This is a genomic window from Nonlabens sp. (genome assembly GCF_965657255.1).
Lineage (GTDB): Bacteria > Bacteroidota > Bacteroidia > Flavobacteriales > Flavobacteriaceae > Nonlabens.
Genome location: NZ_CBFHNM010000007.1, coordinates 39,375 through 97,045, shown reverse-complemented (window position 1 = coordinate 97,045; position 57,671 = coordinate 39,375). Strand labels below are relative to the sequence as shown.

The window sequence follows — 57,671 nt, the reverse complement described above, 5'->3', positions numbered from 1 at the left end:
CCAAAGATGTTGCTACGCACTTCTTTTTTGATAATGTTTCTAAAGGAACCTATGTTTTTGAGTATGAAGTAAGAGCAAATAATGCTGGTAACTTTTCAAACGGTATTACTACTTTAGAAAGCATGTATGCACCAGAGTTTTCAAGTCATAGTGCTGGTGATCGAGTACTGATTAAGGAGTAAGTTCTTTTTCTATTCTTTTCATCTATTTGTTAAGTTGCTTAATGAGTTTCATTTGATAATAGAACAACCTTATAACCTCTTCTTAAATAAAGGCGATTGTGAAACCTATGTGTTAAATTAGCTCTGTGAATGCAGACGAAACATATTCATTGAAAACCAAAAGCAACTTCAAAACTTTTTTAGTAAAGGCTTTGAGTCTTTTTTCTAGTGTACGATTGTATAATGTAACTATAGTCGCTATTGCTCAATTGCTAGCTGCTATTTTTATCATCGCACCAGAGCTTACTGTAAAAACTATTTTACTGGATTATAGATTGTGGTTAATTATTATAGCTTCTAGCGCTGCTATTGCAGGCGGCTATATAATCAATAATTTTTACGATCGAGAAAAGGATTTGATCAATCGACCTCAAAAAACATTGTTGGAAAATAAGGTGAGTAGGTCTACTTTATGGTCGGTTTATTTCACGGTTAATGGGATCGCTTTTGTTCTAGGAAGTATTGTATCATGGCGCGCAGGATTGTTTTTTGCGTTTTATATTTTTGCGATGTGGTTGTATTCTCATAAACTTAAAAGAATTCTATTTGCAGGTAATTTGATGGCAGCGTTACTCGCGGTAACTCCGTTTTTTGTGCTGTTTATGTATTACAAAAACTTTTATCCGGTCATTTTAGTTCACGGTGGTTTTCTATTTTTGATTTTAGGAATGAGAGAATTAGTTAAAGACCTAGAAAATTTACGTGGTGATCTCGCTCAAAATTATAGAACTATTCCGGTAGTTTTAGGAGAAAAAGTGAGTAAGCAGTTTTATACTTTTTTAACCCTATTGACCATAATACCTATTGCTGTTTTGATTCAGTTTTTTGACATTGGTTTTATGAAATACTATTTTGCATTGATTGCTGGTGCACTTTTAGTTTGTTTACCATTGATATGGTCTTCCAGAAGAAAGAGAGAATATTTACTGATTCATTTTATTTTAAAAATGATTATTGCTGTGGGCGTGTTCTCCATTTTGTTAATAGACTTACCAGTTATTTTAGAACGTCTGAAAACCTTAATTTAAAATTATGAAGTATTATTTTTTAGTTATTTCGTTTTTAGTTTCATTGAATTGTTTTGGTCAGTTAAATATATCTGTGGGAGAAGAAGCTCCTGAAATTATGATTACCGAATGGGTTCAAAATGAACCAGAAAACCCAAATTTATCTAATCAATTTATCGTTATAGACTTTTGGGCAACATGGTGTGCTCCATGCATTGCTTCTGTACCGCATATGAATGATTTGGTTGATAAATACCAAGATCAAGCTACTTTTATTTCTTTAAGTAACGAAGAAACCAGCAAAGTAAAAAGAACAGTGGAGCGTATAGAGTTTAAAAGTGCTGTTGCAAGCGATACTTCTTTAGAGACTAGTAAGGCGTATGGTAAACCAGATTCTGATTATACAGAGTTACCTATGATTGTTTTGATTGATAATAAGAATATCATTCAGTGGATAGGTACACCGCGATTTCTCACAGAAGAAATTATGGATCAATTTATAAATGGAACCTTAAAAGGTGAAAACTCTATAGAAGAGATTCAAGAAAAAGAAGAAATGGAAGAAATGCAAGCAGATGCAATTTCTGACAGTTTTAATTCTTTTATGGAATGGTATAAATTTGTTGAAAAAACAGAACAGAAGTACATCGATATTTCTGAATCTAAGTTTAAGGATCCTATGAGTATAGAAGCGCCAGATATGTTTGCTTCTAATTCTATAAGTTTACATAAGGTTCTTTCTAAAGCTTGGAAAATGAGTGAAAGAGATATAAAGCTGCCTAAAAAGTTAGGAAGCAAAAAATATCAAGTAATGTATCGCAATACAGATCCAGTTATTACTTACCGTGAAGATTTTGCAAATGAAATTCTTAAGAAATTAAATCTAAAAGTAAACTCTGTTCCATTTGAAAAAGAGGGCATTGCGATAGAATTAGATAATGTAGAAACGCTAGATAAAACAATAGAAGATAAGTATAGTTCGTTTTCTGAATCCAGTGGCACATTCTTATTTAAGAGAACGACTATTAAAGATTTTCTAGATAAAATAGCAGAATACAGCGATCTTCATCTTTTTTATTCTTTTTCTGACAAGGAATTCTATGATTTTACAATAGATGCTTCTAACGATAAAAAGCTGATTAAAAGTCTAGAATCTTACGGCTTTAAAACAATGAAAACGACTCAAATAGTAGAAAATAAAATAATCACCTTTAATGAATAATTCAAAAATAAAAGTGGCTCTTGCTCAAATCTCACCGGTCTGGTTGGATAAAACAGCGACATTAGAAAAGATCCTGTCGGCATTGAAAGATGCTGTTCAGGAAAATGCAGAGCTCGTTGTCTTTGGAGAAGGATTATTGCCAGGTTATCCGTTTTGGTTAGCTCTTACGGATGGCGCTGCTTGGAATAAAAAAGAGGTAAAAGAATTGCACAGACACTATGCATTGAATGCTATTTGTATAGAAAAAGGAGAGCTAGATGCGGTGTGCGCTTTCGCGAAAGCGGAAAAAATATCCATCTATTTAGGAGTTATAGAACGACCAGAAGATAGAGGTGGACACAGCTTATATGCCAGCATGGTGTATATCGACCAGAATGGAGTCATTCAAAGTGTACATCGTAAATTACAACCTACATACGATGAGCGATTGACCTGGTCACCAGGAGATGGAAATGGTTTAGAAACGCATAAATTAAAGGATTTTACTGTGAGTGGTTTGAATTGTTGGGAGAACTGGATGCCATTACCACGCGCTGCTATGTATGCACAAGGAACTAATTTACACGTGGCTTGCTGGCCAGGTAGTGATCACAATACAAAAGACATCACTAGATTTATAGCAAGAGAAGGGCGCTGCTATGTGCTGTCTGTTTCTAGCACAATGTTTAAAACTGACTTTCCTGCAAATACGCCATATATTGATGAAATTTTGAAGAATGCACCTGACGTATTAACTAACGGCGGTAGTTGTATCGCAGGACCAGATGGAGAATGGATAATTGAACCACAAATAGGGAAAGAAGAAATTATCTACGCAACACTAGATTTTAATAGAGTCTTAGAGGAACATCAAAATTTTGATGTGGTAGGTCATTATTCTCGTCCAGATGTAACGCAATTGCACGTTAATAGAGAAAGACAAAGTACAGTCAAGTTTGTTAAAGAATAAAGTTTTAAAATGAATCTTAGTTTGAAAGATACTATGAAATTCACTGCACACGGCAAGTTTTTGATTACAGGAGAATATGCTGTGCTAAATAATGTTCCTGCGCTAGCCATACCGTTAAAATTGAATCAATATCTGGAGATAACACCTCGAGACGATCAAGAAATCACGTGGAAAAGCTATAATAGTGATGGTCACTTGTGGTATCAAGTGATGACTAATGTTAACGACTTATACTCTGATTGTATTAATTGTGATAATCCAGTTACGTTTAAATTAAGTGAAATTCTAAATACGGCTCTTCATCTCACTTCAAATACTTCATTACGTGGTTTTGATGCAGTAATGACTTTGGATTTTGACCGTCATTCTGGTATGGGAACTAGTTCTACTTTAATTTCTTGTGTTGCGCAGTGGTTGGGATGCGATCCGTATCAATTACAGTTCAAATGTTTTGGCGGTAGTGGTTATGATGTAGCATGTGCAACAGCTCAAAAACCAGTTATTTATAATTACAATAATGCAGAACCTACAATAGAGGAAGTTCATTTTTCTCCAGCAATAAAAGATCAAATCTTCTTTGTATACCTTAACCGTAAGCAAGATAGTCGTGATTCTATCGCACAGTTTAATAAAGAGCTGCTTACAGAGGATATCAGAATGGAATTGAGTAATATGCCACAAACATTTATTAATGCTTCTATTGATCTTGTTTCTTATAATCAAGTTATTGAAAGGCATGAGGTGCTTATATCTACTTTAATAGGTGTAGAGCCTATAAAAAAACAGCTCTTTGATGATTATAGAGGTGCGATCAAATCTTTAGGCGGTTGGGGCGGCGATTTTGTAATGGCAACAGGAGATCAAACAGATCGGGAGTACTTTTTAAAGAAAGGTTATGATACGATTTATGGATGGGATGATGTGGTTCTATAATTTGTAATATTTAAATCAAAACTAGTATCTACTAAACACAAAAACGCCGCTCAAAAGAGCGGCGTTTTAGATATCTGTACGAACTAATATTCTTAGTAGAAAACAGCTCTATTATCTTCAATCTCAACTGATTTTTTCAAAGCTTCAACTAACTTAGTTGTAGATTGATTTGCAGCTTGTGTAGAAATGCTATTTGCGTTAGAAGCATAATTTTGTAAGTCTGGAGCAGTTTCAATACTGGTCACCTTAATTACAAATACGCCGCTCTCACCAGCGATAGGTTTTGAAGTGACTCCTTGCGCAAGGCCAAAAGCGGTTCCTACTACAACAGGCTCTTCACCTGCACCTGGAATGGTTGGGTTCTTGCGATTGATGGTTGCAGCATTTTTAGTAGTTTGCCCTTGATTTTTTGCAATTTCAGCTAGATTTGTGGATTTGATTTTTTCCATGATCAATTTTGCTTTCTTCTCTTTTCTTAGGATAGGAGTAACTTTTGCACTCGCCTCTTCACTAGACATGTTTCCAGCCTCACTCTTTTTATTAAGTTTTACAATCACATATCCTTGTGAAGTTTCAAAACGCTCAATATCTCCTACAGAACGATCTTCTTCAAACGCCCACTTTACAATACTTCTATTTTGTCCAATAGTAGGTAAAGTTTCGTCTAGTGGCTTTAAGTTGTTCACAGGAGTAACCGTTACACCATTTTCTTTTGCTAGTGCTACAAAATCGCCAGTTTTAACGGCTTTTTGAAATTTCACTGTTTTGGTATATAGATCTTTTCCAGTTTGTTTTGAAGCAACGATTCTTTTTGCAACAGTTGCTAGTTTAATAGCATCTGTAGGTGCAGCGGTGTCATCTATTCTAATAATGTGGTATCCAAAATTAGATTCTGTAATTCCTACAGTTCCTTTATCATTTGCATACAAGAACTTAGTAAATCCAGCAGCATAGTTTCTAGCGTTACCAGAATATATAACCCAACCGATGTCCTGACCATTTGCTACTTCTTTGTTTTCTTTAAAGTATTCAAATTTAGAATCAAAAGTTCCTTTATTCTGACCTATGATGTTAAAGATACTATCTGCAGTTTTCTTTGCAGCTTCTTTATTTCTTGTAATTGATGGGTCAGCTCTTTCAGCGCCAGCATATGCGATTAAAATATGTCTGTTTTGAACACTATCATTGATCACTTTTCTATCTTCTACCAGTGATAGTTTCATGTATTCACCATCTACATATGGTCCAAAAGTATTTCCTTTATCTACATTAGTTACTCCTTTTGCAGCGGCTGGTAGATTAGAAACCATAACATAACGATTGTCATAAGGTAAATCACTGTTTTGTGCCACATAAGCACCAAGGTCTTTAGCGTCTGTTATAGCAGGAATAGTATAATCTTTATTAGTATTAAGATTACGTTGCGTTTGTGAAGTAAGAAGTTTGTTCAAATCTGCTTTAAGAGCATCTTTGTCTGTTTGTGACGCTTTGTCTTCAAAGAGAGTAAACTCAATATTACGTTGTGCTTCTACCTTAAATTGTTCTTTGTGCTTACTCACATAAGCATCAATTTCTGATTTGGTTATTTCTATGTCACCATCTGGAATAGTAGTATAAGGTACAGTCACATATGAAAAAGAGCGATTGTCATTTTCCATTCTGTATTCCATTTCACCATCAGCATTTGTTGCTGTTAGTCCAGATTTTAAAAGGTTAAAAAACAACTCCTGTTTTGCTATAGATGCTGTACCTTGTACATAATCGTTCCACACGTCTGGATTGATACTTTTTACAAATGTGGCAAATTGTGCTTCAGAAAAAGATCCATCTTCATTTTGAAACTGTGGATTGCTCTTGTAGTTTGCTTTAACTTGATCAGCAACTTTTGAATCGGTAACTTGTATTCCAGCTGCTTCAATTTGTTGTGCTAGTACTGCGTTTCTAACCTCTTGATCCCATACTGATTTTACAGCCTGAACTTGAGAGAAATTAGCACCTCTGTTTTGAGAAGCATTTTCTACTTTTCTTGCAAAACTTTCACGATTAATTTCTGTATCGCCTACATATCCTACAGCATCAGCTTGTTTCTGTCCATCTGATGTAAGGACACCTTGAATAATAAATGCAAATAATGCTAGTGCAATTACTAAAATCAGAATAACTCCTTGATTTCTAATTTTACCTAATATCGCCATTGTTGTTGATTTAATTTTTTAATGAGGGCGAAAATAGTGTTTTCCGCCTAATAAATAAAGCGTGAGACACCTTTAAAACCATGTTTTTAGCATAAAAAGGAATAGGGTAGTGAAGATGATGCGTTTTCCGCTTTCGCGAAAGCGGAATCACTACAAGCTTTATACATGACCTATCGTTATTTGAGTATAATGAAGAGATGAAAAACTACTCTGGCTCTCCTAAAGTAAGGTGTACTAGATCTATCTTATTATCAGATTTTTCTAAGATTTTATAGATGTTGCCATTGATGACCACAATGTCTCCTTCTTCTGGTATGCCAGCGGTTTCATTAACAATAAGTCCACCTAAGGTTTCATATTGATCACTTTCTGGAAGGTCTAGTTTGTAATTTTCATTGATTTGATCTACCTCTAGGCGTGCACTTAACCTAAACTCTGTCTGGCTTATTTGTTGGTCAATTAAAGAGTCAGAATCATGCTCATCTTCTATCTCTCCAAAAAGTTCTTCGATAATATCTTCTACAGTAATTAAGCCGCTGGTCCCACCATATTCATCCAGCACAATGGCGATACTTTTATGCCTTTTAATTAATAGGCTTAAAACATCTTTGGCCAGCATCGTTTCTGGCACATTGATTACGTTACGTTTAACTTTTTCAATGCTTTCTGGAGATTTGAATAGGTCAAAACTATGAACATAGCCAGTAATGTCGTCAATAGTATCTTCATGAATGAGAATTTTTGAAAGTCCAGTAGAAACAAACTTTTTATTGAGCTCTTTAACATCTGTATCTTGATGCACAGCGATCATTTCTGTTCTAGGTACCATTACTTCTCTAGCTTTCAGACCACCAAAGTCTAGTGCGTTTTGAAAAATCTGAATTTCCGTATCTAGATCTTCTTGAATCTGGACACTTTCCATTTGTTCGGTAATGTAATTTCCTAACTCTAGTTTTGAAAAGGTAAGCTGCAGTGCATCACCATCTGATTTAAAAAAAGTTTTTAGTATAAAATCAGATATTTGAATACAAAACCAGGATACCGGCCAGAATAGTAAATAGAAAACATAAGCTGGCAAAGTAAAGAACTTCAACAATTCATTAGAATAGATTTGAAAAAATACTTTAGGTAAAAACTCAGCCGTTAACAATATAATGAGCGTTGTTAGAACTGTTTGAGTAAGTAAGTTGTTTAACGCATCTGCATATTGTGGATATGCGTTTACTAGGTAACCGCTCATTAATGATTCCATGGCAAAACCATAAACGACTAATGAGATACTATTACCTATAAGCATGGTAATAATAAACTTAGATGGTTTTACGGTTAAATTGCGCAAGACACGACCTATAAAGTTGTTTTGACGCTTTTCAAGCTCAATATGGATCTTGTTAGAAGATACATAAGCGATTTCCATTCCTGAGAAGAAAGCGCTCGAGACTAGCATCAAGATAATAATAAGTATCTGTAGGAGCATTTTTATTTATTGCGTTCTTCAAATCTACGACGAAAACGTCGCTTAAAGAAGAACATAAAAATTGCAACTATTGCCATACCAAAAAGCAGGTAGGCTTGATTAGGGTTGTTGCCTAATTCATAAAATCCTGTAATGATGAAAATCACGGCAAAAATTATATAGGCGTATTCGAAGTATTTAAAAAATTTACTCATTGTTTTGATTTTGGTATAAAGGTATCATTAGGCTCTCTTGCTTGATAAATAGAGAAGTCTTCATTTGCGTCTAAAATGGATGCAGATGTACGACCTAATTCTTGGTTTGTTTTTGAATCTTTTATTAAAATTTCAAAAGGTGGCTCGTTAGTAAAAATCCACTTTGCTGTCTGATCCCAGTACAATTGAGACCCTTTAAATGTAATGCTATCACTGGTAACAATATTTACATTTCCTTTTAAATCGACTAAGTTAGTTAGGTCGTAAAGAGTACCAGAGTCTGCGGTAATGCTTGTGATCTGTGTAGAGTCATTTTTATATTCATAGACTTGCACTTTAATACCGTCAGGAAACTGTGTGTAAGGAAACTGATCGTTAGAAAAGTCTAACATGGTTTTACCTTGTAAAGTCAGTTGAAGCTTTCCACTATCGGTATGTTTCAATAGCATTTTATCTACTTCGCCCACAGGTTCGTTAGATGCTATTTCCATTTTTTGAATGGCTTTAAGGTTATCATCACATGACGCAAAAAAACAGATCACGGCAAAAGCCGTGATCGTGATTTTTAATATGTGAAAATGATTTCTCATTAGAAATTTGGTATTCTTACAGATTCTCCTACCCAGCAATTAAAAGTTATCGTCTGGCCAGAATTATAATCTTGATTAGAGAAAATGTCTCTCTTGCTAGGTGCGGCACCATTGTAACTAGCTACATATTTAGCAGCTGTTCTTTTTAAGGAAGGATCTACTCTTCCAGCCTTTTCTGCATATCGAGCAGCTACCCAATAAACAGCTCTTTTTTCTAAAGGATTTGCTCCACAACTTCCAGTACTATTGGCAACCATATCAGCTATCTTTAAGTATGGTTGTCCAAAAGATGGTTTCAACTCTGTGGCATCTAGATAAGCTCTTCTTGCACTACCGAATTGTCCTTGAGACTTATAAATATTACCTTTCTTGTAGTAGATAGAGGCTTTGTCATCGTTATCAATACCTAATTCAATTGCTTGATCCCAGTATTGAAACTTCTCTTTTGTTGTAGTAGCAATGTTACCTAATCCCAAAGCTGTTTTAGCACTTGGATTGATTGCGTGTAATGCCTTTACAGATTTGATATAAAGCGGTGCGTCTGTACAGTCTTTCTTTTGTAACCTTACTAGTACATTACTTAACCATTCTTTATTAGTCTTGTTCGTTTCAAATTCTGCATCATACAAAGGGATTAACTTATCACAATCTGCAAGTTCTCCTAAAGTACCGTTCACACTTCCCATGACAATACCATAGTTTTTTAGGTTTGCTTCTTGGTATCCTATATTTTTCTCTTCCTTTTCAGTAAGATCTGTAGTTTCTTGCTTAGTTAATAAATCAGCTACTACTTTAGATCTTTCATCTTGAAGAGATTCAATATGACCAGTTAATTTATCATAGATATTGAAAAGTCTTTGTAGATCAAGTTTGTTACTTTTATATTGCTTCTCTGCAAGTGAGAAGTAAGTCATCATACCATTAGGATCAGTAAAATTTTCTTGATCTGTGTTAAATAGGTTATCTAACATATTAAATTGCTCATCTGTAGAACCTACTTTATACTTGCGCATAGTTCTAGCAATCTCAATTTTCTTTCTTGTAACATCTACCTTTTCTGGGTAGTTAGAAACTTGAGTGTTCAGCATCTTTAATAGACCAGTTACATTATCTTTTTCAACACCTACTTTTTTCTTTAATCTATTTTCATAGATCTGCTCACCGTATTGATATATGGCTAGACTTGCGTCAGGACATTTCTCAATAAGAGGATTTAATTGCTTGTAAGCCGCATCATAGTTTTTTGCTTTTGCGTCTTCTGCAAATAAGCTTAACATATTCCCACATTCTGGTGATACTTGCGCTTTCGCGAAAGCAAAACTAAACAAGGTCAAAGCTATTAATATTGTGTTTTTAAGTCTCATAATAATGGTTTGTATTGTTCTTAATTGTATTTTCTTTTAATAAACCAGATATCGTTCAGTGATAAACCAATAGAAAAATTAACAAATCTCTCTTTTATAAGTCCAGCGTCTTGAGTACCTCGCTGGCCAAATTCTACACCGATATTAGCGTTTGAAAAGCCGTTACCACGTCCAATCGGTAATCCTAACCCAAAAGATATGCCAAACTCATTTATGTCTGATGAATTGACGCCGTTGCCACTTAATTCTAGTCCCAATTCTTCATAACGGATACCACCTCGGTATACAACTCTATCCCAATAACTAGTAATACTGTTATAATTTGGGATGTAGAATCCGCCAGCTCTGAAAGAATCTGCATCTTTAAACACAGTACCTTGTGGGGCAAAAGATCTGGAGGTAATGGCGCTTGTTCCTCTTGTAGAATATTCTACGCCTATATTCCATTCAAGTGGTTTACCGATAGTTACTCCTAAGGTTAGCTCTGAAGGTAGTTTCAGGTCTTCCTCGCTTAATTCTGATTCTCTTTGGTTAACTGTTGTTTCGGTTAAGTTTGCACCTAATATGAAATTTGAAAACGTACGTTCATTTTTTGCATTTATATTACTTTCTGGACTATAGACAGCACTTGCTTGTAATTCTAGTTGGTCACTAATCATTTTTTGATAATGAAGGCCGAAATTAAAGGAGGCGCCGCTAAAGTCTGTTTCATTATTCTCGTTAGTTCCAAATTGTACGTCACCAACCGCAACACTTGAAGAGTTTGTTTCTTCTCCAAAGTTGTACCTGAATTCACCACCTATACTCAATTCTGGGGTGATTTTATAACCTAAACCAAAGTAAGCTCTACTAATACTACCTTCTCCAGTGTATCGAGAATACAATGTCTCTGTTACATTTCCAATTTCATAACCTACTGAATTGAAAGGTACAAGACCAAAACCAAAGGCGGATTTTTTGCCGACTGGAATTCCAATACTTACATATTCAATGGTAGTAGCGTCATAAGAATCATTTTCGGTATCTGTAGTTGCCCAAGTTTTAGAGTGGACTGCTCCTAAGGAATATGTAGTTACCCTAAGGTTTCCATATGCAGCTGGATTCCTTAAGTTGATATGAACACTATCTACGTAGGTAAGCATACTACCCATACTGCGATTTTCAATAGTACCTTTAAATGTTTGTTGTCCTAATCCAAAGAAGGAGTAAGGTGATGAAGTGCGCGATTGAGCAAAACTATTTATACTGGTAAAAAGTACTATAGCGATTATTAGACTTCTGATCATAGATTTTTATTAAATAAGAATAAATAATAGATGCCGTGAAGCATCAAAAAAGGCGTGGCAAAGAAACGGTTTTTAAGTTGTTTTATCAATAGCTCACTATCACCTCCTGTTATAAATACTTCTAAATCCTTATTGGATTTAGTATACTGTTTGATCGCAGCTTTTACTTCTAAAGCCAAACCATTCATAACACCACTGTGAATCGATGTTTTAGTGGTGTTTCCAACTAATTCTTCAGTGTACTCAGGATGTAATAACGGTAAGTTTGCTGTAAAATTATGAAGAGATTCATAACGTAATCTCAAACCTGGTGATATGGCGCCACCATAGTAATTTCTGTCTTCATCGATGAAGTCATATGTCACGCAAGTACCAGTGTCAATAACTAATATGGGTTTGTTTTTTTTAGATAAAGATAGTGCTCCTGCTACAAGCGCTATACGGTCGTTACCTAATGTTAAGCTTTGATAAAGATTGTTAAACGGTAACTTAATGGTGTTGTTAACTTCAAAAACAGTTTCAAACTTCAATTTAAGGTATTGTAGTAATTCTTTTGGAAAAATACCTACGTTACAGATTGCTGTCTCGTGTATGTCTTTAAAGTTATCAAGTAGGTTACTTAAATCAGTAGTGAATTCTTTAACATTAGAGCGAATAACTTTATAAATATTCTTGTGATCCATAACCGCTATCTTTATGGTAGTGTTTCCTATGTCTATTGCTATAATCATACAATCTATTTCACTATGGTTTTGTAAATAAAAACTATTTTAAAAGCAAAAAGCCCGATCCTAAGATCGGGCTTTTGTGGTACCTCCAGGAATCGAACCAGGGACACAAGGATTTTCAGTCCTTTGCTCTACCAACTGAGCTAAGGTACCTTTTGCTCGCAAGCGGTTGCAAATTTACATAATTATTGATATGTTGAAAGCTTTTTTTAATTTTTTTTTTAAAGTTTTTTATTTCCTGAAGCCTTTCTGTTCTAAAATACTTTCTAAACCTATACCTCTTGAACCTTTAAGTAATATAGTCTGCTCTTTATCAGTGTTCAAGGTAAATGATTCATTAAAGCATTCTTTATTTTTATATTGTTTTGAGCGTTGAACTTTCGTTTTGCAAAAATTTTCTCCAATCAATATCACTTCGTTGATCATTAGTTTTTCTGCAAAAGTTGCTATTTTTTGATGTTCTTCTTCTGCATATTTTCCTAACTCAAACATATCTCCTAAGATTGCTAATTTATATGGGGCTTCTTGAATCTCTAGGTTTTCAAGAGCTACTTTCATGCTGCTGGGATTTGCATTATAAGCGTCAAGTATAATCTTGGTTTTTCCATTCTTTATTATTTGTGATCTATTATTGCTAGGTATGTAATTACTCAATCCTTTAACTATGTCTGCTTTATCGATATCCATTAATACGCCTACGGTGTAAGCAAAAAGTGCATTATGGTAATTGTATGTTCCAGTAAGGTTTGTTTTTATCAACTCACCGTCTGTGATAAATGTTAAGTATGGAGTTTCTGAATATACGGATGTATTTTCTGGAGTAAGGACTTGTTTAATTCCTAATGAGCGTACGATTTGTTCAGGATCCCATCTGCCAATAATCACGGTCCTTTTGTTTTGTTTAAGATATGTATACAATTCACTTTTACTAGTTTTAACGCCTTCAATACTTCCAAAACCTTCTAAATGAGCTTTTCCATAATTGGTTATTAGTCCAAAATTAGGCTGCGCGATGTCGCAAAGAGCTTCAATTTCTTTTGGGTGGTTTGCGCCCATTTCAATGATTCCAACATGTAAACTGTTGTCAAATGATAACAATGTAAGAGGGACGCCTATGTGATTGTTTAAATTGCCTTTAGTGCCTTTTACTCGCAGTTTAGTAGATAATACAGAAAGAATCAACTCTTTTGTAGTTGTCTTTCCGTTACTTCCTGTCAGGGCAATTATAGGTATATTTATGTAGTTTCTATGAAAAGTAGCGAGTTGTTGAAGGCATAACAATACATCTTCTACTACAGTTGCTTTAGAATTGTTTTTCCATTTTATATTGCTTGTAACAACGTGCATGGCTCCATTTTCTAGTGCCTTTTCAACGTAAAGATTGCCATCAAAATTTTCACCAGTAAGAGCAAAGAATAAATTTCCTTTAACGATTTTTCTCGTATCTGTGTTAACGCCAGTGGAATCTAGAAATATATTGTGCAGTTTTGGGATCATTCTATTTAAATAAAGGATATAAAAAAAACCCTTAAATTAAGGGCTTTTTGATTATTATGAAAGTAGTCGTTTTATTAATTACGAGATCTCTTAGTTTTCTTTGCTTTTGATCCTACTCTTGACATTGCGCAACGGAAACCTAAATCATCTTTTGCCATGTCTTGTGGATATGATCTTCTAGCTGCAGGATCTAGCCAATAAGCTCTATCTCTCCATGACCCTCCTTTTATAACTCTTACCTCATTGTTGATTAAAGAAGTTCTGCTAGATTCTTTGTCATATTGACGATCTAAGTTTCCTAAAGAGTCAATACTTACACTGTGATTAGGAGAGTTATACATGCTATTATTTTTGTCACTAAGACGTTCTGGCTTATCAAAATATTTTGTTGATTGAGAATCACCATCACGGAAATCACGGTTATCACTCCTGTCAAAGTTAGTTCTTAAATAAGTCTCGTTGTCATCTATGGACTCTTGTTGTATTTCACCTGGTAAAGCTCGTGCAATTAGTTTACCATTGCTTAAAGTGTCGTAAGGAATAGAGTCTGCACTTACTACAGCAATCATTCCATCAGCACCAATTTTGTTTCTTGTGTACACGTTACCTCTGTAGTAATTAAAGTCATTGAATTCATCATCTACCATTGGTCTGTACACATCAGCAACCCATTCAGAAACATTACCTGCCATTTCATAAACTCCAAAATCGTTAGGCTCATAAAATTTTACAGGAGCAGTAATATCAGCGCCATCATCACTCCATCCAGCTATACCACCGTAATCTCCATCACCTTGCTTAAAGTTAGCCATATGATCTCCTCTACTTTTACGTTTCCCGCTTCTTGTATATTGTCCATCCCATGGGTATTTTTTTCTACCACGATAAGCATTATACTCGCGTAAACTTCCTAAACCTAATGCTGCATATTCCCATTCTGCTTCTGTTGGTAATCTGTAACCTGGTAAGATAATACCATCTTTTCGGGTAACATAAAGTCCTTTTGCTTCTCCAGTTCCATCGCCGGCTTTAGCTGCTTTAGCTGCTTTTTTCTTTTCTAACGACTGAGATCTTTTACCACCTTTAGTTTTTTCTTCATCACCACCATAGGTTAAAGTAGGTGCGTTTAAATACGTTTCTGTATTAAATGTGGATCCTGCCTCTTGATTTGTTATGGCGTCTTTTGAAGTGTAGCCTTGTTGGTTAAGAATAAGTTCGTTTACACGTTCTGTTCTCCAGTTTGCGTATTCTACAGATTGAATCCATGTAACACCTACTACTGGGTAATTTTGATAAGCTGGATGACGTAGGTAATTTTTAGTCATTTCTTCATTGTAGCCCAATCGGTTTCTCCATACTAAAGTATCAGGAACAGCTCCGTTATAGATGTTACGATACTCTTCATCTTCTGGTGGGAATACTGCCTTTATAAATTCTAACATTTCAAGGTACATTCCATTAGTAACTTCAGTTTCATCCATATAAAAGGATTGAACATGCTGTTGATTAGGAGTGTTGTTCCAATCGTGCATAGGATCATCCTTGACACGACCCATAGTGAAGGTTCCTCCTTCTATAAATACAAGTCCTGGACCAGTAGCTTGTTCTTTATATTTAGTATTCAATTCAAAACCGTTTTTACCGGTAACGTCCCATCCAGTTCCCCTAGATGTAGATGTGTAATCGTTTCCACCACCACAACTCACTATCGCTATTCCAGCGAAGAGTGCAAAGACTGCTTTTACTACAAAGTACTTCTTCATTTTAAGAATTTGTTTTGAAAAATGAGTCGCAATATAATTATTTCAATTTAATACGAAAGCATAAATTTACATTATTCGCGTTACATTTGGCGTTCAAGTTTATTAAACGGTTTGAAATAACGTTTATTACTCATTTTCATAATATTTTGTGAAATTTTATCGCATACTAATTTTTGATAATCACCGTTAATCAATTGATGAAGCATTTTTTTTATATAATTACCTTCTTTCTTAGTATTACCACGCTTGCACAGAGCGGTAGTGAGTTAGTTGAATGGCAATCGTTTAAATCTTTTGATATAGGGAATCAGCAACTTAAAATTCCTTTTTTTAATCAAAATCATGAGTTTTCAGATGGGAAATTATTTTGGATAAAAAGTTTTGAGATAAAACAAAAAGCAGATGAGTTTTCATTAAGTATTTCAAATTTAAGAACTCAAAATGTTAGTTCAGCAGATTTAGGGCAGTTAGATAAATCAAAAATCCCTAGTGAGTTTCAATATTCTTTAAGAAATGCGCTTTCGCGAAAGCGTAATTATGCTCAAATAAGTATCTCACCTATTTATAAACAGGGAAATCAATATAAAAAGGTGATCTCTTTTGATTACAAGTACGAGTTAGCTGGTCCAAACTTTAGAGCTAAGAATGCTGTTTTTGGTAATTCTATTTTAGCTTCTGGAAACTGGTACCGGTTTAAAGTGGATAAAACTGGGGTGAATAGAATTAGTCGCTCATTTCTTTCAGGTCTAGGTATTGATGTGAATTCTATAGACCCTACGAGGATTAAGATTTATGGTCATGGAGGAAAGTCTCTTCCTGCGGTGAATAGTGATGACCAATTTTATGATTCTCCTGAAATTGCTATCACTGTAACTGGAGAAAGTGACGGAAGATTTGATGGTAATGATGAAATACTTTTTTATGGTGTCGCAACTGATTCTGATTATGTTGTAGAAAATGATAGTTTTATTAATCCTTATACAGATGATGCATACTATTACATAACGGTGGATGGTGCCATAGGAAAGCGTATTTTACCACTTATACAACCTAGTGGTGTTCCAGCAGTTACTTATGATTACTTTTATGCTAAAAAGCATTATGAAGTGGATGAAAGAAATATTGCATCCATAGGTCGTTTATGGTATGGCGAGCGATTTGATTTTGAGTCAGAACAGTCTTTTGAATTTGAATTTAATAATGTCTTAAATACTTTGCCTGCAACAGTCAGAATAGCCACAGGTGCAGTCGCAGATAACCCTACCTCAATGTCTATTTCTATAAATGGAAATGCGTTAGGTAATTCTTCTTATGGCGGTCTAGCAGGTCAAAATATTGATGCTGCAAGAAGGGCAGTACTGTTAAACACAAATACTAATATTTCTACTAATGACGTTACTGTTACGCTTACGTATGATAACTCTGGTAATCCTGGTGCGTCAGGATATTTAGATTACATCAGTCTGGAAGTGCCTCAATCTTTAACAGGTGTTGGACAGCAATTTCGATTAAGCGTGCCTGCGGCGGCTGGTCAGACTGGGGTTGTTCAATATCAGTTTAGTAATGCTACTGATATAAATGAAGTTTGGGATATTACTGATCCTTATAATGTGCGTAAGGTTTCTAATTTAGGTCAAGATGCAAATTTTTCTTTTGTAGATAATGGTGGACAAATAAAAGAATATCTCGCTATTGATACTTCTGATTATTTTAACGTTGTTTCTATAAGCAATAATCGCGTTGAAAATCAAAATCTTAAGGGAACCATATTTGACGATCGGTCTGGTGTTTTTAGAGATATTGACTATTTAATTGTCACACCAGCTTTCCTTGAGTCAGAGGCGCAGCGATTAGCAAATTATCACATTACAGAGAATAATTTGAATACCAAAGTGGTAACCTTACAAGAAATTTATAATGAATTTTCTGAGGGAAGACAGGATATAAGTGCGATTAGGAATTTTGTTAGATATATTTATGATAACGCATCTTCACCTGCAAATAGGATACAATATTTAAACTTATTCGGTGACACTAGTTATGACTATAAGGATAGGATTAGAGTTAGGGATAATATTGTGCCTACATATTTATCGCGTAACAGTGAATCTTTGACAACATCTTATTGTACAGATGATTTCTTTGTGTTTATGGACAATGGAGAAGGAACTGTTTCCCGAACTGATTTGATGGATCTAGCAGTAGGTCGAATGATTGTCAGTGATCTGCAAGAAGCTCGAGAAATGGTTGACAAGGTGATAAGTTATACTGCGGAGCCGGCGTTTAATAAATGGAGAAATAACATTACATTAATAGGAGACGATGTAGATATTTTAAGCGACAAGATTTTACAAGAAAATGTAAATGATCTAGGAGATGAGATTTTTGCTAATCGTCCAGATTATAACATAAATAAAATTTTATTAGATAGTTACCAGCAATTTAGTACCGCTGGAGGCCCTAAATATCCTGACGCAGTTAATGATATAAGAGACGCTTTTGAACAAGGTTCTTTAGTGATTAATTACTTTGGTCATGGTAATGAAGATGGTCTTGCTAGGGAATTTGTAATCACACAGTCTCTAGTTCAAAACTTGCGCAATCCTAATACTTTACCTTTATTTATTACGGTGACTTGTGAGTTTACTCGATATGATAATCCATTAAGGGTTAGCGGTGGAGAGTTGACGTATTTGAATCCGCAAGGAGGCGCTATTTCTACAGTAGCAACTAATAGGTTGATCTTTGTAAATGTTGGGTCCAGTTTTAATAATATTATTGATCAATATTTATTTGGTTACGATAATATAGAGCCTATTTCTATGGCTGAAGCATTGCGTCTCTCTAAAATTGATCCGCAATTTCAAGGAAGGGAAACAAGAAGGGTGATTGCTTTTATTGGAGATCCTGCTTTAAAATTAGCTTTTCCAGTTCCTAAAGTAGAGCTTACAACAGTAAATGGTAATCCCATTGCTACAAATACAGACGTCCTAAGAGCTCTTGATCGCGTGCGTTTAGGAGGAGAAGTCCAGACTTTTTCTGGGGTTCGTATACCTGATTATAACGGGAACTTGTTTGTTACTGTTTATGATAAAAATGTCAATCGACAAACATTAGCAAATGATGGTACTAGAGATACATCTGTTACAGGAGATCCAATTGTTATATTACCTTTTAATCAATTAGGAGAGGCATTGTTTAGAGGTCAGGCAACAATAGTTAATGGCGAGTTTGAGTTTGAATTTGTCATGCCACGAGACACGCAAATACCCATAGGTAATGGTCGCGTTTCTTTTTATGCAAAAAGAGATAATATTCCTGAAGATCAAAATGGTTTTTCTCAAGATATAAGAATGGGCGGTATTAATCGTAATGCGCCATCAGATGATGTAGGTCCAGAAGTAGAATTATTCATGAATGATACTAATTTTGTTTCTGGAGGTATTACAGATAGTGATCCATTTTTACTTGCCTTTCTAAATGATGAGAATGGTATCAACACTTCTAGCGGGATAGGTCATGATATTACAGGGATTCTTGACGGTGATGAGACTAATCCTTTTATACTTAATGACTATTATGAAGCAAATGAAGATGATTTTACAAGTGGAAAAGTGTTTTTTCCTTTAAGAGATATCGAACCTGGATTGCATACTCTTAAAATAACCGCTTGGGATACTTATAACAATAGTGCGATGAATGAAATTCAATTTGTCGTTTCAGAATCAGACGGTGTAGAACTTACTAGAGTATTAAACTATCCTAATCCTTTCACTAGTTATACAGAGTTTTGGTTCAATCATAACAGACCTTTTGAGCCATTAGATGTTCAAGTACAGGTTATGACCGTTAGTGGTAAAGTGGTCTGGAGTAAGAATCATAATCTTACCACCACTGGTTTCACTTCTCGAGAAATCACTTGGGATGGAAGAGACGATTTTGGTCAGAGATTAGGAAAAGGAGTTTATATTTATAAGATTACGGTAAAATCGACGTTAACTAATAAATCGTCTAGCAAGATTGAAAAGCTAGTTATTTTATAATAATATTGATTAACATATATTTGCGATTCCATAAAATTTATCAATGAAGAAGATTTTCTTACTTTTTGCCATAGTGATATTTGCTATACCTAGTATAAACAATGCACAGGATAACGATACTCGAGTAATAACAACAGCATTACCATTTTTAAGAATTGCGGGAGACGCAAGAGCTGCTGGGATGGGAGATATGGGCGTTGCAACAAGTCCTGATGCATGGTCACAGCAATGGAACCCAGCTAAATATGCATTCAGTTCAAGACAACATAAATTTGGTGTGGCCTACACGCCTTATTTAGGTAACCTAGTAGATGATATTGCTATAGCCCAATTAGTTTACTCAAATAGAATTAATGAGCAAAGTGCTTTTGCAGGAAGTTTGAGATACTTTTCTTTAGGTTCTATTACTTTACGCCAGGACGCAGCAGATCCAGGTAGGGAAGAGAACCCAAATGAATTTGTGTTAGACGGAACTTATTCACTTAAATTAAGTGAACAATTTGCTATGGCAGTTACAGGACGTTTCTTAAGATCTGATCTACGTATTCAAGGTGTTGATAATGACGCTAGCGCAGCAAATAGTTTTGCGGTAGATGTTTCTGGTTATTATCAATCTGAAGAAAACGCTTATGATAATTTCAATGGCCGTTGGAGAGCTGGTTTCAATATAAGTAATATTGGACCTAAAATAACTTATGACGCAGGTGGGCAGGAAAACTTTATTCCTACTAATTTAGCACTAGGTGGTGGCTTTGATTTTATTCTAAATGATGGCTTCAGCAAAATAGGAGTAACTGCCGAGGTTAATAAGTTGCTAGTTCCTACACCACCTTTGAGAGATGATACTACTGGTGAGATATTAGAAGGTGAAGATAACGATGTTACCTTTATCTCTGGAATATTTCAATCCTTTGGAGATGCTCCGGGAGGATTTAGTGAAGAGTTGAGAGAGTTTACATGGGCTCTAGGCGCAGAGTATACTTATAACGACGCGTTTGCATTTCGTTTAGGCTATTTTAACGAAGCAGATGATAAAGGAGCAAGACAGTTTCTGTCATTAGGAACTGGATTTGAGTTTTCTCAGATCGCTATTGATCTTTCTTATTTATTCTCTACTAGTAGAGTTAATAGTCCTCTTGAAGGAACATTAAGATTTGGTTTGACTTTCAACTTCGGTGACGAATACACAGAATATTAGATCATTAAAAAGCTAGAATTACACACAACCCTAGAGGTTTACGATACTATTGAAGAGCTTGCTGCGCAAGACTTTTCTTTAATGCAGCTTGCCATAGAGGCACGTCATAGAGCCTATGCGCCTTATTCAAATTTTACCGTAGGTTGTGCATTATTGCTTGCAAACGGTGAAATCATTACAGGTAATAATCAAGAAAATGCGGCTTATCCTTCTGGGCTTTGTGCAGAACGTGTTGCTATTTTTGCAGCTGGTTCTCAATATCCAGGTGTTGCGGTTTTGAAACTAGCTATTACCGCAAGTCCCAAAGATAATTCGTTTCATAAACCTGTCCCGCCATGTGGTGCTTGTAGGCAGTCTATTGCAGAGTATGAGAATAATCAGGAAAATGATATTGAACTCTTTTTTATGGGTGCAGCAGGTAAGGTTTTAAAATCTGATTCATTGAGCGATTTACTGCCGTTGGTGTTCGATAAAAACTATCTATAACGATTGCGTACATTTTTAACCCATTAATAGGTTTTTCTTTATCCTTTTTTCATCTATTTTTGTTCTTCGTTTTACTCTTAAGCTGGAATTTGATCTTTATCTTTGATCTTTTATTTCGCTTTCGCGAAAGCGAACTACTTAACAAGCAATTACATGAAAAAAGTCACTAAAGACGTCTTACTCAACTGGTACGAGGAAATGCTTTTCTGGAGAAAGTTTGAGGACAAACTGGCCCAAGTTTATATACAGCAAAAAGTACGTGGATTCTTGCACTTGTACAACGGTCAGGAAGCAATTCTTGCAGGTGCATTGCATGCAATGGATCTTACTAAAGATAAAATGATTACCGCATACCGTAATCATGTGCAGCCTATAGGAATGGGAGTAGATCCTAAAAGAGTAATGGCAGAGCTTTATGGAAAAGCAACCGGTACATCTCAAGGATTAGGTGGATCCATGCACATCTTTTCTAAAGAGCACCGTTTTTATGGTGGTCATGGTATTGTTGGAGGGCAGATTCCTCTAGGTGCTGGTATTGCCTTTGGTGATAAATATCACAACATTGATGCAGTCACTCTTACATTTTTTGGAGATGGTGCAGCACGTCAAGGTTCTTTGCATGAAGCTTTTAACCTAGCGATGTTATGGAATCTTCCAGTAGTGTTTTGTGTAGAAAACAATGGTTACGCAATGGGAACTAGTGTGGCTCGCACAGCAAATCATACCGATATATGGAAATTAGGTTTGGGTTATGAAATGCCTTGCGGACCTGTAGATGCTATGGATCCAGAAAAAGTTGCAGAAGCTATGCACGAGGCTATTGAAAGAGCTCGTTCTGGTGGTGGACCAACTTTTCTTGAGTTAAAAACATATAGATATCGAGGACACTCAATGAGTGATGCTCAAAAGTATAGAACAAAGGATGAAGTTGCCGAATACCAGAAAATCGATCCTATTACTCAAATAAAAGATCGATTAATAAATGATTACAGTGTTTCTGAAGACCATTTTAAACAAGTTGCAAAAAGTGTAAAATCACGTGTTGCAGAATGTGAGAAATTTGCAGAAGATTCTCCATTCCCAGAAAAAAATGTCATGTACGATTCGGTATATGAACAAGAAGATTATCCATTTTTACCAGCAAAATCATAAATTATGGCAGAGGTAATTAACATGCCGCGGTTAAGCGACACCATGGAAGAAGGTGTAGTTGCTGCGTGGTTGAAACAAATAGGAGATAAAGTTGAAGAAGGAGATATTCTTGCTGAAATCGAAACGGATAAGGCAACGATGGAATTTGAGTCTTTTCAAAACGGAACTCTCTTGCATATAGGTGTGCAAGAAGGAGAAACTGCTCCTGTAGATCAGCTCTTATGTATAATTGGTGAAGAAGGAGAAGATATTACTGCACTATTAGATGGTTCAGGATCTTCTGAAAGTAATGAAGAATCAGGAAAAAAAGATTCAAATGATTCACAAGCTTCTAGTGATTCAAACAAGGATGTAAAAGAAGAAGTTTCTAGTTCTTCAGATCTTCCAGATGGTGTTGTGATTGTGAACATGCCACGCCTGAGTGATACCATGGAAGAAGGGACAGTTGCTTCCTGGTTGAAGAAAGAAGGTGATGAGGTAGAAGAAGGAGACATCCTTGCAGAAATAGAAACGGACAAAGCAACCATGGAATTTGAATCATTCAATTCTGGTACGTTGCTTAAAATAGGAATTCAAGAAGGAGAAACGGCAAAAGTAGATTCGTTATTAGCCATTATAGGTCCTGCTGGAACTGATATCTCTGGAATCGATATGGGCGCTACAGCTCCAAAGAAAGAAGAGAAAAAAGAACAGCCTCAAAAAGAGGAGAAGAAAGAAGAGTCAAAGAAAGATGCTCCAAAAGCGGAAACTACAAGTCTGGCAAATGGAAGTACTTCAAGTTCAAGTTCGAACGGAGGAAGGATTTTTGCATCTCCATTAGCAAAAAAGATGGCTGAAGAAAAAGGCATTGATTTAGGTCAAGTTTCTGGATCTGGTGAAAATGGCCGTATTGTAAAAAGCGATATTGAAAACTTTACACCTAGTGTATCTGGAGCGTCAACAGCTCCAAGTTCTTTTGTTGCAGTGGGAACAGAGACTTTTGAAGAAGTTCCTAATTCTCAAATGAGAAAAACTATTGCAAAACGTCTGGGTGAATCAAAGTTTACAGCACCGCATTATTATTTAGGTTTGGACCTAGATATGGATAATGCCATTGCTAGTAGAAAAGCGATCAACGAATTGCCCGATACTAAGATCAGTTTTAATGATATGGTAATTAAAGCGGCGGCAATGGCGCTGAGAAAGCACCCTAAAGTTAATACACAGTGGACGGATAAGAATACTATTATTGCAAAACATATTCATGTAGGTGTTGCTGTTGCAGTAGATGATGGACTTTTAGTTCCAGTATTACCATTTGCAGACCAAATGAGTATGCAACAAATAGGTGCTAAGGTAAAAGAACTTGCAGGAAAGGCACGTAATAAAAAATTACAGCCTGATGAGATGCAAGGAAGTACCTTTACCATTTCTAATTTAGGAATGTTCGGTATCACAGAATTTACTTCTATCATTAACCAGCCTAATAGTGCTATTATGTCTGTTGGTGCTATTGTTCAAAAGCCAGTAGTTAAAGACGGACAGATCGTTGTTGGTAACGTGATGAAAATCACATTAGCTTGTGATCATAGAACAGTAGATGGAGCGACAGGGGCAGCGTTTTTACAAACTTTTAAAGCTTACATAGAGAACCCAATCGTAATGTACGTGTAGTGTCATCAATACTATATTTAAAAAACCACATCAATAGATGTGGTTTTTTTATTTTAAAATTAAAAGCTTCTTTTCTCAAAGAGTAAATGCTCCTAATCAAAATCATTATCTTTACTATTTTTAAATAACCAACATGAAAAAAATAATTTTAACTTTATTTATTGCATCCATTCTAGTTGCTTGTGGCTCTCAAAACAAGCAAATGAAAACCATGGATAAAGCCATCTCAAATGTAAATAAGAATACAGAAATAAGAATGCCTAAGGCTAGTGCTGTTCAAATTGCGCTAGATGTGCAATATCTTGCAAGCGATGACCTGGAGGGACGTGATACAGGATCTGAAGGCATAGAAAAAGCTGCAGTTTATATTTCAGAAAGATTTGAGGAAATGGGAATAAAACCTTACAAAGGTTCATATATGGATCATTTTACCGTTCAAGATAAAGAGGCGTTTAATGTTGTCGGTGTGATTCCTGGATCAGATAAAGATCTTATTGATGAAGTAATAGTTATCGGTGCGCATTATGACCACATAGGTTTTCAACAAGCAATCGCTGGAGATAGCATTGCAAATGGTGCAAATGATAATGCCACTGGTACAGCGTCTGTTTTAGCGATAGCAAATAATTTTAAAAAACTAGATTTCAATAGAAGAACTGTTGTTTTTGCTTTATTCTCTGCAGAAGAAAAAGGATTGCTTGGATCAAAGCATCTGGCAAAGCGTATGAAAAAAGAAGGGATGAACGTAGTGGCGATGCTTAATTTTGAAATGACTGGGACACCTATGGTAGATCATCCATACATCGCTTATCTTACTGGACATGATACTTCTAATATGGCAGCTGTTTTTAACAAAGAAAATAATGATAGAATCGTGACAGGAAAGTTAGATCAAGCTGCAAAGTTTAATCTTTTCAAAAGATCTGATAATTATCCTTTCTTTGAAGAGTTTAATGTGCCATCTCAAACTTTTAGCACCTTTGATTTTACCAACTTTGATCATTATCATAAAGTAGGTGATGAAACCTCGCAGGTAAACACAACTCATATGGCACAAGTTGTAGATGCAGTGATGCCAGGTATTTTTAAAGTAGTTAACGGAGATAGATTAAAATTAACGCCACAACCTACCATTGATGAGTAAAAGGATAGTTATTACAGGAACCAGTCGTGGTATCGGATTTGAACTAGCTCAATTGTTTTCTAATGCTGGACATGAAGTTATTGCGCTTTCGCGAAATATAAATTCTATTCAAGCACTTGATCAAACTTCTATTCACTCGATCGCAACAGACCTAAGTGCGCAGCATAGTATAAAGGAAACAGCCAACGCTGTCCTAGAAAAATGGGATCGCATCGACGTTCTTATCCACAACGCTGGAATGTTAGTAAATAAACCGTTTGAAGAACTCACTCCAGAAGATTTTCAGAGATGTTATGCCGTTAATGTTTTTGGAGTAGCTGCATTAACTCAAGCTTTATTGCCAGCAATGAATGAGCATTCCCATGTAGTAGCAATAAGTTCTATGGGTGGTATTCAAGGAAGTGCAAAATTTCCTGGATTAGCAGCGTATTCCAGCGCAAAAGGAGCTGTAATTACCTTATTTGAACTCCTTGCAGAAGAATATAAAGAAAATGGACCATCATTTAATACTCTTGCATTAGGAGCTGTACAAACCGAGATGCTAGAAGAAGCCTTTCCAGGTTATCAAGCACCATTAACAGCGCTAGAAATGGCAGACTATATCATGAATTTTGCCTTAACGGGAAATAAGTTTTATAATGGGAAAGTTTTACAAGTAAGTGCGAGTACGCCGTAAGAATATAGATTAATGAACTAGCATTTATAAAACAATATGGTAAAGTGAAAGTTGATCAGGAATACCTTTCCTAAAGTTTGAACTTCAAATTGAACTCATTTATTAGAAATAAATAGCTTTACTTAGCAAACTTCATATTGATATATGCTACCAAATTATGTCTAAGACTAATTTACATGATACAATTTCATTGCAATTATCTCCGCATAAAATGACAAGTAGACTTCCAGGAGAAATAATGGAAGGATGGTGGTATGTTTTTCCAGCTTTAATCATATTTATTATAGTCTACTCATTTTATGCAAAATGTAAAATGAAAAAGATTAAAAGAGAAGACGATTCAACGCGTAATAAGCATTGACTGTAGAGACTAACGACTATGTTTGCTTTAATAAAAATAATAAACAGCAATTAAAGTAGAGTGCAGGCTAGCATGAAATGTCCTTATAACATTACATCAATACATTATCATACTTGAAAATTACTCCGCAACAACTCTAATTCTACCCTTGACTTTTTCAGCAAGTTCACGAGCAGCAACGACATCGCTAGCTACAACGGTAACATGACCCATTTTTCTAAAAGGTCTGGTTTCTTTTTTACCATATATATGTGGTGTAACACCTGGCAAAGCGAGAATATCTTCTATACCATCATAAATAACTTTTCCTGTGTGGCCTTCTTCTCCTACCAGATTCACCATAACGCTGGCAACCGTGCTTTCTGTTGCTCCTAATGGTAAATTACAAACACATCTTACATGTTGTTCAAACTGGTCAGTTATAGCGCCTTCAATAGAATAATGTCCAGAATTATGAGGTCGCGGCGCCACTTCATTAACAAGCAATTCACCAGTTTTAGTCAAAAACATTTCTACAGCAAGTAATCCCACGTGCTCAAATGATTCTGAGACTTTTAAAGCCAGTTCACGGGCACGGTCAGATATATCTAAATTGATACGCGCTGGACAGATGACATATTCTACCTGATTTGCCTCTGGATGAAACTCCATTTCCACTACTGGATAGGTTTTCATTTCTCCATCGTAATTACGTGCAACGATTACCGCCAGCTCCATTTCAAAATCGATCATGTCTTCATAGATACATTCGACCTTTGGTAAGTTGTTCAAATCTTTTGCCTCTCTAATTACTTTAACACCTTTACCATCATAGCCGCCTTCAGCACTTTTCCAGATAAAAGGATAATCTCTTTCATGACTTAGATTAGGTTGGTCATAAACTTCAAAAGCTGCGGTAGCAATTTGTTGATCTTGATAAAAAGATTTTTGGCGTGCTTTGTTTCTTATCAGATTCAAAACTTTCGGACTTGGTGAAACAGCAATTCCTTTATCTTCTAAATCTTGCAAAGCCTGGACATTTACATTTTCTATTTCTATGGTAAGCACATCTACTTGTTCTCCAAATTCCATCACTGCTTCATATTGCATGATGTCACCTTCAAAAAACACATCACATCCTTGAAAAGCTGGCGCAGTATCCTCTTTATCCATTACATAAGTAGCAATGTCCCATTTTCTGGTAGTATAAAGCATCATTTTGCCTAGTTGTCCACCGCCTAAAATACCTAAAGTAAAGTTCGAAGAAAATTGTGTCTGTTTCATATCTCAAAAATAAGGGGATATTTTGAAACCCAACTCTAACTCTAACTAGAATTTCAAAACCTATTTTAAAATTTAGCTTGACTTAACTCAAAGAACCACTGTCAACTGACACTGTCAACTGCTTACTAAATACTATATTTGCAAGAAATTCAACTATTGTGATTAAGATCCACGATCTTTATTTTAAGCCTTTTTTGAGTTCACAAGAAATCGCAGCTGCGATCGATAATCTTGCATACCAGATTAATAGAGACCTCGCTGATAAGAAGCCTATTTTTTTAGGAATTTTGAACGGCAGCTACATGGTTCTTGCAGATCTTACACGCAAGTTTGATCACGAATGTGAGGTTAGTTTTTTAAGAGCCAAAAGTTATGAAGGAACGTCATCAACTGGTGTTGTAAAACTTGGTGACCAATTAGATATTGCTCTATCAGGAAGAACTGTTGTGATCGTAGAAGATATAGTAGATAGTGGATTGACTGTGGTTACGCTTTCGCGAAAGCTACAACAATACCAGCCTAAAGACATAAAGATAGCAACGCTTTTCTTTAAGCCAGATGTATACAGTCAGGATTTGAAAATTGATTATGTAGGGCAAAATATTGAAAATAAATTTGTCGTAGGATACGGCATGGATTATAATAACTTAGGGCGCAATTTGCCCGAACTATATGTACAAACAGAACGTATGAAAAATATTGTCTTATTCGGTCCTCCAGGAGCAGGAAAAGGAACTCAAGCAACTCGTTTAAAAGATAAATACGGACTGGTTCATATCTCTACAGGAGATGTTTTTAGGTATAATATTAAAAATGGAACAGAGTTAGGAACACTGGCAAAGTCCTTTATGGATAAAGGAAATCTAGTTCCTGATGAAGTAACCATAAAAATGCTTAAAGCTGAAGTGGAGAAGACACCAGATGCGCAAGGATTTATTTTTGACGGTTTTCCAAGAACTGATGCGCAAGCAAAAGCACTGGATGAATTACTGGCTTCAAAGAATACTGATATTGCTGGAATGGTAGCTCTTGAAGTAGATGATGAGGTTCTAGTGGAACGTTTACTGGAAAGAGGTAAGGGAAGCGGTCGTGCAGACGATGCTAATGAAGGTGTTATAAGAGATCGTATTTCTGTTTACTATAAGCAAACCGCACCTTTAAAGGATTACTATGCAGCACAGAACAAATATTATGGTGTTGATGGTGTAGGAGAAATGGACGCTATTACAGATCGTTTGAGCGTTGAATTTGATAAGCTTTAGGAGTTAAGTTTTTAAAAAATGTTTAGAGGTTAGTACTCATCCTAGTCCAAATCATTTTAAGAGTGTAAGTGCAACTAGCTTTAAACGAAATTCAAAATAGATTTTTTAAAAATAAATAGGTAGTTTTTAAAACAAATAATTGACAACCTAAAACTGTCAACTGAATATAAAATTATGACTGAAGGAAATTTTGTCGACTATACTAAAGTAACTATCGAATCTGGCCGCGGTGGTAAAGGAAGTACACACCTACACAGAGAGAAGTATATAGATAAAGGTGGTCCAGATGGTGGTGATGGTGGTCGTGGTGGTCATATTATTTTAAAAGGGAATAAAAACTTATGGACATTATACCACTTTAAATACAAGCGACATTTTAAGGCTGCACAAGGTGGTAACGGAGCAAAACAACGTCGTACAGGTAATGATGGAGAAGACATCGTTATAGAACTTCCTTTAGGAACTGTTGTTAAAGATACAGAAACTGGTCAGGTAATTCATGAAATCCTTGAAGATGGTACAGAACATATCATTTGTGAAGGTGGAAAAGGTGGTCGTGGTAACTGGCACTTTAAGACAGCTACTAGACAGACACCTCGTTATGCACAAACAGGAATGGATGGAACAGCATTAGATGTAACTTTTGAACTTAAGATTCTAGCAGATGTAGGTCTGGTAGGATTTCCTAATGCAGGAAAATCGACCTTACTTTCTGTATTAACTTCTGCAAAACCAAAGATAGCAAACTATGAATTCACTACTCTTAAGCCTAATCTAGGAATCGTAGAATATCGTGATTTCAAAACCTTTGTAATTGCAGATATACCTGGAATTATTGAAGGTGCTGCAGAAGGTAAAGGAATAGGACATCGTTTCTTAAGACATATAGAACGCAACTCTACTTTATTATTTCTTATCCCTGCAGATTCTAACGACATCAGTGCAGAATATGATATTCTAGTAAATGAGTTGAGGAAATACAATCCAGAAATGCTAGACAAAGAGCGTTTTGTAGTGATTTCAAAGTGCGATATGCTCGATGAGGAATTGATAGAACAGATGCGCGAAGGACTGGATGAAGAAAGTGCTTTTAATGGTGCTCCATATATGTTTATCTCTTCAGTTTCTCAAATCAATTTAATGCAGCTTAAAGACAGACTTTGGGCAATGTTGAATGAATAAAAGTTTAAATATTTCTTTAAAACAATAGCATTACTTAATCAGTTATCATTACAAATCTATTAGAAATAAATAAAGCCTGAATCATTTAAGATTCAGGCTTTTTGTTTGATTCTACAGTTTTAAATTCCAAACTGCTCAAAGTGATGGTTGAGATGTTTCCATTGCATGATGCCCCATTGCTCTTTGGTGAATTTGCCAAAAACCGGATGAGCCACACGATTTTCATTATCACGATCTTCCCAAAGTTCTTGCATCCATTTTTGTAATTCAGCTTTTTCTTTTTCAAAATCAAAATCGCCAGTACTTCTAAATTCTGGTGGTGTAGGAGCATTCTTCCTAAAAGGCTTAGGACTGTAAAGCATCTTTTTAAAAAGCAGCTTTACCAACCAATTAGGCCTCAAAACCTTTTCAGATTTATTGACTGCTATCTTAAGAGGTTCTTGACAGTGATTGATCATTTGCCCAGCATTCATCTTTCCCCATAGCGGTTGCGATTCTGGTTGAATTTCCTCTAATCTATTTTGTAGCCCTTGATAAGCCTCTGGTTGGAAAAATGATTTCATAGTTTAAGTATTATTCATAGAGCAAGTATTTTACTCTTATTTTTTGATAATCTTCGAGTCCTTTCTTCCAAGTGGCTGCAATTTCCTTTGCGCTCATGCCTTTTTCAATCTGAGCTTGCAGGGTTTCTGTACCAGCGAGCTTAGTGAAAAATGAGTTGAAAAACTTTGATTTGTACGGCGCTTTCGCGAAAGCGTCAACAAGAAAATCTAACTTTAAACGATCAAGTTTTGGGTGCTTTCTTAAATCAACACCATAACATTTCTTACCGTTAAATAATGGGCGTTTTGCACCTACATTAGGCGTAGGAGTGAATTCAAAACCGGTATATTTTACAAGAGATGGAGAGCCATAGACTTGAAATTGCATCTCTGTACCACGACCTACGCTTACATCAGCTCCTTCAAAAAAGCACAGACTAGGATAGAGGTTGATGGATTGATCGTTAGGTAAATTAGGCGACGGCTTGATCGGTATGCTATACGAAGAGTCATGGGTGTAATTCTTGCATTTGACGATTTCTAGATCTGCCTTAAGGTTGTTTTCTAGCCAGTTTTCACCATTAATCATTTTAGCATATTCGCCTATAGTCATGCCATGGACAACAGGAACAGGATGCATTCCTACAAAGCTTTGGTGTTCTTGCTCTAAAATAGGTCCGTCTATATAATGGCCGTTAGGATTAGGTCTATCTAAAAGGATGATTTTTTTATTGTATTGAGCACAGGCTTCCATCACATAATGAAGTGTAGAAATATAAGTGTAGAACCTTGCGCCTACATCTTGAATGTCAAATAAAACGATGTCAACATCTTCTAGTTGTTCTTTAAATGGTTTTTTGTTTTTACCATAAAGAGAGATAATAGGAATGCCGGTTTTTGCGTCTATTCCATCTTTAATGGTTGCGCCTGCATCTGCAGTACCTCTAAAACCATGTTCTGGTGCAAAAACGCGTTTGATATCTATGCCATGTGCAATTAAAGTGTCTACCAGATGTGTGTATCGCACTTTGTCTTTAGATTTCCATTCTTTAGAAACAATGGTATCTCCTGTTTTTACAACGCTGGTTTGATTACCCACTAGAGCAATTCTTTTACCTTTCAATTTTTTTATCCATTGATCCAGTAAGTAGGCTGCCGGAATAGGTTCATTATTATTTGTGGTAATAAGAACATCTTTATAACGTTTTTCTGCTGTAATGATTTTTTCTTCTTTAGGAGAAGTAGGCGAGTTATTGCCACTTACATGAGAATTACAGGAAGTCATTCCTACAACCATAGCGATTATGGTATATTTGAATATTGAATTAGAAAAAGTGAATCTAGAGTATTTCATTGCTAAAAGGGTACAAAGTAGTACGAGCTATAAAAATAGCGTAAGTGCGCCGATTATAAAAATTGCGATAGCAGCAATTGCAATAGGTATTATTGTGATGCTAATCGCTATTGCAACAGGCGTAGGTTTACAAAAGAAAATAAAAGAAAAAGTAAGCGCTTTTAATGGGCACGTTAGTGTGTCACTTTATGATCGTAATAACTCTATTACGACCATTAAACCTATCTCTAGTAATCAAGACTTTTATCCAGATTTTACTGCTGTTCCACAAGTAGATCATATTCAAGCGATCGCTACAAAAGGTGGAATGATACGAACTGCTACTGACTTTGAAGGAATTATTTTAAAAGGAGTAGGACAGGATTACAACTGGCAGTATTTAAATGATTTTTTAATAGAAGGAAATTTACCAGATGTTTCTTCAGATCAAACTTCTTATGATATTTTAATATCAGATGATATTGCAGCTCGTTTAAAATTAAAAGTAGGTGATCAAGCGCCTACTTATTTTATGAAAGCAAACGGTCAGGAACCTATTGCGAGATTTTTTAGTGTTGTAGGTATTTACGACAGTGGCTTAGAAGAATATGATTCTAAGTTTATAATAGGTGACATAAGAAACATACAGCGCATTAATAAATGGGAGGCTGATCAAGTAGGGAAGTTTGAGATTTATATAGACGATTTTGACCAACTTAATGAAATAGGTAGAGAAATCCAGTTAAACACACCATCAGATTTAAATGCACGCACCATTGAACAAGAATTACCAGCTATATTTCAATGGCTTGCATTGTTAGATGGAAATATTTTTGGAATCATAGGGATTATTTTGATTGTGGGAATTATAAATATGATTACTGCATTATTGGTATTGATTCTGGATAGAACAAATATGATAGGTGTACTCAAATCTTTAGGAGCATCTAACTGGACGGTGCGTAAAATATTTCTTTATAATGCTATGAACCTTGTTTTCAAAGGTTTGATAATAGGAAACGTTATTGGTTTGGGAGTGATAGGTATTCAATATTTCTTTAGTCCACTAACTTTAGATCCACAATCCTACCATGTTACAGAGATGCCCGTTTACCTATCATGGTGGCATGTGATAGCCTTAAATATAGGTACATTTGTGGTTTGTTTACTGGCTTTGATTATTCCTACGTTGATCGTTAGTAAAATTAGCCCTGTAAAGGCTATGCGATTTGAGTAAAATTATTTAATTACTTAAAAATGAAATCAAAATTAATTTTAATATCCCTTTCTATTTTGATTTTCTCTTGCAAGCAAGGCAAGGAAAATGAAAAAGCAGTAGAGAAGAATAATTGTGTGATAAGTACTTTAAGTGAAAATAGTCAAATGTACAAGGAAGAAGAGGCAGTTTGTTTTATTGTAAGCCTTTTAGCTGATGATAACGTGACTAAGGATAAAGTTAAAATAATTTTGGAACATGAATTTGAATATATGGATAAGCTCGGTCTAGTTAGCGATTCTAAACCATCTGTCTCACCTGAGCCAGTTGTTATTGATATGGATAAATTAACAGAAAGTATATTTAACGCTAAAGTACTGGACCTGTCTAGAGAACAAATTCGATTGGTGCTAGATTCTGAAACTGATTACTTAAAGTTTATTGGTTTAGCAGAATAGATTGAACTTAGGATATTATGGAATAAAAATTATCTCCGATCAATGATAATTATACATAAGAATATCAAATATAACTCACCTTACTTACCAACCTTTAGAACTATTTTCAGCTTCTAATCGATCCTCAATATGATCTGGAAGTTGATAAAAGAAATCTGTTCCAGTAATTTTCTCAATTTGATCAACGCTAGTAATAAAATCATAGATGGATTTATTAGTGTCTTGATGTGGCATTAGAAAGGCTAACATTTTACCACCATTTAAATCGTTGCGATAAAGAATTTTATAAAACTGTTCTGGTACAGAGACATCTTCAGAACCTATTGATTTTAAACCGTCTTTCAATACGGAACCTGTAATCACATAAACCTCATTATAACGCTTTGCATAATATCTGGTTTTTTGTTCTACAGTATTCCATATTCCAGCATTAAATTCATGGATCTGTGGACTTGTATTTGACGTGAGAAAGGTTTCATCATAAGCCGCTTTAGTAGCTTTTCTGTCTCCAGCAGGAACAAGATGTCCTTTATCATAGCCGCTTTTTTTATAATTGCGCCAGTGTGCAGCCTTTGTTTTTACTTTGTTGTCTATTTCAAAGTAAGGTCTTTTATAATCTTTACTGGTAATGTCAGATGCTCTTAAGATATGTGCGGTCCACTCTGCTTGTTCATGCTGTTCATTGTAAGAAAGGCTATAGGTATGGTGATGGACGATTTGGTTATTTGATTTGGGTAAAAAGTCTTTTCTGGAAAGCGAGCGTATTCCGTCACCATCTACATCATCATTGAGATATGCATCTTGGAAAAAATTTTCTTCATCATTTGTAATCGTGGTGTTATCGTCATAAAAATAATATGCGGCTACACAGCAAAGAACAATAATGGTATAAATAAATTTTCTCATCTAATTTGTTTTAACATCTAGCGCATCGCGTAAGGCATTTCCTAACAACATGAAGGCCATGACTAAAGTCATGATAGCTATTCCTGGTACGATGGCAAGATAAGCCTTGTCTAGAATGATATATTGATAGTGATCTTTAATCATGCTGCCCCAACTAGGCATAGGTGGTTGTGCGCCTAGCCCTAAAAAACTTAACCCACTTTCTATAAGTATAGATGCGGCAAAATTTGCTGCACTTATTACAATTACAGGAGCCATTATATTGGGTAAAATATGTCTTGAAATGATTCTAAAGTTATTAAACCCAAGTGCTCTTGCAGCGGTAACGTACTGGTATTCTTTAGCAACGATCATCTGACCGCGCACGACACGTGCTACTTCTACCCACATCGTTAATCCTACAGCTATAAAAACAGTGAGAAAGCCTTTTCCTAACGCGATACTTATGGCAATGACCATTAATAAAGTAGGAATGGACCAGGTAACGTTTATAAGCCACATGATAGCGGCATCTATTTTACCGCCATAATAACCAGAAATAGCTCCTAATAAAATTCCAATTAGTAATGAAATAAGAACAGCAACAAAACCAATAGAAATACTTATTCTAGTCCCAATCATCATGCGGCTTAAAAGATCACGACCGTATTTATCAGTTCCTAGAAGAAATGTTTTTTCAGTGGTGTAGCTTTCGCGAAAGCGAGATAAGTCCATCCCATCGTCAACAACAAAGTTAGTAGCCACAAAAGGTAATTCTTTTCCATCCACATCAAAAGGTCTATAAGCAATATTACCATTTTCTATTTTTAAATCAGAGAAAGGAACTTCTTCTTTGTTAGATGCTTTTCCATTATACCAATCCCAAAAATTAGTATCTACCTTTTCAGAAGGTAGTTCTAACATATTCACGGTAAATCCCGGAGGTTGTGAATGAATAGAAATATGCATTTGATTTGCATATGGCGTATTGTCTGGAGCGATTACATAAGCAAAAATAGCGATCAACGCATAAAATGAAATCACAGCAAAACTCAAAACGCCCCAGAAGTTTTTTTTGAACTTTTGGAGCGCTAGAGAACGTAATGATGTAGATTTATGAGACATTAATCTTTAACGCTCCATTTAGTTTTATTATCATTTTTTATGTTGTTCATGCGCAAGTCCTTCAATACACTTACCGCCTCGTTTACATAAATATCTTTTTCAAGATTTCTAATCCAGGCTTCTCGTTTATCACCTAAAGCACTATCTGTTTTAACCAATGCTTTTTCATAAGATAGCATATCAAAATTCAGGTTGTTTTTGTAATCAGAAAGAGATTCAAACTTTTCAGTTTGTTTTTCAAGTCTATCTAGTCTTTCTGCATAAGCTGTAAGGTTTAACGGGATATCGTTATCTTCTCTTTGATCACTTAACCATTTTGCATTTTCATCAAGCAACTTGAAGTTAGGGTTTTCATTTACTCTTTTTTGAGCTTTTTCGATAGTTTCTACTAGGTTTGTGTATCCAGTAAATTTTTTATAATCTGCTTTTTCAATCTCATCATAAGGTAAAGGAAATTTTTCATCACGTTCACCTACTTCAATATAACTAAATCTTCCAGGAGTAACAACATCACTTTTTACACCTTCTAACTGTGTGCTACCACCATTAATTCTATAGAACTTTTGAGTGGTTAGTTTTACATAACCTAAATCGCCAAATTGATTATTGCGCACCCATTGATTTAGGTCTTCAAAATTTTGTACTGTTCCTTTACCAAAAGTTTGTGCACTACCTATAATCACAGCTCGATCATAATCTTGTAAGGCAGCAGCAAGAATTTCACTAGCACTTGCACTAAATTCATTAACCATTATTACAAGTGGTCCTTCCCAAAGTATTCTACCACTATCGCTGTCTCTAAGAGTGCGTGTTCTTTTATCTTTTAAGCCTACTTGTACTACTGGTCCTTCTTCAACAAAAAGTCCTGCCATTTCTACAACTTCTCTTAAAGATCCACCGCCATTATTTCGCAGGTCTAGGATGAGACCATCCATGCCTTCAGTCTTTAACCTTTTAATTTCTTCAGCAATATCGTTTCCAGCGGCGCGACCATTTGCATCTTCCATATCAAAATAGAATTTAGGAAGATTGATAAAGCCAAATCGGTATTCATCATCTTCTCCAATAACAGATTTTGCAAAGGTTTCTTCTATTTGTACCACATCTCTAGTAAGCGTAATTTCTTCTATAGAACCGTCTACTTTCTTAAGAGTTAAGATCACGTTAGTTCCTTTAGGTCCTTTAATTAACTCAACGGCATCGCTAATTCTCATTCCTACGATTGAAGTGGCAACAGTGTCTTTTTCTTGTGCGACTTTAAGGATTTTATCTCCTACCTCAATCAGTTCACTTTTCCATGCTGGTCCTCCAGAAATGATCTCTAGAACGCTTATGTAATCCATTTTCTTTTGAAGTCTAGCACCTATTCCTTCTAGCTTACCACTCATAGATGTATCAAAACGATCTTTATTTTGCGGTGGGAAATAGTTAGTATGTGGATCAAAATGGGTGGTAATTGCGTTTATGAAAAGAGCAAAGTAATCCAGACGTTCCACGTCGTCATTATTATCAAAGTTTTCAAGCATTGATTTTTTCATCTCTGCTCTGGTTTCCTTTTCTAATTCTTCAAGACTCTTTTGTTTCTTATCAGGGTTTTCTTTTAATTCTTCTTTTTGCTCTTCTATTTTATCATAATAACTACCTAAAGCAGATAGTTTTAAAATCTTTCTCCAGTGATTTTCGAGTTCTTTTTTATCTTTAGAATAAGCGATCTTTTCATAATCGGTATTGATACGCTCATCAATTGTAAAATCAAAAGGGACTTCAATTAACTCTGCAAATATTTTTTCAGATTCTTCTTGACGTTTTAAGAGTCTTTCATAAGTAAGATTGAATAAATCTACTTTACTATCTCTTATCTGGTCATCTATCAAATATTGATAAGCTTGAAACTCTTCATAATCACTTTGTAAAAAGTATCTTTTACCTGGATCTAGATCTTGAATGTAGTTTTCAAAAATGTCTTTTGAGAATTCATCGGTAAGATCTGCCGGAGAGAAATGATTTCTTTTTAAAACGTGTGATATTAAATTTACAAGTAACTGTTCTTTTTCTTTATCTCCAGGATCTATACTATCATTAGTAAAACTGCAACTTGCGGTTGCCACAAGAAGCGTAAAAACTGCTAGAATAAAATTATTTTTAAGGAAATTCATAAGGATCTTCATTTGTCTCTTTCTGTATATGTAAAAACCGTGCCAATTTAAGTTGGTTAAAGTAAGGCAACATTATTACATGGTACGGCTAATTTACTTAATTTTAACCTCCCAAAAAATCTTATGGAAAATAAAAAGAAACCACTCATTTTAGTAACTAATGATGATGGTATAACCGCAAAAGGAATTAGAACATTAATCAGTATCGCCAGAGAATTGGGTGATGTAGTAGTAGTAGCTCCAGATAGTCCACAAAGTGCTATGGGACATGCGATTACTATAAACGATACACTATATGTAAAAGAGTTTTTACAACATGATTACGATCATAAAGAATATACCACAAGTGGTACGCCTGTAGATTGTGTGAAAATGGCCAGTCATGAAATTCTAGACCGTAAACCAGATTTATGTTTAAGTGGTATCAATCATGGTAGCAATAGCGCTATTAATGTCATCTACAGTGGCACGATGAGCGCAGCAATGGAAGCAGGAATAGAAGGCATTCCTGCTATAGGTTTTTCACTTTGTGATTATAGTCATGATGCAGATTTCTCTCAAGCTAGACATTATGTAAAACAGATCATTGAGCAGGTGTTGGAAAAAGGAATGGCAAAAGGAGTGATTTTTAATGTAAATATTCCCAAAGCTACTAAAGAAGAAATCAAAGGAGTAAAAATATGTCGTCAGGCAAATGCGTATTGGGTAGAAGAATTTGATAAACGCACTAATCCTTATGGTAAAGATTATTACTGGCTTACTGGTAAGTTTGTTAACGACGATAAAGGAGAAGATACAGACGAGTGGGCACTGGCAAATAATTACATTTCTATTGTACCTACACAATATGATTTAACGGCTCATCATTACATAGGAGAACTTAATACATGGGATTTTGGTAAGTAAAATTTTAAAAGGATTTATTTTAGGATTAATTGCAAATTTGATAGGGACTTATTTGTACATCACATTTGTCACTAGTTATGAATTTGAGGAAGCACTTATCGATGGATATAGAGAAGGCTTTTTAGGTAAACTCATAGTTTTAGGAGCCGTATTTAATCTAATACTTTTCTTCTTTTTTCTTACCGGAAAAGTAGGTAAATTTCAAAAGCCTATTCAGCACTATGAAGCACGTGGTGTTTTAATGGCAACTATTATAGCTGGTATTGCCGGTTTTTTACTTAATTTCATAGTATGAAATATTATTTGATTGCAGGCGAGGCCAGTGGTGATCTCCATGGTTCATTACTCATGAAAGAGCTCAAAGAGAAAGATGCAAATGCGCAGTTTCAATTTTGGGGAGGCGATTTGATGCAAGCTCAAGGCGGTAAACTCGTGAAGCACTATAAAGAACTTGCTTTTATGGGTTTTGTAGAGGTGTTGAGTAATCTCAAAACCATTCTCAAAAATATTGGTACGTGTAAAAAAGATATAAAAGCTTTTCAGCCAGACGTTATTATTTATATCGATTATCCTGGATTTAATTTTAGGATTATGAAATGGGCACGATTAAAAGGCTATCGCAATCATTATTATATTTCTCCGCAGATATGGGCGTGGAAAGAAGGTCGTATTAAGGATATTAAAAGAGACGTTGATGAAATGTATGTCATCTTACCCTTTGAAAAAGATTTCTATGAACAGAAACATCAGTTTCCAGTACATTTTGTTGGGCATCCACTTATAGACGCCATTGGCGAACGTGAACAAGTAGACCATATTAAATTTCTAGCAACTTATAACCTAGATGATCGCCCTCTTATTGCGCTTTTACCTGGTAGCCGTAAGCAAGAGATTAAAAAGATGCTTGCGGTCATGTTAGAAATGGTAGATCAATATCCAGACTATCAATTTGTCATTGCTGGAGCACCAGGTCAAGACGAGTCATTTTATAGTAATTATTTGAAAGAATACCCAGTAACACTTGTCATGAATCGCACCTATGATTTAATGAGTCTGTGCCATGCCGCTTTAGTTACTTCTGGTACAGCAACATTAGAGACAGCTCTGTTTAAAGTGCCTCAAGTCGTTTGTTATAAAGGAAGTGCGATCAGTTATAATATAGCAAAACGCATCGTGAGACTAGATTATATTTCACTTGTGAACCTTATAATGGATCAACCAGTGGTAACCGAGTTAATTCAAGCCGACTTTAATAAAAGAAAATTGAAGGAAGAATTAGATCTTATCCTGGATCCTACACAGCGCAACCGCATTTTTGCAGATTATTATGAACTAGAGAAAAAGTTAGGTGGTCTTGGGGCAAGTGAAAAAACTGCTGAATTGATTTATAAAGATATTAAGGAGTAAAACTATTATCGTTTTATGAAGCATTTTCAGAATTGTCATCCTGTTACGAATTTATTTTTATCTCGCTTTCGCGAAAGCGGTAGACCATTCAATCAAGCTTACGGTAACGTTTTTTTGAGAGGTCTAATTTATGGTGTTTTAGTTATGGGGATTTCCTCATGCGGAAGCTCCAAACCAAGAGTTGTCACTACTAAGAAAGAAGCTGCAAAGGCAGGTGCTATTACATCCACATCAAAGCCGCGACCAAGAACTAATAGCAATGCTACTATCAAAAGAGAAGAAGTAGAGCATAATACAGAAGTGAAAGAATATGCAATATCCACTGATTTTATAGACGAAGTGGTGGAGAATGCAAAAAACTATGAAGGTGTGAGGTACCGCTATGGTGGTACAACGACTAACGGGATGGATTGCAGCGGTCTGATAAGCGTTGCGTTTCAAGAAGCGGGAAAATCTATGCCACGTACCAGTCGTGCTTTATATGCTGAAGCAAAAGAATTGAGTCTGGATCAAGCTCGTAAAGGAGATTTCTTATTTTTTGCCACCGGAAGAAATAAAAAACAAGTTAACCACGTAGCTCTAATTACAAAAGTAACGCCAGCCGAAATTGAATTTATTCATTCAACAACCTCTAGAGGTGTAATTACTTCTACCTTAAATGAAGCTTACTGGCTCAATGCTTTTTTAAGAGCCGGAAGGATTGATTAATAGTTTGTTAAGTTAGTTTTGTATATATTTAGTCATGCGCTGGCTAGACTATCCATTTTATAGAATTTTATTTTTTCTAGTAGTTGGGATTATATTTCAACATCAAATAGAGATGGATGATTTGTCTTTTCTAATTAGTAGCGCGATATGCTTTAGCGTCCTAACGTTCTTCATTGTTGTCTCTAAATTTGTCCGTTTACCTAAATTTATTTTTGCCACTTCTACCTATGTGTTTTTCTTCAGCCTAGGAGCTCTGTTATTCTCAAATAAAAATGGGTTATCAAACGATCATTTCATAAATAAACAAGTTCAAGGTCAAGAACATGTTTTACAACTTAATTTAAAACAACGATTAGCACCTAATAAATTTAACGATCGGTTTTATGCTGAGGTGGTCGCCATAGATCAAGAACAAGTTTCAGGTAAAACATTGGTTTTATTTAAACGGTCTGACAGTTTAGATCTTAAAGTAGGTGATCAACTTACTGTTTATGATGATGTGAATATTCCTGCCTTTGCGCGTAATCCTGGTGATTTTGATTATAGAAAGTATTTAAAATCTATCGATGTATACGGTCAGATTTATGTAAACACGCCTAAGATCTTAAGTTATGAAAACGGTTCTCAAGAATTAGGTTTTCTATTGGGATTGAGAAATACCATTTTAGAAAAATTAAAGGCTTCTGGTTTGAATGAAAATCCGCGAGGTGTTATAGAAGCTCTAGTTCTGGGACAACGACAAAACGTAGATCCAGAAGTAACCAAAAGTTTTAGAGATGCAGGTGTCATCCATATTCTTGCATTAAGTGGATTGCATGTAGGAATTATTCTATTAATTCTAAGGATTCTTACTAAACGAATCCTTAGAATTAAATACGGTCGGTGGATTCAAAGTATCGTCCTTATACTTCTTTTGTGGTCATTTGCCTTATTAACAGGTATGTCTCCGTCAATCATGCGAGCAGTTACTATGTTTTCTTTTGTAGCAATAGGATTAAATTTAAAGCGAAAAGGTTCTGTTTACCATAGTTTGACTTTGTCTGCTTTTGTACTGTTGCTATTTGATCCTCGATTGCTATTTCAGGTAGGTTTTCAGCTCAGTTATATGGCGGTTTTCTCCATAGTATTAATTCAGCCAGTTCTTGCTGGTTTATGGCCGTGGCGCAATAAGGTAAAAGACTTTTTCTGGAATATATTTACAGTTACCGTAGCAGCCCAAATAGGAGTTGCTGGCATTAGCTTGTTTTATTTTAATCAGTTTCCAGGTTTGTTTATTTTAGGAAATATGTTGTTACTGCCAGTTTTGCCATTTATAATTGGAGCTGCTTTACTTTTAATATTCTTGTTATTATTAGGCATTCCTACAGAATGGTTGACTACTGTTTTAAATGTAGTTTTAGAATTTATTATTGAAACAGTGGCAAGAATCAGTTCTTTAGAATCGTTCATTGTAAAAGACATACATCTTACTTTTTGGGAAACAGCGTTGATTTATATAGCACTATTCAGTTTTGTACTTTTCTTATTACCCTATTTTAAGCGAAGTAAAAGAGAACGCTTTTATCTTAAGAAACCTAACTGGATGTTGCATGTAAGTTTACTGTCTTTAGTGGTTTTGTTTGGTTTAAAAAGCTATGATAGGATCAATGCAGACAAAGAAACTTTTATGGTCCTGCATCAAGCGACAGGAAGTGCTGTTAGTTTAAGTAATCAAGATCAGGCCACCTTATTCACAGATTTACACGTTATGGATTCTTTGAGAGCGGTTATAAGCTTAGATCGATTAAAAGCCATAGAAACTCATAGGGATAAGAATCTATCTTTAGCCGATTTAAATAACTTGATTAATTATAAAAATAATCAGCTATTAATAATAGGAGAAAATGGATTTTACGATTCGTCAGTTAGGAATGCGACTGTTCTACTTTCTCATTCACCTAAAATAAATCTCGAGCGATTGATTTTAGAAACCCAACCTAAACGCATCATAGCTGATGGTTCTAATTATCGTAATGTGGTTACAGGTTGGAAAGGCACTTGCGATAAAATGGGAGTTGAGTTACTCAATACTCATGAAGTAGGAGCAGTGGATTTGATGATTGCAAATGATTAATTATCATCATCTACCTCTTCAAAACTAGTTTTTTAAGGTTGATATTTTAAAAGTCTTAAGTCGGAAGAGAAATAGTCATTGACGATTAATTTTTATCTCGCAAAATCTATCCGACCAAAACTCGATACCGCTCCTTTTGCCCACCTTTCCTTTTTTAAGGAAAGGAGTCTGTTAGCATTTATTATTTATAAATCCTCTTTTAAGCCTATTTACCCTGTAATTTATATTTAAAATTACGCTGGTAATCGCTCCACTTTTGGCCGGTGTTGATGGATTTATAGGTCTCATCTGCCAGCATGGTGATGTAAATTTCTAGTTTTTTAGCATCTAATTTTCCAGCTACTGGATTGATAATCGTACCTTTTTCATCAAAGAAAACTAATGTAGGATATTCAAATATCTTGATAAATTCTGCAAACTGATGTTGCGCACGATCATTACGTCTTTTAAATGGATTAGCATAAGTCGCACCTTTATAATTGATGACTTCGCTTCCTTCTGCATTAAAACTTACTGGATAATAATTCTCGTTGATAAATTTTGCGATGTCCGCTTTCGCGAAAGCGTTCTTATCCATCCATTTACAGTTAGGACACCAGTCTGTGTAGGATTTCATTAAGATTTTGCGAGGTTCTTTTTTCTGTGCTTCAAGAGCTTCATTCATGGTCATCCAGTTCACTTGAGAAAAACCAAGCGCCGAAAACAATAGAAAAACAATAGGGAATAATTTCATGTTGCTAATTTACAAAATCATAAAAGCAAAAAACGCACCGTAATGGTGCGTTTTTTGTTAAAATAAAAATAGGTTCAGTTATTATCTGATTCCGTGCATCATTTTAACCAATAACCTGCTTATTGCTAGCATGATAACTCCTGCTGCAATAGGTATGATTGTAAATATCATAAAGAAAGTAGCCATACCGTAGTCTTCAACAATAGGGTCAATATATCTTCCTGTAAGTCCAGCTGCGGTATTAGCAATAAAGTTTGCTACAAACCAAATACCAAACATTAATCCTACTAGTTTAGCTGGAGAAAGTTTACTAACGTATGATAATCCTACTGGAGAAACGCAAAGCTCACCAAGCGTATGGAATAAATAAGCTAGAATTAAGAAAATCATGCTCACTGAGGCAGTTTTAGCACCTAACGGAATTCCCATAGATCCAAAAGCTAAGATCCCAAAACCAATTCCCAATAAGATTAAACCTATCGCAAATTTTACAGGTCCAGAAGGATTGTATTTAGATTCCCATATTTTAGAGAAAACTGGTGCAAAAGCTATAATAAAGAATGAGTTCAAAATACCAAACCAAGAAGCTGGAACTTCTGGAGCAGGATCAGTAAATTGTCTATATAACATCCATATCACAATTGCCCAAATAACAACAAACCCTAACCCTAATAGAATATTAGATAGTGCATATTTTGAATAGGTTTGTTTGAATAACATTCCTAAAACCCATGTTATAATAATCATAGGAATTACAGTAAGCAATGTGTTGAAGATTTTAAATATTAATGCTCCGTCACCTTCTAGAACTCTATCAGTATAATCTGCAGCAAAAATAGTCATCGATCCACCAGCTTGCTCAAATGCCCACCAAAAGAAAATAGTAAAGAATGCTAAAACTCCAATAACAATTAATCTGTCAGAAGTAATTTTAGATTTTTTTGCTTGATCCATAGTTGCTTCAACAGCATCTTCAACATCTTCAAAAGCATCTTCTATTACGTCATCAAAATCCTCAGCATCTTTAGGAGATAATCCTATTTTACCAAAAATTTCTTGGGCAAAGTAGAACTGTAACATACCTATAAACATAAAGATACCAGCAAGTCCAAAACCATAATGCCATCCTACAGACTCTCCTATATAACCACATAAAAGAATACCTAAGAAAGCACCAGCATTGATACCCATATAAAAAATCGTGTATCCAGCATCTTTTTCTTTGTCTTCTGTTTTGTAAAGTTTTCCAACCATGGAAGAGATGTTAGGCTTGAACATACCGTTACCGATAATTAAAAGAATCAGACCTAGATAAAAGAATGTACCAGTGAGACCTTCTAATGCCATCGATGCATGACCCAAAGTCATTAATACAGCTCCTATGACTACGGCTTTACGATAGCCAGTGATTTTATCTGCAATTAAACCACCAAAAATAGGAGTAACGTAAACTAATCCAGTATAGAAAGCATAAAGGGTTAAAGCATCAGCACGTTCCCAGCCCCAACCTTCATCAAATACCGATGCAACTAAGAAGAGTACTAATAAAGCACGCATTCCATAATAGGAAAAACGTTCCCACATTTCTGTAAAGAAAAGAACAAAAAGCCCTGATGGATGTCCTAGTACGGTCTTCTGGTTCGTTATTGAACCACCAAATTTATATTCCATAATTTTAGTTTAATATTTCAGATTAGTTGATTGTAATAATTATAAATTCTCTTTGATGAAGTCGGTCATCTTATTGTATAAATGGATTCTAGTGTTACCACCATAAATTCCATGGTTTTTATCAGGATAAATGGCCCAGTCAAATTGCTTGTTTGCTTGTACCAGTGCTTCTACCATTCTCATGGTGTTTTGTACGTGTACGTTATCATCTGCAGTTCCATGAATAAGTAAGTATTTACCTTTTAATTTATTCACATGATTGATAGGACTATTTTCATCATAACCACTTGCATTTTCTTGTGGTGTTGTCATGTAACGTTCTGTATAAATAGAGTCATAAAACCTCCATGAGGTTACTGGTGCGACTGCAATAGCCATAGTGAAGGTGTCATTTCCTTGAAGTAAACAGTTAGAGCTCATAAAACCACCATAACTCCAACCCCAAATTCCTACACGATTAGCGTCAATGTGACTCATAGCTCCTAATTTTTTTGCAGCAGCGATTTGATCTTCTACTTCGTACTTACCTAGTTCTTTTTGTGTAACTTTTTTAAAGTCAGCACCTTTATAGCCAGTACCACGTCCATCTACACAAACAACGATATAACCTTCATTTGCTAGCATACTGTACCAGAAGTCGTTTGCTCCATACCAGCTGTTTGCAACAGATTGTGATCCAGGACCACTGTATTGGGTCATAAACAATGGGTACTCTTTATTTGGATCAAAATCTAATGGTTTCATAGTCCACATGTTCAAATCATTTCCATTGATATTGATCGTAGAAAATTCTTTTTGTGAAACTTGATAATCATTAAGTTTTACTTTTAGATCATTGTTATTCTTGATCTCGCGAACTGTTTCACCGTCTTTAGCATTGTTCAACGTATAAACTGGTGGAGTAGTTGCACTGGAATACGTATTTATATAATAGGTAAAATTCTTACTGAAAGAAGCGCTGTTAGTTCCTGTCTGCGAGGATAGTTTTTTCTTCTTTTTCGCCTTGAGCGATATGGAATAAATACCACGGTTTATAGAACCATCTTCAGTACTTTGATAATAGATGCGTTTAGAATTTGTATCATAACCGTAGTAAGAAGTTACGTCCCAGTTTCCTTTTGTGATTTGGCGCTTTTCAGTTCCGTCTGCGTCGTATAAATAGATATGTCTCCAGTTGTCTTTTTCACTAGTCCATAGAAAACTACCGTCTTCTAGAAAAGTAAGATCATCTGTCACATCTACATAAGCGTTGTCTTTTTCTGTAAAAGCGATACTGGCTTTACCGTTTGCATCGATGTAATAAAAATCTAAAACATCTTGATGTCTATTTAAAACTTGTGCGGCAAGTTTACCATTAGGTGAATAATTGATTCTAGCAACATAAAACTCTTCATTGCGTCCTAGTGCGACTTCTTGTCTAGCACCTGTTGCTAATGTAAACTGATGTAACGCAACAACGGCATTCTTTTCACCAGCTTTAGGGTATTTAAAAACGTATGGCTTTTGATACAATTCGTTTCCATAGACATCCATTGAAAATTCAGGAACTTCACTCTCGTCAAAGGAAATAAAAGCGATTTGCTCACTATTAGGACTCCATTCATAAGCTTTTACAAAAGCAAATTCTTCTTCATAAACCCAATCCGTAACTCCGTTGATAAGCGCATTATTTACACCATCATTAGTTGCTTGAATTACAGCGCCAGATGCTAAGTCCTTATAATATAGATTATTTTCAAAAACATAGGCTACTTTTTTGCCATCAGGAGAAAAAGAAGGACTTCTTACTAGGTCATCGCTTAATAAGGTTATTTTTTTAGTTTTGAGATCAAGGATATGAACCTTATCATAAGAACTACGTCTAAAGATTTGATTGCTTTCTGAAATGATCATCATTTGGGACTCGTCATCGCTTAAGATATAATCACGAATGGTAATTCCTAAGTCGCTGCTGTTTACTAGAGTCTCTGTTTTTTCTCCTGTTTTATAGCTGTATTTATCTATCGTTTGAGTACGATCTCTATTATAATTAAGAATTAAATACTCGGTTCCATTGTTTAAAGAAGCGAGAGATTGAAGACCTTGGGTACGAAACTCGCCTCTGTAGATATCTTCAACAGTAATGTTTTTTTGTGCGGTAAGACTTTGACTTATAAATACAAAAGCCAATAAAATCATGCAATTTTTAATCATTCCTTAGTTTTAATTAAGTGTGACCTCAATTTTACTAAAAAAATACCAATAAAGCTACGCTTTAAAGAGATTCCTTGAATTGCTTATACATTCTAGCTTTAAATGTAAATCTCAAATTAAGTAAGAAAAAAATTGTTTTTTTACTTTACTTTACTTTACTTGTACTCATAATAACTAAAAACTTTTTTATTATGAGAAATTCAATTAAATCAATTATTCTTTGTAGCCTGTTTTTTGTTGGACTTACTAGCTTTGATAATGAGAACAAACAATTAGAGGATCAACAAACACCTTGTCAGGAACTTGCGTTTGGTCAAGCGGTGTTTTTATGGGGTACTGAACACCATTCGCTATTAGAGATGACTATTTTTTTTAATACTGTCTATATGTTCGAGCAAAATTGTATTGAGAATGGAGGAAATGAAAATGGTACTGAAACTCTACCTGTTGTTGTAATCAATGGTTAATTTAGGACATATTAAAATCTTTATAGCCTTTTTCTTTTTGTTACAAAATCAAAACTCATTTAAATTTGATAGTAACGAAAATTATATTGCCACATATTCAAAAGGTTTTCTTGTTGCTCCAGAGAAATTTGACAACATAATAATTGAGTACACATTGAAATTTAATGAAAGCTTATCAAAGTTTGAAATATCGGATAAGAAGAATTTAAAGTTGAAAGAGTCTGTCGTTCTGAATGGGAGTGGTATTTATTTTAATGAATCGAATGATGCAGTCCTTAACCATCTATCTGGTAATTCTATATTTTCTGATAAGTATCTTATTCAGAGAAATCATGAAAGTTTACGATGGAATATTACTTCGGAGACTAAAATTTTGAATGGATTTACTTGCTACAAAGCCTTCAGATATCCATTGGGATTAGACTTTAAAGAGAATAAAAATGAACCAGTTCTAACAGCTTGGTTTGCTCCTAAATTAAATTTCAAACATGGTCCTGCAGATGCTGTTGGTTTACCTGGATTGGTATTGGAATATACCCATAAAAATTATTTTTATAGATTGGAAACATTAGAAACGACCTCAATAGATAATAATGATGATTTTGTAAATGGACTTAAACCTAAAGGCGATTTTAAAAAGATAGCCTATTTAGATTACATGAAAAAAGTGATGAAATGGTATCGAGGAATGAAAAAAAAATATCGAAAATGATTTTTCTTCCTTTTCCGTTGGTTTCTTACCAGAAAGTTTATGGGGATGACTTTGATAGTTATCCCCATGTTTTTTCATTTTGAATCTGAAATTATTCAAAAAAATATTTTTAAGAATTAAAATTTTACAATATAGTTTAATGAAGATTCTTCCATACGAAAGTAGAATTACTAGTAATTTAGTTAAGTTGTTCAGTTTACTTCTCTATAGCTCTTTGTCTTTTGCTCAAGTCACTGAAAGTCGAATATCTGAAATTCAAGTATTCGATTCGATAACGAAAGAACCTTTAGAGAATGCTACTATAGTAATCTATTCTAAACCTAATGAGCAAGCCTATTTTTTTAATACTTCTCAAAACGGATCGTCAATTTTAAATATTGATCAACAAATATTAAAGATTTCTGTTTTCCTAATGGGTTATGAAAACTACTCAACAGTAGAAGCTAAAGATATCAATCAGGAGATATTAAAAATTTATCTTAAACCATCTGTTGATCAACTTGACACTGTTGTTTTGAATGGTATAAAAAATATAATCATTGCAAAAGATACCATCACTTACCGTACAGATTTTTACACAACTGGTCAAGAAAGAAAACTTAAAGACATTATTAAAAAATTACCAGGGCTAGAAGTAGATAGAAATGGTAATGTAACTTCAAACGGTAAGTCTGTAAAACGACTTCTAGTAGAAGGTAAAGCCTTTTTTACAGGAGATGAAAAGCTAGGTGTAAATAACATACCTGCTGACGCTGTTGATGAAGTGCAATTACTCGATAATTATAGTGAAGTTGCCATGCTCAAGCAGTTTGAAGATACAGACGAGCTGGTAATGAATATTAAACTTAAAGAAGATAAAAAGCGTTTTGTCTTTGGCGATGTTACCGCAGGTGTAGGATATAAAGAACGTTATAAAGTAAATCCTGCGCTATTTTATTACAGTCCAGAATATGCTGCAAACTTTATTGGAGATATAAATAATACAGGTGTTAAATCTTTTACCGCAAAAGATTACATAGATTTTAATGGTGGAATTCTTAATATCTCACCTACAGAGTATTTTAAACTCAACTCTGACCAGTTTGCACAATTTCTTAACAATCGTGACTTTACAAATTCCGTAGATCGTTTTGGTGCTGGTAGTTATAGAAAAAGTTGGGCTAAAACAGATCTAAGTGGTTATGTGATTTTTAATGATGCAAATATTTCCACTGCAAGTCAAACTACAAATGAATACCAAACAGATGCACCATTTACAGAAAATAGACAAAGTAATGGAGAGCAAGATGGCAGGTTCTTAATTGCCAAAGTAGATTTAAAAAATCAAGGAAGTAAAACTAAAGATTTAAGAATCAATTCACTTATCAAATTTAATAATGCTACAGATTTTGATCGCTTAGTTTCTCAAAGTACGGTTCAAAATACTTTTTTAGAAAGCGATTCTCAAATTCAAAGTTTCTCTAGTTCTACAAATTTATTATATACCTCAGAGATTAATAAAAAACATACTTATAGTATTCAAGCAAATGTAGATGTTCAAGATAATACTTCAAACTATTTATGGAATACGGATCGTTTAATTTTAAGCGGTCTCATCCCTTTAGAACAAGACGATCAAGTAGAGATCGTTCAAGATATAAATAACTCCAATTTTAATATAGGCAGTACACTTAAACATTATTATAAAATCTCCTCAAACACTCAATTACAGTCATCAATTACTGGTAATTACTTACCTAATTCATTAGAAACAACATCCTTTCAATTAAGAGATGATACTACTACAAATTCCTTTAGTGAGTCTGGTTTTGATGTAAATTTGAATTACAATGTTTTTAGAAGTATTGTAGGAACAGAGTTGCGAACTGAGCAAGGTAAATTTACTTTTAAACCTGGTTTGTTTTTTCAGTATTTTAATCAAGAAATAGAGCAAATGGAACAGGTAAATAGATCTCAATGGTTTTTTGCTCCTAAGTTGCGAGTTCAATATGACATCACAAATTCAGAGCGATTGTATTTTAACTTTAATAGAAATATTTCTGTGCCTAATAGTCAGCAACTAGTAGATCGATTGTTTCTATCTAGTTTCAACGCCGTTACTTCTGGTAATCCAAAATTAGATTATAGAATTTCAGAGCGCTATAGCTTGCGCTATAGTAAATTTGATTTATACAAAGGCTTATCTCTCAATGCAGGATTATCCTATAACAATCAGATACAGGGAATAAAATCTACTACAGTGTTGCAAGGAATTGATCAGATTAGAAATTACATCGACTTTGGTCTGGATGAGAAATCATTAAATGCTAATTTTTCTATTAATAAGACCATAGGGAACATTAAATATGGCTTCACTTCTTCACACGGATTCAGTAATTATTATCAAATTCTTAATGACGATATTAATGAGAATAAAACTCAAAATACAACAGTAGGACTTTCGTTAAAAACACTGTTTGATAAATTTCCTACATTATCACTATCTTATCAAAAGACTTTCAATAATTATGATACTTCTATAAATACATTAAACACTTTCCAAGATCGCTTTGCTGCAAATCTAGATTATGAATTCTTAAATGATTTTGTATTTGAATTTTCTTATAATTTAACTTTATATGAAAATGAAAGTATAGGAGTAGATAACCAATTTGATGACTCTTTTTTTAGCCTAAGTTATGATCCAGAAAACACGCCTTGGACTTATAAATTAACAGGTACTAATTTATTTGATAATCGATTTAGACAAGAAAATTCCTTTAATGATTTTTTAATTACAGATCGTCAGACATTTTTACAACCACGCATTATTATGTTTGAGCTGTCTTATAAGTTATAGACCTTATCTTTGTCGCTCAATTTTTACACCTATGCAACCTGTTACTGGATTCTCAAAACTTTCTAAATCGCAAAAGATAGATTGGCTTGTTTCAAATCATTTAAATGATGATGCGACAGCAAAGCAAACCTTAATGCAATACTGGAATGAAGATCAAAAGCTGCAAGATTTGCACGATGGATTTAGTGAGAATACGGTAACGAATTATTATTTTCCTTTTGGTCTGGCGCCTAATTTTTTGATCGATCAACAGCTGGTGACTATTCCTATGGCGATAGAGGAGAGCAGTGTCGTTGCTGCTGCCAGTAAAGCGGCTAAATTTTGGCTGGATCGTGGTGGTTTCAAAACACAAATTAAAGGCACTAAAAAAGTAGGGCAAGTACACTTGATGTATCATGGTTTGAGCAGTGAGATGGATGCTTTTTACGCTTTCGCGAAAGCGGAATTACTACAATCCCTAGAGCAAATAAATGCCTCGATGAAAAAACGTGGCGGCGGCATCCAAACTTTAGAACTGGTCAACAAAACCAAAAGTCTAGATGGATATTATCAATTGCATGCCACTTTTGAGACCAAGGATGCGATGGGTGCTAACTTCATCAACACCACGCTAGAACAACTTGCAACAACTTTAAGAGCAAAAGCTTCAGAATTCAAAGGCTTTTCTAGCGATGCTCCAGAAGTAATTATGAGTATTTTGAGTAATTATGTTCCAGAATGCGTGGTAAATGTTTCTGTTTCATGTAAAATCGATGAAATAGGAACCATCAATGGCGTTACTGGAGCAGAGTTTGCTAGAAAATTTGTTAGAGCAGTTGATATCGCAACAGTTGAGCCGTATCGTGCGGTCACGCACAATAAAGGAATCATGAATGGTATTGATGCCGTAGTTATTGCGACTGGAAATGACTTTAGAGCGGTAGAAGCTGGAGTACATGCCTATGCCTCTAGAGATGGAAAATACCGAAGTCTAACCAAAGCAAGAATTGAGAACGACACCTTCATCTTTGAGGCAGATTTCCCACTGGCTCTAGGAACTGTAGGTGGATTGACTTCTTTGCATCCACTGTCTAAGCTAGCTTTACAGATTCTTGATAATCCTAGTGCTGAAGATTTAATGAAAATTACTGCGGTTGCAGGATTGGCTCAAAATTTTGCTGCCTTACACTCATTGGTGACAACAGGAATACAGGCTGGACACATGAAAATGCATCTTGCCAATATGTTAGAACAGATAGGTGCAAACGATATCGAAAAAGAATCGCTACGCAAAGAATACACCGATAAAACACCTAGTTTTTCTAGCTTGAGAGAAAGTTTAAACTTACTGCGTAAGTAAAATAGATTGACATCCCAGAAAATTTGGTTGAAAATTTTTGAATCTCATGATAAAGCTTGTTCCAAATTTATCAGGGATCTGCTAGAATCTTTCTCATTGTAAGTTAAATTTAATGAGGAATAAGGTTTCGACACTTCGGTTTGCTTAGTGCATCGCTACCGCTCAAACTGGCATTTTCTTTTTTCGATATTCCTTGATCCATATTCGATATTCGATATTCAAATTCGAGTTCGAGTTCGAGTTCAAATTCTCTAAATCCAGTCTAACTTTTCTTTTGTGATTTCATGCTGCACATCTCCAGTATGTTTTATGAAAGCTGGTTCAAATAACATGATGTGAACCTCTTCTTTTGCAATAGGTTTGTGCTCAACGCCTCTTGGAACAATATACATATCACCTTCATTGAGAGTGACGATTTTGTCTCTTAACTCAATAATTAATTGGCCTTTGATCACATAGAAAAGCACGTCTTCATTTTTGTGATCGTGCCAAACAAATTCTCCTTGCATTTTTGCCAACTTTACGTGCTGACCGTTCAGTTCTCCTATAATTTTAGGAGTCCATTGTTCTGTAAATAGGGTGAGTTTTTGTTTTAGATTGATGGCTTTCATCATGTAGATTTTAATTTAAAAATAGGCATAAAAAAAACGAGGAGTTCACATTCCTCGTTTTAATTATTGTTGTTTGGTAGTTTTAGTTGTCATAAGAATGTTTGTATTCTTGGCCCGTAACAATCTTCAACATGTCTTTTTCTAGAGACTCTCTAGGTCTTTCTACATAACGTCCTATTTCTTCACCATTACGATAGAATATAAAAGTAGGAACTCTAACTATATCATATCCAGAAACTAAATTTACAGGCTGTTTTTTAGAACGATCAACTGTAATCATTGTCACATTATCTAGATCATAACCAGCAGCGTCTAAAATATTATAAAATTGTGGTGTTTCTCTTTTTGAATCACCACACCAAGTTCCCATATAGGCTCTAATTTCAACATCTTTAAGAGCTACTTTAAGACCTTCTATTGCGGCAGCATCTGGCTGATAAGAGTTATAACGACTTTCGAACCAAGAGCTGAAAGGAGCTTGCATAAAAGCATCTTTCTCTACATTTCCAGTTAGATTACCAGAAGCATCTTTTGCATATTTTGAACCTGCCTCGATAGTTCCAGCTGTATTTAACATCGATTTCTCTTTCATTTTAGCTTCTGTCACTTTAGAAGCGTCAGAAGTAGTTGCAGATGTACTTTTTGTAGCTGCTTTTTGCGATCCGCATGCAGTTAAAATTATTGCAGCGATTAATATAAGTGTCTTTTTCATAGTGCTAAATTAATGGTTTTTGAGTCATTTCAATAGGTTGTTGTATTCCTATTAACTTTAATATAGTAGGAGCGATATCTCCTAAAACTCCGTCTTGAACCTTTTTTAAATCTTTGTCAACTAGAATTATAGGTACTGGATTAGTAGTGTGTGCCGTGTTTACTGATCCATCTTTATTGAGCATGACCTCACAATTTCCGTGGTCTGCAATTACAATTACCGTATAACCTTTATCTGTTGCTGCTGTAATAACACCTTTAGCTGCTTGATCTACGGCTTCACAAGCTTTTACGCTTGCTTCCATGGAACCAGTATGTCCCACCATATCTGGATTTGCAAAATTAAGGCATATAAAATCTGCTGATTGCTTTTCTATCTCCGGAACAATTTTCTTCTCTACACAATCTATGGACATTTCTGGCTGCAAATCATAGGTAGCCACTTTTGGAGAGTTACACATCAATCTATTTTCTCCTTTGAAAGGTTCTTCCTGGCCACCATTAAAGAAAAAAGTTACGTGTGGATATTTTTCTGTTTCTGCGATGCGTATTTGTGTTTTTCCTGCTTTCGAAAGAACTTCACCTAACGTGTTTTTTAAATTATCTTTCTCAAAAACGACTTTTACGTTTTGGTAACTTTCATCGTATTTAGTCATTGTGACATAATACAAATCAAGCGCTTGTGTATTTTGTTCGTGATAATCTTGTTGAGATAACATTTGAGTTAATTCACGACCACGATCGGTGCGGTAATTAAAGAAAATTACCACGTCGCCTTCTTCCACTAGTCCTGCTGGTTCTGTACCGTTAAGAACCACGATTGGTTCAATAAACTCGTCAGTTATTCCAGCTGTATAATTATCTTTTATAGCCTTAACTGGATCGTGAGTAGGTGCGCCCATTCCATGGACTATTACATCATAAGCTTTCTTAACTCGTTCCCATCTTTGGTCACGATCCATCGCAAAGTAACGCCCAGTGATAGAAGCTATTTGTGTGTTGGTGCCGCTTACATAATTCATTAAATCTTCCACATGACCAGCACCAGAATTAGGGTCTACATCGCGGCCATCTGTAAATGCATGAACAAAAACCTCGTCCACTTCCATTTCTTGTGTTACATCTATCAATGCTTTTAAGTGATCGATATGCGCATGCACGCCACCATCAGACAGTAATCCTAAGAAATGTACTTTTTTGGATTCCGCTTTCGCGAAAGCGAGAGCATCCACCAGCACTTTCTCATCTTTAAGCGTATCTTCTTTTATTGCTTTATTGATTTTGGCAAGGTCTTGATAAACGATACGACCTGCGCCAAGATTCATGTGTCCTACCTCACTATTTCCCATTTGCCCTTCTGGAAGGCCAACATGTTCTCCATCGGTACGCAATGTCGCATGCGGATATTTGTCATATAAACTATCTATGAATGGCGTGTTTGCCTGTGCAATGGCACTAACTTTAGGGTCTTGCGTGATTCCCCAACCGTCGAGAATCATTAATATGGTTTTCTTGTTCAATGTATCAAAATTTGAACTCCTAAATTACGAAAAACGCGGCTTTTAGGTCTTAAATTAAGAAATTGATTACTGGAATAGTTACGAAAGCGATTGCGTGGGATTAGTTTATTACTATATTCTCTGTCAAACTTTTTTAACTGAAAACTGTCACTGAGACTGAGTACTCATAGAGATCGCCCTAGCAATCATCCAGCCGCCAGTCCAGGCGTTTTGAAAATTAAAACCGCCAGTTATCGCGTCTATGTTTAATACTTCGCCAGCGAGATATAGATTTTCTTGTTTTTTAGAAGAGAACGATTTGAAGTTGATTTCTTTCAAGTCTACGCCACCAGCGGTTACAAATTCTTCTTTAAAAGTGCTTTTTCCGTTGATGGCAAAAGTACTTGCTGTTAAAAGAGTTGCCAAATTATGAAGATCTACATTGGAACAGTCTGCCCAGTTTTTTTCTGTAAGTGAAATGCTCTCCACTAAGTATTTCCACAGTCGCTTAGGAAGATCAAACAACCATTCATTACCGACTTGTTTTTTACTGCTTTTCCTTCTTTCAAAAAGTGTTGCTAAACACTCTTCTAATGACAAATAATTCAACCAATTGATAATTAGATCAAATTTATATCCAGAATTATGAAGTTCTCGCGCGCCCCAAGCGCTCATTTTTAAAATGGCTGGTCCAGAAAATCCCCAATGTGTAATTAATAAAGGTCCTTGTGATTCTAGATTTAGTTGAGGTATTTCTACTCTCGCCTCGATGGCAATTCCTGCGAGTTCGGTAATCTGTTTATCGACTATATTAAAGGTAAAAAGCGATGGAACAGCATCTACAATCGTATGGTTTAAATTTTTCATCATTTGCCAGACTTTAGGGCTGCTTCCAGCTGTAACAACTAGGTTATCGCAGTTGAAGGAATCAGTTTTGGTCTCGAGTTGCCAATAGTCTGTTTTTTCTATAGTTGATACATTTTGGCTCGTTAGAATGTCTATGTGATGCTTTCGCGCAAGCGAGATAAAACAATCGATAATTGTTTGAGAAGAATTAGAAACAGGAAACATGCGACCATCTTCCTCTATTTTTAATTCTACACCGCGTTCTTCAAACCAACTGATTGTGTCGCCCGTCATAAAACTATGAAAAGGTCCAAGAAGTTCTTTCTCACCTCGCGGATAATTCAAGGACAACGGTTTAGGCTCAAACTGTGCATGAGTGACATTGCAGCGTCCACCGCCAGAAATGCGTACTTTTTGAAGGACATCTTTTCCGCGTTCTAGAATAGCAATTGAGTGATTCTCGGTTTGCTCTGCTAGATTGATGGCAGTAAAAAATCCAGCTGCGCCGCCGCCGATTATTATGGTGTTGTAATTATTCAAAAGTTGGTAAGAATGAAGTGTTCAATTGATAAGATTTGTGAGCAGCAACAAAGTTAGTTGAATCATCAAACAATTCTAGTACAAACTCTCGATCTACAAATGTTTTAACGTCGTCTAAAATATCATGGTAAGACGACCATGGATATGAAATAATGTCTTCTACAAAACCATCTTTTACTGGATTGCAATGAACATATAAAATCACGTTTTTCAAATAAGCCTCTGACTCAATGAGTTTTCTTTTAAATGGTTTTTTAAACAAACTGCCCGACCTGTTATAGGCTTTATTGTATGATTTTGCATAACCAATAAACAAATTTGCAAAAGCTCTAGATATTTTTGATTCCTCTATTTCTTCATTGGTCTTGATGACTAGATGAAAATGATTTTTCATTAAACAGAAAGCAATAATTTCACATACAGGTGTTAAGTGGTTTTCCATTTTATCAATAAAGAACGGATAATTGCGAGACTCTTTGAAGATATCGATCATACCATTTGCCTGATTGAAAATGTGGTAATATTTATCGTTTTCTATTTTATCGTACATCAGGAAAAGATAAAGAGATCTCGTAAATCAACCAAACATGCCAAGAGAAATACTTGGCATGTTGGTTTCGAAAGACTTCTAGGGTGAGAAAAAGCTAGTAAGATTTGACATGCCAACTATAGGTTTTGGCAATGTCTAAATCAAATCGAGATGCTGGTTTTTAGACCAGTATTTAATTTTATCGACAGCAACCAAACATGCCAAGAGAAATACTTGGCATGTTGGTTTCGAAAGACTTCTAGGGTGAGAAAATGCTAGTAAGATT

General features: G+C 35.1%; 47 protein-coding genes, 1 tRNA gene and 1 pseudogene (1 of these 49 only partly in view). 25 read left to right on the top strand and 24 right to left on the bottom strand.

Features of this window, described 5'->3' with window-relative positions:
* The 5 genes and pseudogenes from ACTF54_RS09515 to ACTF54_RS09495 all read left to right on the top strand — a co-directional run.
* Nucleotides 1-182, top strand: a pseudogene (locus tag ACTF54_RS09515) (hypothetical protein); its annotated part reaches 22 nt to the left of the window's first position; the annotation flags it as partial.
* 191 nt (nt 183-373) lie between these two features.
* Nucleotides 374-1,249: a geranylgeranylglycerol-phosphate geranylgeranyltransferase gene (locus tag ACTF54_RS09510; RefSeq protein WP_438969223.1), complete on the top strand. Its 876-nt coding sequence runs from the start codon at nt 374-376 to the stop codon at nt 1,247-1,249.
* 4 nt (nt 1,250-1,253) lie between these two features.
* Nucleotides 1,254-2,450, top strand: coding sequence for a TlpA family protein disulfide reductase (locus tag ACTF54_RS09505; RefSeq protein ID WP_347196899.1), 1,197 nt, complete (start codon nt 1,254-1,256; stop codon nt 2,448-2,450).
* Nucleotides 2,443-3,399, top strand: coding sequence for a carbon-nitrogen hydrolase family protein (locus ACTF54_RS09500; RefSeq protein WP_347196898.1), 957 nt, complete (start codon nt 2,443-2,445; stop codon nt 3,397-3,399). The genes ACTF54_RS09505 and ACTF54_RS09500 overlap by 8 nt, the downstream gene beginning before the upstream one ends.
* A gap of 9 nt (nt 3,400-3,408) precedes the next feature.
* Complete coding sequence (locus tag ACTF54_RS09495; protein ID WP_347196897.1) at nt 3,409-4,332, top strand: GYDIA family GHMP kinase; 924 nt, start codon at nt 3,409-3,411, stop codon at nt 4,330-4,332.
* A 92-nt stretch (nt 4,333-4,424) separates the two neighbouring features.
* Here the strand turns inward: ACTF54_RS09495 and ACTF54_RS09490 are convergent, their stop codons facing one another.
* The 10 genes from ACTF54_RS09490 to gldJ form a co-directional block, all read right to left on the bottom strand.
* Nucleotides 4,425-6,527, bottom strand: a complete 2,103-nt coding sequence (locus ACTF54_RS09490) for a peptidylprolyl isomerase (RefSeq protein ID WP_438969222.1) — start codon at nt 6,525-6,527, stop codon at nt 4,425-4,427.
* Between the two features lie 205 nt (nt 6,528-6,732).
* Nucleotides 6,733-8,004, bottom strand: a complete 1,272-nt coding sequence (locus ACTF54_RS09485) for a hemolysin family protein (protein WP_347196895.1) — start codon at nt 8,002-8,004, stop codon at nt 6,733-6,735.
* Between the two features lie 2 nt (nt 8,005-8,006).
* Entirely contained in the window at nt 8,007-8,198 is a 192-nt protein-coding gene (locus tag ACTF54_RS09480; protein ID WP_347202044.1) for an LPXTG cell wall anchor domain-containing protein, read from the bottom strand.
* A complete protein-coding gene (lptC, locus tag ACTF54_RS09475; protein WP_347196893.1) occupies nt 8,195-8,788 on the bottom strand; it encodes an LPS export ABC transporter periplasmic protein LptC in 594 nt (197 codons plus the stop codon). Before lptC ends, ACTF54_RS09480 begins: the two co-directional genes overlap by 4 nt.
* The gene (locus tag ACTF54_RS09470) at nt 8,788-10,152 is read right to left on the bottom strand and encodes a tetratricopeptide repeat protein (protein WP_347196892.1); all 1,365 of its coding nucleotides are present in this window, start codon (nt 10,150-10,152) and stop codon (nt 8,788-8,790) included. The genes lptC and ACTF54_RS09470 overlap by 1 nt, the downstream gene beginning before the upstream one ends.
* Before the next feature lie 20 nt (nt 10,153-10,172).
* On the bottom strand, nt 10,173-11,438 hold the full coding sequence (locus ACTF54_RS09465; RefSeq protein WP_347196891.1) for a hypothetical protein: 1,266 nt from the start codon (nt 11,436-11,438) through the stop codon (nt 10,173-10,175).
* Complete coding sequence (locus ACTF54_RS09460) at nt 11,435-12,169, bottom strand: type III pantothenate kinase (RefSeq protein WP_347196890.1); 735 nt, start codon at nt 12,167-12,169, stop codon at nt 11,435-11,437. The genes ACTF54_RS09465 and ACTF54_RS09460 overlap by 4 nt, the downstream gene beginning before the upstream one ends.
* Before the next feature lie 77 nt (nt 12,170-12,246).
* Nucleotides 12,247-12,319 (bottom strand) — tRNA-Phe (locus ACTF54_RS09455).
* 78 nt (nt 12,320-12,397) lie between these two features.
* Nucleotides 12,398-13,663 carry a UDP-N-acetylmuramoyl-tripeptide--D-alanyl-D-alanine ligase gene (locus tag ACTF54_RS09450; RefSeq protein ID WP_347196889.1) on the bottom strand — a complete coding sequence of 422 codons (1,266 nt, stop codon included), beginning with the start codon at nt 13,661-13,663 and terminating at the stop codon, nt 12,398-12,400.
* 74 nt (nt 13,664-13,737) lie between these two features.
* Nucleotides 13,738-15,426, bottom strand: a complete 1,689-nt coding sequence (gene gldJ, locus ACTF54_RS09445) for a gliding motility lipoprotein GldJ (protein ID WP_347196888.1) — start codon at nt 15,424-15,426, stop codon at nt 13,738-13,740.
* A 197-nt stretch (nt 15,427-15,623) separates the two neighbouring features.
* On the opposite strand from gldJ, the gene porU reads away from it, so the two are divergent.
* From porU to ACTF54_RS09410, 7 genes are all read left to right on the top strand, one after another.
* Entirely contained in the window at nt 15,624-19,469 is a 3,846-nt protein-coding gene (porU, locus tag ACTF54_RS09440; RefSeq protein WP_347196887.1) for a type IX secretion system sortase PorU, read from the top strand.
* A gap of 43 nt (nt 19,470-19,512) precedes the next feature.
* Nucleotides 19,513-20,667, top strand: coding sequence for a type IX secretion system outer membrane channel protein PorV (porV, locus tag ACTF54_RS09435; RefSeq protein WP_347196886.1), 1,155 nt, complete (start codon nt 19,513-19,515; stop codon nt 20,665-20,667).
* Nucleotides 20,668-20,670: 3 nt separating this feature from the next.
* Nucleotides 20,671-21,153: a cytidine deaminase gene (gene cdd, locus ACTF54_RS09430; protein WP_438969263.1), complete on the top strand. Its 483-nt coding sequence runs from the start codon at nt 20,671-20,673 to the stop codon at nt 21,151-21,153.
* Nucleotides 21,154-21,306: 153 nt separating this feature from the next.
* Nucleotides 21,307-22,305 (top strand): pyruvate dehydrogenase (acetyl-transferring) E1 component subunit alpha, encoded by a 999-nt coding sequence (gene pdhA / locus ACTF54_RS09425; RefSeq protein ID WP_347196885.1) that lies wholly within the window; start codon nt 21,307-21,309, stop codon nt 22,303-22,305.
* A gap of 3 nt (nt 22,306-22,308) precedes the next feature.
* Nucleotides 22,309-23,958: a pyruvate dehydrogenase complex dihydrolipoamide acetyltransferase gene (locus tag ACTF54_RS09420; protein WP_347196884.1), complete on the top strand. Its 1,650-nt coding sequence runs from the start codon at nt 22,309-22,311 to the stop codon at nt 23,956-23,958.
* A gap of 133 nt (nt 23,959-24,091) precedes the next feature.
* On the top strand, nt 24,092-25,102 hold the full coding sequence (locus ACTF54_RS09415; RefSeq protein WP_438969221.1) for a M20/M25/M40 family metallo-hydrolase: 1,011 nt from the start codon (nt 24,092-24,094) through the stop codon (nt 25,100-25,102).
* Entirely contained in the window at nt 25,095-25,778 is a 684-nt protein-coding gene (locus ACTF54_RS09410; protein ID WP_347196882.1) for an SDR family NAD(P)-dependent oxidoreductase, read from the top strand. The genes ACTF54_RS09415 and ACTF54_RS09410 overlap by 8 nt, the downstream gene beginning before the upstream one ends.
* A gap of 481 nt (nt 25,779-26,259) precedes the next feature.
* Here ACTF54_RS09410 and purK read toward each other — a convergent pair whose 3' ends face one another.
* Complete coding sequence (purK, locus tag ACTF54_RS09405) at nt 26,260-27,402, bottom strand: 5-(carboxyamino)imidazole ribonucleotide synthase (RefSeq protein WP_347201969.1); 1,143 nt, start codon at nt 27,400-27,402, stop codon at nt 26,260-26,262.
* Nucleotides 27,403-27,560: 158 nt separating this feature from the next.
* Here purK and ACTF54_RS09400 point away from each other — a divergent pair, with 158 nt between their 5' ends.
* Nucleotides 27,561-28,664, top strand: a complete 1,104-nt coding sequence (locus ACTF54_RS09400; RefSeq protein ID WP_347196880.1) for an adenylate kinase — start codon at nt 27,561-27,563, stop codon at nt 28,662-28,664.
* Between the two features lie 174 nt (nt 28,665-28,838).
* Nucleotides 28,839-29,846 (top strand): GTPase ObgE, encoded by a 1,008-nt coding sequence (gene obgE, locus ACTF54_RS09395; RefSeq protein WP_347196879.1) that lies wholly within the window; start codon nt 28,839-28,841, stop codon nt 29,844-29,846.
* 119 nt (nt 29,847-29,965) lie between these two features.
* On the opposite strand, the gene ACTF54_RS09390 is transcribed toward obgE, so the two are convergent.
* Both ACTF54_RS09390 and ACTF54_RS09385 read right to left on the bottom strand, forming a co-directional pair.
* Nucleotides 29,966-30,409 carry a DUF1569 domain-containing protein gene (locus tag ACTF54_RS09390; RefSeq protein WP_438969220.1) on the bottom strand — a complete coding sequence of 148 codons (444 nt, stop codon included), beginning with the start codon at nt 30,407-30,409 and terminating at the stop codon, nt 29,966-29,968.
* Between the two features lie 10 nt (nt 30,410-30,419).
* On the bottom strand, nt 30,420-31,742 hold the full coding sequence (locus tag ACTF54_RS09385; RefSeq protein ID WP_347196877.1) for an exo-beta-N-acetylmuramidase NamZ family protein: 1,323 nt from the start codon (nt 31,740-31,742) through the stop codon (nt 30,420-30,422).
* Between ACTF54_RS09385 and ACTF54_RS09380 the strand changes: the two genes are divergently transcribed.
* A complete protein-coding gene (locus ACTF54_RS09380) occupies nt 31,693-32,958 on the top strand; it encodes an ABC transporter permease (protein ID WP_347196876.1) in 1,266 nt (421 codons plus the stop codon). The two genes, ACTF54_RS09385 and ACTF54_RS09380, sit on opposite strands and share 50 nt — an antisense overlap.
* 20 nt (nt 32,959-32,978) lie before the next feature.
* Nucleotides 32,979-33,395: a hypothetical protein gene (locus ACTF54_RS09375; protein WP_438969219.1), complete on the top strand. Its 417-nt coding sequence runs from the start codon at nt 32,979-32,981 to the stop codon at nt 33,393-33,395.
* Between the two features lie 84 nt (nt 33,396-33,479).
* Here ACTF54_RS09375 and ACTF54_RS09370 read toward each other — a convergent pair whose 3' ends face one another.
* Genes ACTF54_RS09370 through ACTF54_RS09360 form a run of 3 tightly spaced genes read right to left on the bottom strand, consistent with a single transcriptional unit; the run spans nt 33,480 to nt 37,561 of the window.
* On the bottom strand, nt 33,480-34,301 hold the full coding sequence (locus ACTF54_RS09370) for a DNA/RNA non-specific endonuclease (RefSeq protein ID WP_438969218.1): 822 nt from the start codon (nt 34,299-34,301) through the stop codon (nt 33,480-33,482).
* Entirely contained in the window at nt 34,302-35,405 is a 1,104-nt protein-coding gene (locus tag ACTF54_RS09365) for an ABC transporter permease (RefSeq protein ID WP_438969217.1), read from the bottom strand.
* Nucleotides 35,405-37,561: a carboxy terminal-processing peptidase gene (locus ACTF54_RS09360; protein ID WP_347196872.1), complete on the bottom strand. Its 2,157-nt coding sequence runs from the start codon at nt 37,559-37,561 to the stop codon at nt 35,405-35,407. Before ACTF54_RS09360 ends, ACTF54_RS09365 begins: the two co-directional genes overlap by 1 nt.
* 123 nt (nt 37,562-37,684) lie before the next feature.
* Between ACTF54_RS09360 and surE the strand changes: the two genes are divergently transcribed.
* The 5 genes from surE to ACTF54_RS09335 are packed head-to-tail and all read left to right on the top strand — an operon-like array spanning nt 37,685 to nt 42,695.
* Nucleotides 37,685-38,467, top strand: coding sequence for a 5'/3'-nucleotidase SurE (gene surE / locus ACTF54_RS09355; RefSeq protein WP_347196871.1), 783 nt, complete (start codon nt 37,685-37,687; stop codon nt 38,465-38,467).
* Nucleotides 38,457-38,762, top strand: a complete 306-nt coding sequence (locus tag ACTF54_RS09350) for a hypothetical protein (protein WP_347196870.1) — start codon at nt 38,457-38,459, stop codon at nt 38,760-38,762. Before surE ends, ACTF54_RS09350 begins: the two co-directional genes overlap by 11 nt.
* Nucleotides 38,759-39,874, top strand: coding sequence for a lipid-A-disaccharide synthase (lpxB, locus tag ACTF54_RS09345; protein WP_438969216.1), 1,116 nt, complete (start codon nt 38,759-38,761; stop codon nt 39,872-39,874). Before ACTF54_RS09350 ends, lpxB begins: the two co-directional genes overlap by 4 nt.
* Before the next feature lie 15 nt (nt 39,875-39,889).
* Nucleotides 39,890-40,582 (top strand): C40 family peptidase, encoded by a 693-nt coding sequence (locus ACTF54_RS09340; RefSeq protein WP_438969215.1) that lies wholly within the window; start codon nt 39,890-39,892, stop codon nt 40,580-40,582.
* 34 nt (nt 40,583-40,616) lie between these two features.
* Complete coding sequence (locus tag ACTF54_RS09335) at nt 40,617-42,695, top strand: ComEC/Rec2 family competence protein (RefSeq protein ID WP_438969214.1); 2,079 nt, start codon at nt 40,617-40,619, stop codon at nt 42,693-42,695.
* Nucleotides 42,696-42,900: 205 nt separating this feature from the next.
* Here the strand turns inward: ACTF54_RS09335 and ACTF54_RS09330 are convergent, their stop codons facing one another.
* The 3 genes from ACTF54_RS09330 to ACTF54_RS09320 form a co-directional block, all read right to left on the bottom strand.
* Nucleotides 42,901-43,428 (bottom strand): thioredoxin family protein, encoded by a 528-nt coding sequence (locus ACTF54_RS09330; RefSeq protein WP_347196866.1) that lies wholly within the window; start codon nt 43,426-43,428, stop codon nt 42,901-42,903.
* 81 nt (nt 43,429-43,509) lie between these two features.
* Nucleotides 43,510-45,099: a peptide MFS transporter gene (locus tag ACTF54_RS09325; RefSeq protein ID WP_438969213.1), complete on the bottom strand. Its 1,590-nt coding sequence runs from the start codon at nt 45,097-45,099 to the stop codon at nt 43,510-43,512.
* 39 nt (nt 45,100-45,138) lie between these two features.
* Nucleotides 45,139-47,292 carry a S9 family peptidase gene (locus ACTF54_RS09320; RefSeq protein WP_438969212.1) on the bottom strand — a complete coding sequence of 718 codons (2,154 nt, stop codon included), beginning with the start codon at nt 47,290-47,292 and terminating at the stop codon, nt 45,139-45,141.
* A gap of 191 nt (nt 47,293-47,483) precedes the next feature.
* On the opposite strand from ACTF54_RS09320, the gene ACTF54_RS09315 reads away from it, so the two are divergent.
* From ACTF54_RS09315 to ACTF54_RS09300, 4 genes are all read left to right on the top strand, one after another.
* Nucleotides 47,484-47,759: a hypothetical protein gene (locus ACTF54_RS09315; RefSeq protein WP_347196863.1), complete on the top strand. Its 276-nt coding sequence runs from the start codon at nt 47,484-47,486 to the stop codon at nt 47,757-47,759.
* A complete protein-coding gene (locus ACTF54_RS09310; protein WP_347196862.1) occupies nt 47,752-48,471 on the top strand; it encodes a GLPGLI family protein in 720 nt (239 codons plus the stop codon). Before ACTF54_RS09315 ends, ACTF54_RS09310 begins: the two co-directional genes overlap by 8 nt.
* 139 nt (nt 48,472-48,610) lie before the next feature.
* Nucleotides 48,611-51,310, top strand: coding sequence for an outer membrane beta-barrel protein (locus ACTF54_RS09305; protein WP_347196861.1), 2,700 nt, complete (start codon nt 48,611-48,613; stop codon nt 51,308-51,310).
* Nucleotides 51,311-51,341: 31 nt separating this feature from the next.
* Nucleotides 51,342-52,649: a hydroxymethylglutaryl-CoA reductase, degradative gene (locus tag ACTF54_RS09300; RefSeq protein ID WP_438969211.1), complete on the top strand. Its 1,308-nt coding sequence runs from the start codon at nt 51,342-51,344 to the stop codon at nt 52,647-52,649.
* A gap of 251 nt (nt 52,650-52,900) precedes the next feature.
* On the opposite strand, the gene ACTF54_RS09295 is transcribed toward ACTF54_RS09300, so the two are convergent.
* From ACTF54_RS09295 to ACTF54_RS09275, 5 genes are all read right to left on the bottom strand, one after another.
* Nucleotides 52,901-53,260 carry a cupin domain-containing protein gene (locus ACTF54_RS09295; protein WP_438969262.1) on the bottom strand — a complete coding sequence of 120 codons (360 nt, stop codon included), beginning with the start codon at nt 53,258-53,260 and terminating at the stop codon, nt 52,901-52,903.
* 82 nt (nt 53,261-53,342) lie between these two features.
* Nucleotides 53,343-53,972 carry a thioredoxin domain-containing protein gene (locus ACTF54_RS09290; RefSeq protein ID WP_438969210.1) on the bottom strand — a complete coding sequence of 210 codons (630 nt, stop codon included), beginning with the start codon at nt 53,970-53,972 and terminating at the stop codon, nt 53,343-53,345.
* A 4-nt stretch (nt 53,973-53,976) separates the two neighbouring features.
* Entirely contained in the window at nt 53,977-55,491 is a 1,515-nt protein-coding gene (gene gpmI, locus ACTF54_RS09285) for a 2,3-bisphosphoglycerate-independent phosphoglycerate mutase (RefSeq protein ID WP_347196858.1), read from the bottom strand.
* 147 nt (nt 55,492-55,638) lie between these two features.
* Nucleotides 55,639-56,856 carry an NAD(P)/FAD-dependent oxidoreductase gene (locus tag ACTF54_RS09280; RefSeq protein WP_438969209.1) on the bottom strand — a complete coding sequence of 406 codons (1,218 nt, stop codon included), beginning with the start codon at nt 56,854-56,856 and terminating at the stop codon, nt 55,639-55,641.
* Nucleotides 56,849-57,406: a transposase gene (locus ACTF54_RS09275; protein WP_347196856.1), complete on the bottom strand. Its 558-nt coding sequence runs from the start codon at nt 57,404-57,406 to the stop codon at nt 56,849-56,851. The genes ACTF54_RS09280 and ACTF54_RS09275 overlap by 8 nt, the downstream gene beginning before the upstream one ends.
* Nucleotides 57,407-57,671 lie beyond the last annotated feature (265 nt).

Bases quoted from the DNA above. Each gene is read 5' to 3' on its own strand.
- ACTF54_RS09505 (WP_347196899.1), top strand. From the start codon at position 1,254: ATGAAGTATTATTTTTTAGTTATTTCGTTTTTAGTTTCATTGAATTGT.
- ACTF54_RS09500 (WP_347196898.1), top strand. From the start codon at position 2,443: ATGAATAATTCAAAAATAAAAGTGGCTCTTGCTCAAATCTCACCGGTC.
- ACTF54_RS09495 (WP_347196897.1), top strand. From the start codon at position 3,409: ATGAATCTTAGTTTGAAAGATACTATGAAATTCACTGCACACGGCAAG.
- ACTF54_RS09490 (WP_438969222.1), bottom strand. From the start codon at position 6,527: ATGGCGATATTAGGTAAAATTAGAAATCAAGGAGTTATTCTGATTTTA.
- ACTF54_RS09485 (WP_347196895.1), bottom strand. From the start codon at position 8,004: ATGCTCCTACAGATACTTATTATTATCTTGATGCTAGTCTCGAGCGCT.
- ACTF54_RS09480 (WP_347202044.1), bottom strand. From the start codon at position 8,198: ATGAGTAAATTTTTTAAATACTTCGAATACGCCTATATAATTTTTGCC.
- lptC (WP_347196893.1), bottom strand. From the start codon at position 8,788: ATGAGAAATCATTTTCACATATTAAAAATCACGATCACGGCTTTTGCC.
- ACTF54_RS09470 (WP_347196892.1), bottom strand. From the start codon at position 10,152: ATGAGACTTAAAAACACAATATTAATAGCTTTGACCTTGTTTAGTTTT.
- ACTF54_RS09465 (WP_347196891.1), bottom strand. From the start codon at position 11,438: ATGATCAGAAGTCTAATAATCGCTATAGTACTTTTTACCAGTATAAAT.
- ACTF54_RS09460 (WP_347196890.1), bottom strand. From the start codon at position 12,169: ATGATTATAGCAATAGACATAGGAAACACTACCATAAAGATAGCGGTT.
- ACTF54_RS09450 (WP_347196889.1), bottom strand. From the start codon at position 13,663: ATGATCCCAAAACTGCACAATATATTTCTAGATTCCACTGGCGTTAAC.
- gldJ (WP_347196888.1), bottom strand. From the start codon at position 15,426: ATGAAGAAGTACTTTGTAGTAAAAGCAGTCTTTGCACTCTTCGCTGGA.
- porU (WP_347196887.1), top strand. From the start codon at position 15,624: ATGAAGCATTTTTTTTATATAATTACCTTCTTTCTTAGTATTACCACG.
- porV (WP_347196886.1), top strand. From the start codon at position 19,513: ATGAAGAAGATTTTCTTACTTTTTGCCATAGTGATATTTGCTATACCT.
- pdhA (WP_347196885.1), top strand. From the start codon at position 21,307: ATGAAAAAAGTCACTAAAGACGTCTTACTCAACTGGTACGAGGAAATG.
- ACTF54_RS09420 (WP_347196884.1), top strand. From the start codon at position 22,309: ATGGCAGAGGTAATTAACATGCCGCGGTTAAGCGACACCATGGAAGAA.
- ACTF54_RS09415 (WP_438969221.1), top strand. From the start codon at position 24,092: ATGAAAAAAATAATTTTAACTTTATTTATTGCATCCATTCTAGTTGCT.
- ACTF54_RS09410 (WP_347196882.1), top strand. From the start codon at position 25,095: ATGAGTAAAAGGATAGTTATTACAGGAACCAGTCGTGGTATCGGATTT.
- purK (WP_347201969.1), bottom strand. From the start codon at position 27,402: ATGAAACAGACACAATTTTCTTCGAACTTTACTTTAGGTATTTTAGGC.
- obgE (WP_347196879.1), top strand. From the start codon at position 28,839: ATGACTGAAGGAAATTTTGTCGACTATACTAAAGTAACTATCGAATCT.
- ACTF54_RS09390 (WP_438969220.1), bottom strand. From the start codon at position 30,409: ATGAAATCATTTTTCCAACCAGAGGCTTATCAAGGGCTACAAAATAGA.
- ACTF54_RS09380 (WP_347196876.1), top strand. From the start codon at position 31,693: ATGGTATATTTGAATATTGAATTAGAAAAAGTGAATCTAGAGTATTTC.
- ACTF54_RS09385 (WP_347196877.1), bottom strand. From the start codon at position 31,742: ATGAAATACTCTAGATTCACTTTTTCTAATTCAATATTCAAATATACC.
- ACTF54_RS09375 (WP_438969219.1), top strand. From the start codon at position 32,979: ATGAAATCAAAATTAATTTTAATATCCCTTTCTATTTTGATTTTCTCT.
- ACTF54_RS09370 (WP_438969218.1), bottom strand. From the start codon at position 34,301: ATGAGAAAATTTATTTATACCATTATTGTTCTTTGCTGTGTAGCCGCA.
- ACTF54_RS09365 (WP_438969217.1), bottom strand. From the start codon at position 35,405: ATGTCTCATAAATCTACATCATTACGTTCTCTAGCGCTCCAAAAGTTC.
- ACTF54_RS09360 (WP_347196872.1), bottom strand. From the start codon at position 37,561: ATGAATTTCCTTAAAAATAATTTTATTCTAGCAGTTTTTACGCTTCTT.
- surE (WP_347196871.1), top strand. From the start codon at position 37,685: ATGGAAAATAAAAAGAAACCACTCATTTTAGTAACTAATGATGATGGT.
- lpxB (WP_438969216.1), top strand. From the start codon at position 38,759: ATGAAATATTATTTGATTGCAGGCGAGGCCAGTGGTGATCTCCATGGT.
- ACTF54_RS09340 (WP_438969215.1), top strand. From the start codon at position 39,890: ATGAAGCATTTTCAGAATTGTCATCCTGTTACGAATTTATTTTTATCT.
- ACTF54_RS09335 (WP_438969214.1), top strand. From the start codon at position 40,617: ATGCGCTGGCTAGACTATCCATTTTATAGAATTTTATTTTTTCTAGTA.
- ACTF54_RS09330 (WP_347196866.1), bottom strand. From the start codon at position 43,428: ATGAAATTATTCCCTATTGTTTTTCTATTGTTTTCGGCGCTTGGTTTT.
- ACTF54_RS09325 (WP_438969213.1), bottom strand. From the start codon at position 45,099: ATGGAATATAAATTTGGTGGTTCAATAACGAACCAGAAGACCGTACTA.
- ACTF54_RS09320 (WP_438969212.1), bottom strand. From the start codon at position 47,292: ATGATTAAAAATTGCATGATTTTATTGGCTTTTGTATTTATAAGTCAA.
- ACTF54_RS09315 (WP_347196863.1), top strand. From the start codon at position 47,484: ATGAGAAATTCAATTAAATCAATTATTCTTTGTAGCCTGTTTTTTGTT.
- ACTF54_RS09310 (WP_347196862.1), top strand. From the start codon at position 47,752: ATGGTTAATTTAGGACATATTAAAATCTTTATAGCCTTTTTCTTTTTG.
- ACTF54_RS09305 (WP_347196861.1), top strand. From the start codon at position 48,611: ATGAAGATTCTTCCATACGAAAGTAGAATTACTAGTAATTTAGTTAAG.
- ACTF54_RS09300 (WP_438969211.1), top strand. From the start codon at position 51,342: ATGCAACCTGTTACTGGATTCTCAAAACTTTCTAAATCGCAAAAGATA.
- ACTF54_RS09295 (WP_438969262.1), bottom strand. From the start codon at position 53,260: ATGAAAGCCATCAATCTAAAACAAAAACTCACCCTATTTACAGAACAA.
- ACTF54_RS09290 (WP_438969210.1), bottom strand. From the start codon at position 53,972: ATGAAAAAGACACTTATATTAATCGCTGCAATAATTTTAACTGCATGC.
- ACTF54_RS09275 (WP_347196856.1), bottom strand. From the start codon at position 57,406: ATGTACGATAAAATAGAAAACGATAAATATTACCACATTTTCAATCAG.